The organism is Pseudoalteromonas porphyrae (assembly GCF_001298125.1).
GTDB lineage: Bacteria > Pseudomonadota > Gammaproteobacteria > Enterobacterales > Alteromonadaceae > Pseudoalteromonas > Pseudoalteromonas neustonica.
The window spans coordinates 56,816-103,485 of the sequence record NZ_LHPH01000030.1 but is presented as its reverse complement, the minus strand read 5'-3'; the positions used below and the strand labels follow the sequence as shown (position 1 = coordinate 103,485).

General features: G+C 40.1%; 40 protein-coding genes and 1 pseudogene. 20 read left to right on the top strand and 21 right to left on the bottom strand.

Features of this window, described 5'->3' with window-relative positions; translation table 11 throughout:
- The first annotated feature begins 232 nt into the window (after positions 1–232).
- A complete protein-coding gene (locus ADS77_RS19610) occupies positions 233–1,480 on the top strand; it encodes an AAA family ATPase (protein WP_410054820.1) in 1,248 nt (415 codons plus the stop codon).
- A gap of 93 nt (positions 1,481–1,573) precedes the next feature.
- On the opposite strand, the pseudogene ADS77_RS22805 reads toward ADS77_RS19610, so the two are convergent.
- Positions 1,574–1,850 (bottom strand): annotated as a pseudogene (locus ADS77_RS22805) (hypothetical protein); the annotation flags it as partial.
- Between the two features lie 407 nt (positions 1,851–2,257).
- Between ADS77_RS22805 and ADS77_RS19600 the strand changes: the two are divergent.
- Complete coding sequence (locus ADS77_RS19600) at positions 2,258–2,659, top strand: hypothetical protein (protein WP_054455919.1); 402 nt, start codon at positions 2,258–2,260, stop codon at positions 2,657–2,659.
- A 254-nt stretch (positions 2,660–2,913) separates the two neighbouring features.
- On the opposite strand, the gene ADS77_RS19595 is transcribed toward ADS77_RS19600, so the two are convergent.
- The 8 genes from ADS77_RS19595 to ftsY all read right to left on the bottom strand — a co-directional run bounded on the left by ADS77_RS19595 (position 2,914) and on the right by ftsY (position 10,817).
- Positions 2,914–3,105 carry a hypothetical protein gene (locus tag ADS77_RS19595; protein ID WP_054455918.1) on the bottom strand — a complete coding sequence of 64 codons (192 nt, stop codon included), beginning with the start codon at positions 3,103–3,105 and terminating at the stop codon, positions 2,914–2,916.
- Positions 3,106–3,284: 179 nt separating this feature from the next.
- Positions 3,285–4,649 (bottom strand): serine hydrolase domain-containing protein, encoded by a 1,365-nt coding sequence (locus tag ADS77_RS19590; protein ID WP_054455916.1) that lies wholly within the window; start codon positions 4,647–4,649, stop codon positions 3,285–3,287.
- 307 nt (positions 4,650–4,956) lie between these two features.
- Complete coding sequence (locus ADS77_RS19585; RefSeq protein ID WP_054455915.1) at positions 4,957–5,373, bottom strand: hypothetical protein; 417 nt, start codon at positions 5,371–5,373, stop codon at positions 4,957–4,959.
- Positions 5,366–5,647, bottom strand: coding sequence for a hypothetical protein (locus ADS77_RS19580; RefSeq protein WP_054455914.1), 282 nt, complete (start codon positions 5,645–5,647; stop codon positions 5,366–5,368). Before ADS77_RS19580 ends, ADS77_RS19585 begins: the two co-directional genes overlap by 8 nt.
- Positions 5,648–5,863: 216 nt before the next feature.
- A complete protein-coding gene (gene rpoH, locus ADS77_RS19575; protein WP_054203060.1) occupies positions 5,864–6,727 on the bottom strand; it encodes an RNA polymerase sigma factor RpoH in 864 nt (287 codons plus the stop codon).
- A gap of 224 nt (positions 6,728–6,951) precedes the next feature.
- A complete protein-coding gene (gene ftsX, locus ADS77_RS19570) occupies positions 6,952–7,938 on the bottom strand; it encodes a permease-like cell division protein FtsX (RefSeq protein ID WP_054203059.1) in 987 nt (328 codons plus the stop codon).
- The gene (gene ftsE / locus ADS77_RS19565) at positions 7,935–8,612 is read right to left on the bottom strand and encodes a cell division ATP-binding protein FtsE (protein WP_054203058.1); all 678 of its coding nucleotides are present in this window, start codon (positions 8,610–8,612) and stop codon (positions 7,935–7,937) included. Before ftsE ends, ftsX begins: the two co-directional genes overlap by 4 nt.
- Before the next feature lie 66 nt (positions 8,613–8,678).
- Complete coding sequence (gene ftsY, locus ADS77_RS19560) at positions 8,679–10,817, bottom strand: signal recognition particle-docking protein FtsY (RefSeq protein WP_082355728.1); 2,139 nt, start codon at positions 10,815–10,817, stop codon at positions 8,679–8,681.
- Positions 10,818–11,029: 212 nt separating this feature from the next.
- Here ftsY and rsmD point away from each other — a divergent pair, with 212 nt between their 5' ends.
- The 13 genes from rsmD (at position 11,030) to ADS77_RS19495 (ending at position 26,688) form a co-directional block, all read left to right on the top strand.
- On the top strand, positions 11,030–11,629 hold the full coding sequence (rsmD, locus tag ADS77_RS19555) for a 16S rRNA (guanine(966)-N(2))-methyltransferase RsmD (protein ID WP_054203057.1): 600 nt from the start codon (positions 11,030–11,032) through the stop codon (positions 11,627–11,629).
- Positions 11,630–11,792: 163 nt separating this feature from the next.
- Positions 11,793–12,008: a 30S ribosomal protein S21 gene (gene rpsU / locus ADS77_RS19550; RefSeq protein WP_002957797.1), complete on the top strand. Its 216-nt coding sequence runs from the start codon at positions 11,793–11,795 to the stop codon at positions 12,006–12,008.
- A 20-nt stretch (positions 12,009–12,028) separates the two neighbouring features.
- Positions 12,029–12,475: a GatB/YqeY domain-containing protein gene (locus tag ADS77_RS19545; protein WP_054203056.1), complete on the top strand. Its 447-nt coding sequence runs from the start codon at positions 12,029–12,031 to the stop codon at positions 12,473–12,475.
- Positions 12,476–12,637: 162 nt separating this feature from the next.
- Complete coding sequence (gene dnaG, locus ADS77_RS19540) at positions 12,638–14,389, top strand: DNA primase (RefSeq protein ID WP_054203055.1); 1,752 nt, start codon at positions 12,638–12,640, stop codon at positions 14,387–14,389.
- A 124-nt stretch (positions 14,390–14,513) separates the two neighbouring features.
- The gene (rpoD, locus tag ADS77_RS19535; protein WP_054203054.1) at positions 14,514–16,352 is read left to right on the top strand and encodes an RNA polymerase sigma factor RpoD; all 1,839 of its coding nucleotides are present in this window, start codon (positions 14,514–14,516) and stop codon (positions 16,350–16,352) included.
- Positions 16,353–16,426: 74 nt separating this feature from the next.
- The gene (gene prmA / locus ADS77_RS19530) at positions 16,427–17,308 is read left to right on the top strand and encodes a 50S ribosomal protein L11 methyltransferase (RefSeq protein ID WP_054203053.1); all 882 of its coding nucleotides are present in this window, start codon (positions 16,427–16,429) and stop codon (positions 17,306–17,308) included.
- Positions 17,309–17,591: 283 nt separating this feature from the next.
- Positions 17,592–18,563 (top strand): tRNA dihydrouridine synthase DusB, encoded by a 972-nt coding sequence (gene dusB / locus ADS77_RS19525; protein ID WP_170174191.1) that lies wholly within the window; start codon positions 17,592–17,594, stop codon positions 18,561–18,563.
- A gap of 20 nt (positions 18,564–18,583) precedes the next feature.
- On the top strand, positions 18,584–18,874 hold the full coding sequence (gene fis, locus ADS77_RS19520) for a DNA-binding transcriptional regulator Fis (protein ID WP_002957804.1): 291 nt from the start codon (positions 18,584–18,586) through the stop codon (positions 18,872–18,874).
- Positions 18,875–19,065: 191 nt separating this feature from the next.
- Positions 19,066–20,652, top strand: coding sequence for a bifunctional phosphoribosylaminoimidazolecarboxamide formyltransferase/IMP cyclohydrolase (gene purH, locus ADS77_RS19515; RefSeq protein ID WP_054203051.1), 1,587 nt, complete (start codon positions 19,066–19,068; stop codon positions 20,650–20,652).
- A 107-nt stretch (positions 20,653–20,759) separates the two neighbouring features.
- Positions 20,760–21,578: a class I SAM-dependent methyltransferase gene (locus tag ADS77_RS19510; protein WP_054203050.1), complete on the top strand. Its 819-nt coding sequence runs from the start codon at positions 20,760–20,762 to the stop codon at positions 21,576–21,578.
- A gap of 14 nt (positions 21,579–21,592) precedes the next feature.
- Positions 21,593–22,882 carry a phosphoribosylamine--glycine ligase gene (gene purD / locus ADS77_RS19505; RefSeq protein WP_054203049.1) on the top strand — a complete coding sequence of 430 codons (1,290 nt, stop codon included), beginning with the start codon at positions 21,593–21,595 and terminating at the stop codon, positions 22,880–22,882.
- A gap of 107 nt (positions 22,883–22,989) precedes the next feature.
- Entirely contained in the window at positions 22,990–25,500 is a 2,511-nt protein-coding gene (locus tag ADS77_RS19500; protein ID WP_054455911.1) for an EAL domain-containing protein, read from the top strand.
- 378 nt (positions 25,501–25,878) lie between these two features.
- On the top strand, positions 25,879–26,688 hold the full coding sequence (locus tag ADS77_RS19495; RefSeq protein ID WP_054203047.1) for a DUF2797 domain-containing protein: 810 nt from the start codon (positions 25,879–25,881) through the stop codon (positions 26,686–26,688).
- Here the strand turns inward: ADS77_RS19495 and ADS77_RS19490 are convergent.
- The gene (locus tag ADS77_RS19490; protein WP_054455909.1) at positions 26,675–29,179 is read right to left on the bottom strand and encodes an EAL domain-containing protein; all 2,505 of its coding nucleotides are present in this window, start codon (positions 29,177–29,179) and stop codon (positions 26,675–26,677) included. The genes ADS77_RS19495 and ADS77_RS19490 overlap by 14 nt on opposite strands.
- An 80-nt stretch (positions 29,180–29,259) precedes the next feature.
- Here ADS77_RS19490 and ADS77_RS19485 point away from each other — a divergent pair, with 80 nt between their 5' ends.
- Complete coding sequence (locus ADS77_RS19485) at positions 29,260–29,550, top strand: DUF4144 family protein (RefSeq protein ID WP_054203045.1); 291 nt, start codon at positions 29,260–29,262, stop codon at positions 29,548–29,550.
- On the opposite strand, the gene ADS77_RS19480 is transcribed toward ADS77_RS19485, so the two are convergent.
- From ADS77_RS19480 to ADS77_RS19455, 6 genes are all read right to left on the bottom strand, one after another.
- Positions 29,533–30,453: a histone deacetylase family protein gene (locus tag ADS77_RS19480; RefSeq protein ID WP_054455907.1), complete on the bottom strand. Its 921-nt coding sequence runs from the start codon at positions 30,451–30,453 to the stop codon at positions 29,533–29,535. The two genes, ADS77_RS19485 and ADS77_RS19480, sit on opposite strands and share 18 nt — an antisense overlap.
- Before the next feature lie 100 nt (positions 30,454–30,553).
- On the bottom strand, positions 30,554–32,101 hold the full coding sequence (locus ADS77_RS19475) for a serine hydrolase (protein WP_054455905.1): 1,548 nt from the start codon (positions 32,099–32,101) through the stop codon (positions 30,554–30,556).
- Positions 32,102–32,123: 22 nt separating this feature from the next.
- On the bottom strand, positions 32,124–32,618 hold the full coding sequence (locus tag ADS77_RS19470) for a gamma-glutamylcyclotransferase family protein (protein ID WP_054455903.1): 495 nt from the start codon (positions 32,616–32,618) through the stop codon (positions 32,124–32,126).
- Positions 32,619–32,657: 39 nt separating this feature from the next.
- The gene (locus tag ADS77_RS19465; protein ID WP_054203041.1) at positions 32,658–33,281 is read right to left on the bottom strand and encodes a LysE family translocator; all 624 of its coding nucleotides are present in this window, start codon (positions 33,279–33,281) and stop codon (positions 32,658–32,660) included.
- A 5-nt stretch (positions 33,282–33,286) separates the two neighbouring features.
- Positions 33,287–34,069: a hypothetical protein gene (locus tag ADS77_RS19460; protein ID WP_054203040.1), complete on the bottom strand. Its 783-nt coding sequence runs from the start codon at positions 34,067–34,069 to the stop codon at positions 33,287–33,289.
- Positions 34,070–34,084: 15 nt separating this feature from the next.
- A complete protein-coding gene (locus ADS77_RS19455) occupies positions 34,085–34,555 on the bottom strand; it encodes a CreA family protein (RefSeq protein WP_054203039.1) in 471 nt (156 codons plus the stop codon).
- Between the two features lie 466 nt (positions 34,556–35,021).
- Here ADS77_RS19455 and ADS77_RS19450 point away from each other — a divergent pair, with 466 nt between their 5' ends.
- A complete protein-coding gene (locus tag ADS77_RS19450) occupies positions 35,022–35,354 on the top strand; it encodes a 5-carboxymethyl-2-hydroxymuconate Delta-isomerase (protein ID WP_054203038.1) in 333 nt (110 codons plus the stop codon).
- 23 nt (positions 35,355–35,377) lie between these two features.
- Here the strand turns inward: ADS77_RS19450 and ADS77_RS19445 are convergent, their stop codons facing one another.
- Together ADS77_RS19445 and zapE are read right to left on the bottom strand one after the other, a co-directional pair.
- A complete protein-coding gene (locus tag ADS77_RS19445) occupies positions 35,378–37,498 on the bottom strand; it encodes a winged helix-turn-helix domain-containing protein (protein WP_316244667.1) in 2,121 nt (706 codons plus the stop codon).
- 504 nt (positions 37,499–38,002) lie between these two features.
- Complete coding sequence (gene zapE, locus ADS77_RS19440) at positions 38,003–39,124, bottom strand: cell division protein ZapE (RefSeq protein WP_054455902.1); 1,122 nt, start codon at positions 39,122–39,124, stop codon at positions 38,003–38,005.
- A 58-nt stretch (positions 39,125–39,182) separates the two neighbouring features.
- Here zapE and rsuA point away from each other — a divergent pair, with 58 nt between their 5' ends.
- The gene (rsuA, locus tag ADS77_RS19435; RefSeq protein WP_054203035.1) at positions 39,183–39,881 is read left to right on the top strand and encodes a 16S rRNA pseudouridine(516) synthase RsuA; all 699 of its coding nucleotides are present in this window, start codon (positions 39,183–39,185) and stop codon (positions 39,879–39,881) included.
- 125 nt (positions 39,882–40,006) lie between these two features.
- A complete protein-coding gene (locus ADS77_RS19430; RefSeq protein ID WP_170174179.1) occupies positions 40,007–41,635 on the top strand; it encodes a methyl-accepting chemotaxis protein in 1,629 nt (542 codons plus the stop codon).
- Between the two features lie 74 nt (positions 41,636–41,709).
- On the opposite strand, the gene ADS77_RS19425 is transcribed toward ADS77_RS19430, so the two are convergent.
- Positions 41,710–42,483: a YggN family protein gene (locus tag ADS77_RS19425; RefSeq protein ID WP_054455901.1), complete on the bottom strand. Its 774-nt coding sequence runs from the start codon at positions 42,481–42,483 to the stop codon at positions 41,710–41,712.
- 134 nt (positions 42,484–42,617) lie between these two features.
- Positions 42,618–45,047: a zinc-dependent metalloprotease gene (locus ADS77_RS19420; RefSeq protein WP_054455899.1), complete on the bottom strand. Its 2,430-nt coding sequence runs from the start codon at positions 45,045–45,047 to the stop codon at positions 42,618–42,620.
- 162 nt (positions 45,048–45,209) lie between these two features.
- On the opposite strand from ADS77_RS19420, the gene ADS77_RS19415 reads away from it, so the two are divergent.
- Positions 45,210–46,178 carry a class 1 fructose-bisphosphatase gene (locus ADS77_RS19415; RefSeq protein ID WP_054203031.1) on the top strand — a complete coding sequence of 323 codons (969 nt, stop codon included), beginning with the start codon at positions 45,210–45,212 and terminating at the stop codon, positions 46,176–46,178.
- Positions 46,179–46,301: 123 nt separating this feature from the next.
- Here ADS77_RS19415 and ADS77_RS19410 read toward each other — a convergent pair whose 3' ends face one another.
- Positions 46,302–46,628 (bottom strand): hypothetical protein, encoded by a 327-nt coding sequence (locus ADS77_RS19410; protein ID WP_054455897.1) that lies wholly within the window; start codon positions 46,626–46,628, stop codon positions 46,302–46,304.
- Positions 46,629–46,670: the final 42 nt, after the last annotated feature.

Below are 46,670 nucleotides of genomic sequence, written 5' to 3'. Positions count from 1 at the left end.
ATTTACTCATAGATATAGGTCTTGTTGACATTATTGTTATCCTCATCAAACGATTTAGATAACGGTTTAACATACCTACAAAAATGATAAAACGTGAACTCGGTAACGAGTGGCATTAAGCTTTGATCGGCAAAATCATTAAGAACACAAAAGTGATCATTATCGAGTGATTTTCGTGATCAAAGCTTAATGAAAGTAAGTGATCAAAGTTAACGCCATTGGGTGATCAAAGCTGGGGAGAATATGCAATAATAACAATTCAATTTCTTTACCTCAAAATTTGCGAAGTATATTTGAGACATTGGAGTTTAACTCTAACAATATACCTCTCTCGCGGCGCGGTGATGGTGTGAAAATAAGACATATACCATCAATGTTGAGGTTTATAGGCGACAAGAGTGGCAATAGACACAAAACACTTATAACTCCACAAATATGGGGTTTTGAGGAGCCTGAAAATAATGTAGAGTTTTCTTCATGCTTTGCGCTAAATAAGCAATTTATTGAAGCAGCAAAAAATAATATTCAAATAATTCTAACTACTCATTCGCCTGCAATATATAACATTGGAGAAGGTATCGAAGATCTACCTAATCTGAAAGCAACACGTTTTCATGTAAGTAAATGTGAAAATACAGGTTCAACAGAATTGAGTATTATTGACGATGAAAACTTACATCAGAAGTTAGGGTTTATGCCTTTAATTGCCCCTATCATTGCAGATCAAGAGAAAAAATGGTTCGAAGAAAAACTTAAACAAGCTGAAATAATTAGCTCGCTTGAAGGTGAGTTAACAACACATAAGCAGCATAGAATATTTATTGAGGGCAAATCAGATAAGGGGGTCTTTTCTAAAGTTGTAGAAGTATATGCACCTAATTTATCAGAACAGGTATATTTTGATTTAAAAGGAAATAACTGTGCAAATTCAGCTACGGATAAAGCTAAAGCATTTCACTTAATACAGAAGCACAATAAAGAACAACACAAACTTAAAGGAGCATTGATTTTAGATCATGACCCTGCAGGTATTGAATGTAAGCAATTAATCGATGACTTCTTGAAAGATAGCAAAACACAAAAAAATATTAATGTAAGTCTTTTGACTAAGCCACCCCAAGTATACAACTTAGTAAAGAAAGGCTTTAATGTTGTTGCGGATTTAGAAACATGTTTGCCTGAACATATTTGGAAACTTGCTTTGAGTAAAGGATGGTTAGAAAAAAAAGAGTCGATGGCAAAAAAATTCACAAAAAACAAAGTGACAGAGCTGTTTGAATTAAAGAAAGATCCTGATGAGTTAATTGGTGAACAATCAGAATATCATCAGCTTTTAATTAATTATTCTTTTACTGATAAAGGTAAAGAAGGATTGAGTAAGCATATTGCCAAATTAACAGTAGATGAGATTTTGGAAAATAAAACATTAGAGCATTTTAAACCATTATTCGAAGAAATAGAAAGTTTTATGCTTGAGTAAGCAACTGCTAATCGGGTAGCCGGAGGTCTCTAACCTCCAGCCCCCACACCACTCATCATGCGCTTTTTATTAGCAGGAAGTGCGATGGGCGACTCATCTCCCGTAATGAATATTGATCCAAACATCTCTCAATGACACTAAACCTTGTGACGCTAGGTAATCATTGCCTAATACAATGTTAATTCCTTTTGTTTTTGAGCTTCTAAAAGGGCCTTCGCTTCCAAGCGCCTACTTTTGGTACTGGTGATACCACAGGCTATGGCCAGTCGTTCGTTAACACCCAATTTCATTAAACTGCGCACTTTAGTGCGTGCTATTCCTTTTATAAAGAGCGCCATTGCCGCCAGTAGCACATTCTTATCCTACGGCGAGTAATCGGATCAGATCTTGTCTTCAGACATCAAAATCACTAACTCGCGCTAACGGGCACAAAGCAATCTAATTTTTACCTCTATTATTTATATATTTTATGCTTTATTAATCACTTAGTCTCTTTGTGAATAATTCACCTAATTTTTTCACCAAGGTTATTTCTTAAAAAATGTACCAACCGAAGCGCGAGATAAACTCCCGCCTACAACATAACACGCGTCTTAGCTTCTGTTACCAAGCTCTTAGCATTAAAACAACACCAAGTCCTCTTTTTATATTTTACGTAAAATCAAAGTAACCGATTGAACCAAAATAGGAACCCAGCTATGGTTGAACCATCAATATAAAATAGCTTAAAAACGAGTTATCGTACAAGCTCGTTAGGCTTTTAGAGGGTTACTAGTTATGGATCACACTAAGTTGTTAGCTCTGGGATCAATCATTGCTGTATTTCACATTTTGGTCAACGCCCATATATCGAAAGAAATTCATCAATGGGTACCTTCATTGCAAAAGCGTTTAGTCTTGTTTCTTTGTGTTTGGTTTATACCTGTTATTGGAATTGCTGTTACGTACAAAACTCTTAATTTGGATTGGTTCAAAAAGAAAAATAAAAGCACTGTTTCAGGTCAGAGTTCCGTCAGCGGAGCTTTCTTAGAAGTAGATGCTATTTTCAACCCAGGAAAAAAACACGTGGTAGAAGCGCAACAAAAAGAAGTCATCGAAAAGAAAGAAGACGGTGAAATGTTTAATAACAAACCCGATATAAGTGAATTAAAATCAACTAAGAAAACAGCCGTCCTATGACTTGTTTTATTAATAGGAAGTACAATGGGCAGCCCATCTTCCGTAATAAATATCTCTCAATGACGCTAAACCTTGTGAAGCTAAATAGTCATTGCGCACTGTAAGCTGTAAGTTTCAATCAAGCTCGTGACGTGTTTAGTTTTGTGTGCCAACAAAGAGCTAGGGCGTGTGACCTTTCATGATTGATTTTGCAGCAGACTGTGTGGTATTTAGGCAAGGCAGAGCCTATGTCGTGTGGTTGCTACCCATAAATATTAGAGTTCCTCCACAAGCCAGTGCATAACACTGTTCAAAAATTGTTCATTATGTTGCGCACCAGCTGATGTTAATCCATACTTTTTACCTGTTGTGCTGTCTAACTGGGATGAGAACATCATACCTTCAGAAAATACGGCTATTCGGCCCTTCCCTAGCTCCAAAACAGCCCCTTGGCTCCACCCATCCATAGAAACTCTTGGTGTATTCGAATTAACCTGAAATGGCGCCTCCGGTTCCGTTGAGATTACACCTGCAGCTAAATTTAAAAAGGAAATTGCACCTTTTGGAGGCTTAAATGCCTATTCATATTTTAAATTCAACAAGAAAATAAAATTACTTATAAAAATTAAAGGTTAAAATAAAGTATTTATAGCTTTATTAAAGGGGATTGTTCACCATGATATAATGACACTGGCACTATTTCGTTTGTGCCATTATTATCTCTAAGCTGAAAATAGTTTTCAGTGCATTCGTAAGAGTAGGCATTATTCTCTCGTGGAATAATCTTTCGTTTTTCTTCTCCCTCATAATGAGAATAAAGAACATTATTTTCATATGATATAGTCAACATTTTCATGTCAGCTGATTGATAGCGTCCAATTAAAGATCTAGCTGTACGGGCTGCTTTTTCCCCTTTTACAGGCTGAGGCGATAAATTCAATTGCAAAGCGATCATATCTAATAAAGCTGGACCAGGGTGCTTACTATCAATATTGGCAAATGCTGTAGCTGTTAAATCTACAGTTGGAAAATAAACATGCCATGTAAAAAAACCAGGCACCATTCCTTGATGACTAAAGCTATTTAATCCACTTATGGGATATACATCTACACCATACCCGTAGTTTATTCTGTCTTTATTTATCAATGCTGCTTGGGTCGTCATTAATTGGAAGTTGTGCGCTGAAATAACTTGCCCCGATTTTAATGCGTTTTGCCATAAGCTCATATCTGCAAGCGTAGAGGCAATTGCTCCAGCTGAAGCAATCCAACTACGGTCTACATTCCATTTTCTCTGTATGGATTGCTCAGGTGATAGGTATTGATCGGGTTTATTTGGTTCGCTTGTATAACCCTTGACCTCACCTGTCGTTGTTCCTTTAGTAATAACAAACGTGTTATTCATTTTTAGTGGTGTAAAAAAGGTTTGAGATAGAAACTGCTCATAAGAAACACCCGAAGAGGCTTCAATCACTTTACCTAAAAGCACATAGCCCAAATTTGAATAGCTATATTCCATTCCCGGTTTCGACAGCACTGATTGCTTGCTGATACTCTTTATAACTTGATCTAATGGTGCATATTGATCATAAAGTGCAGTAACGTGAGGGTCACCTAAGTAATCGGGTAGGCCTGATGTATGACTTAAAATTCGTTCAATACTTAAATATTTATATTCTGGATTAATATCGGGAATATACTTTACCAATGAATCCTGTAGTGACAATTTCTTTTGCTCAGAAAGCTTTAAAATAGCCGCTGCGGTGAATGTTTTTGTCACTGAGCCGATTTGAAATACGTCATCTACATGAAGCTCTCTCAATGTAGTCATATTTGCCAAACCAATAGCACCACTATAAGCAAGTGAACCCGATTGCTCTAGTCTAATCGCCATACCCGGCGCGTCAGCTGAATTATGACACGCGAGTACAGCCTCGAACTTTGACTCTTGTGCTTGTGCACTTAAGGTATATATGGCCAAAAAGAAACCTATGGTAATATGCTTTTTCACAAGCTTTGCCCTCTCATTATTAGCCTGTAAATTGTTAAATACAGACTTGATTACAGATGTAATCAAAAGTATTACACTTGTAATCAATTTGGGCAAGTGTTTGTTTTTTATAACGCGCCTGTTGTAAAAAAATAATGAGATTGCGTTTTACTTTTTGCTTATCACATTTTAAATATTCATTTATGACGCGTTCAGAACAGTCAACAACTCAACGATCAGATATCATGCTTGGAGATTTTTCATTGGGTTTCGCTTCACGCTAAATAACCAACCTGCATTAGTTATTTAGCGCGAATGTAGAGGGGCGTTATTTTTTGGTGTTATGCTTCGCTTGAGATTGGTAGTATTTTATAACGCTTTCACTATCAGCTGCTGATAGCGCATTTAGCGGGATCTTTCTGGTGAGTTGCTTATCTTCTTCGTTAATTTTTAGCAGTAAGTTTTTACCGTCCACCTCTGCGCTTTCTACACTGGCATCTAAAATAAGCCAACGAGGGCGAATAATTGCCAATTTTATTTCTGAGTATTTTGGGTAAATTCTTACCACCTCGATACTACTATTTACGAAATAAAAAATAATCAGCATGAAACCTAGGCCAATTATATTAGGGATCAGCACAAAACCTGCAATAACGATAAGAATACCGATGATTAATTGTGGTGTTAATTTTTCAGTGGCTACTTTAATTATTGTGGTTGGTTTTTCGATTACCATATCAGTCATTATTTAACTTCCTTATAAATTCAAGTTTCATTTTTTTATCCATTGCCTCTCTGATAGACAAAATGCCTAAAGCGCCAATGGGTAAAAAAACGGCAAATCCTGCCATTGCGATATAACCAAAAATATTTTTTTGCGTGTACTGGTAAATTAACCCAAATAAACATAATACCGATGCAGGTATGGTGACATAGTTAATAACGTAATAGGTGGGTTCAAGCTGGATAAACAAAATTATCACAGCAATAATTACAAGTGAAAAATGGTAGAGTCGCACATTAATTCCTTTTAACAGTGGCTGACAATCAGAATATATAAATTAGGCTGTTTTTTCAACTAAAGGAACATATGTTCCCAAATCTTCTAAATATGCCCTGCTTTACTGACTGAATGGCTGGCAGTAATAACACCGCTAAAGAATTGATGCTTACTCTTAAAACCAAAAAGCCCCGCATTTTCATGCGGGGCTTTTAATATTCTTACTAAGCTGTGATTAACTCATTGCAGCTTGTAGCTTTTTCATCGCTGTTTTTTCAAGCTGACGAACACGCTCTGCAGATACGCTGTACTTTTGCGCAAGCTCTTGCAGTGTTGCTTTGTCGTCTGATAGCCAACGTGCGCTAACAATGTCTTGTGAACGCTCATCAAGCGTTTTTAAAGCACTGAACAAACGTGTGTGCGATTGCTCTTGCCATTGCTGCTGTTCAACCTCGTCAGCTAAATCGTTGCTGCCGTCTGTTAAGTACTGCACTGGTGAGTATGTGCTTGTTGGCGCGTCATCACTGTCGTCACCGGTTAAATCAAAGCCCATGTCTTGGCCGCTCATGCGCGATTCCATTTCACGAACTTCTTTTTCACTTACACCTAGCTCGCTCGCGACGGTTGCTACTTCAGCTTGGTTAAACCAACCTAAACGCTTTTTGTTCTTACGAAGGTTAAAGAACAATTTACGCTGTGCTTTTGTTGTCGCAACTTTTACGATGCGCCAATTTTTAAGTACAAATTCGTGTATTTCAGCTTTAATCCAATGCACTGCAAATGAAACCAAACGTACACCCACGGTAGGGTCAAAACGTTTTACTGCTTTCATTAGGCCTATGTTGCCTTCTTGGATTAAATCGGCTTGTGGTAAACCATAACCTGAATAACCTTTAGCAATGTGTGCAACAAAGCGAAGATGAGACATGATGAGTTGCTTTGCAGCACTAAGATCGCCATCTTCCTGGAGACGAGTCGCCAACTCTTTTTCTTGCTCAGCACCTAGCATTGGTATTGTACTTACCGCTTGAAGGTAACCATCAATACTTGCGCTTTGCTGTCCAACTGTGAGTGCCATTGCGTATATATCTTTACTCATTTTTCACCTCAGTGATAAACATTTGAAACCATCTTAGCACTCTTTAACTTAGAGTGCTAACTTCAATGTAAAACTTTTTTTCGATTGAAGCAAGTGGTTTTTTTGATGTTTTTTATTGTACTTTAAACGCCTGAATAAGCGATGAATTCTAGCTTTGCGGTACGTTGGTAGCATTAGCAGTATTACCTACCACCAACGTAACTGGTGATTATAAACAACAATTGTTACACTTTATCGGGCTCTATTTCTTTAATGTAGCGATTAACTGATAAATATGAGCCAACAAAGCCTAAACTAGTTGCAAGCATTACCAGTGCGGCAAATTCGCCAACACTTAGCCCAACTAAATTAAAACTTGTTTGGTAAACGCCTGCGACCTGCGTAACCGCGGCCCCAAGCCACCACATCATTAAAGCTACGCATATAAAGGCAAACAAACCACCTATAATGCCATACCAAATACCTGTCCATAGGAAAGGTGCGTGGATAAACGTATTTGTTGCACCCACGAGCTTCATTACTTGGATCTCTTCTTTCTTATCCATAATAGATAATCGAATAGTATTGCCAATAATCAAGGTTACTGAGGTAAGTAAAAGCAGTGTAATGGTGAGCACACTTTCCTTTAATAAGCTAAGTAATGCATTTAAGCGCTCTAACCATGCGATATCTAGCTTACCAAAATCCACTTCTCGTTCAGCTTCTAGTTTTTTTAATAGTGCTTGTGCTGCGTTTGGTTGGCGATGTTTTGATGTTGGTGTAACTATTACAACATCTGGCAATGGGTTCGAATCTAAATATTCAAGTGCTTGGCCAAACCCTGATACCTCTTTAAATTCAGTTAATGCGTGTTGCTTTGAAATAAAAGTGACCGTATCTATTTCTGAATACAAGGCTAAACGTTTTACTAAGGTCTGCGTTTCCTGCTCACTCATGGATTCTTTTACAAATAATGAGATCTCTGCAGCTTCTTCAAATCCACTGCTAACTTGCTGGACGTTTTTAACAACCAAATAAAGAGTTGCTGGTAGGGTTAAGCTTAAACCCAATACGGCAATTGTCATCATTGAGGCCATTGGCGTGCGCCACATTTCACCTAAGCTATGAATTCCTTGGCGAAAAATATTTAAAACAAAAAAGTAACTATTCGAAAAAATAGATTTTTTCACTCGTTCATTTTGGCTTTTTCGGCCTTTAAATAACAAACTCATAATGATGCCTCAGCCAATGGGTCTTGACTCATTCGGCCATCTTTTAACGTTAAGCTGCGATATTTCATTCTCGATATGAGACCAAGATCATGAGTGGCAATTAAGACAGTAGTCCCATGGTTATTAAACTCTTCAAACAAACGTAAAATATCCATTGAAAGTTCAGGATCTAAATTACCGGTTGGCTCATCAGCAAGTAACAATGGAGGTGAATTGACAATGGCGCGTGCAATGCCGACTCGCTGTTGTTCGCCACCAGAAAGCGTTGATGGGTGGCACTTTACTTTATCAAGCAAGCCAACTTTATCAAGTGCACCATGAACTCGTTTTTCAATTTGCTTATGGTGTGTGCCTTCTATTATTAAGGGTAAAGCAACATTATCAAAAATTGTATGACGCTCTAATAGACGATGATTTTGAAAGATAATCCCGATATCTCGGCGTACATAAGGGATTTGTCTTGGTTTCACTGTATTTAAATCAACACCATTTATAAATACGTGACCCGCTGATGGACGTTCCATTAAACTAATTAGTTTAAGTAAGGTACTTTTACCTGCACCACTATGACCGGTTAAAAAAGCCAGTTCTCCGGGCTTAATATGAAAGCTCACTTTTTCCAGTGCACGATGGCCGCCGGGATATGTTTTACTCACTTGCTGAAAATTTATCATTTTAATTATCAATCATCTGCAGCTGAAAAGGGAGCTTGCTCCCTTTTATTAATACCAATGGGTATATTAAGCGTTGTCCTCATCTTGGCTAAATAGCGCATCAATGAAGTCATTGCTATTAAATGCACGTAAATCTTCAATGCCTTCGCCAACACCAATATAACGGATCGGAATATTAAACTTATCAGCCACGGCGAAGATAACCCCACCTTTAGCCGTACCATCTAACTTAGATAAAGTTATCCCTGTAAGACCAACACACTGATTAAATAAGTTTACTTGGCTAATTGCATTTTGCCCTGTGCCCGCATCAATTGTTAGCATGACTTCATGTGGCGCATCTGGGTCAATCTTTTTCATCACACGCGCAATCTTTTCAAGCTCTTGCATTAGATTATCTTTATTTTGCAAGCGTCCTGCTGTATCGGCAATTAACACATCAACATTACGCGCTTTTGCTGCTTGAAATGCATCAAATACCACTGAGGCACTATCGGCACCGGTGTGCTGTGCTATTACTGGGATTTTATTACGCTCACCCCATACTTGTAGTTGCTCAACGGCTGCTGCACGGAACGTATCCCCTGCCGCTAACATGACTGATTTGCCTTCATCTTGAAACTGCTTAGCTAATTTACCAATGGTGGTTGTTTTACCAACACCATTTACGCCCACCATTAAAATAACAAATGGTTTTTTATCTGCAGGTATAACTAAAGGTTGCTCTGCGGTTTTAAGCATAGCAGCCATTTCTTGCTTCATTAATTCATACAGTGCATCGCCATCTTTTAACTGTTTACGGTTAGCCGCATCAGTAAGGCTGTCGATCAGTTTCATGGTGGTATCAACACCCAAATCCGCTGTTAATAACTGCGTTTCAAGATCTTCAAACAGCTCATCATCAATCTTTTTACCTGTAAAAATTGACGCAAAACCTGAGCCTATATTTACACGCGTTTTTAATAAACCTTTTTTAAGACGAGCAAAGAAACCTTCTTTTTTCGGCTTTTCTGCTGCTTTAGCTTCTTCTGCTGCAATACGTTGTTGCTCTAAACGCTCAGCTTCAGCATGTTCTGCTGCAATACGTTCTTGCTCTAAACGCTCAGCTTCAGCCTGCTCTGCTGCAATACGTTGTTGTTCTAAACGCTCAGCTTCAGCCTGCTCTGCTGCAATACGTTGTTGTTCTAAACGCTCAGCCTCGAGACGCTCTGCTGCAATACGTTGTTGTTCTACACGCTCAGCTTCAGCCTGCTCTGCTGCAATACGCTCTTGCTCTAAACGCTCAGCTTCGGCCTGCTCTGCTGAAATACGTTGTTGTTCTAAACGCTCAGCTTCAGCATGTTCTGCTGCAATACGTTCTTGTTCTAAACGCTCAGCTTCAGCCTGCTCTGCTGCAATACGTTCTTGTTCTAAACGCTCAGCCTCGAGACGCTCTGCTGCAATACGTTCTTGCTCTAAACGCTCAGCCTTTAGACGTTCTGCTGCAATACGTTGTTGTTCTACATGCTCAGCTTCTGCCTTTTCCGCTGCAATACTCTCCGCTTCACGTTGCGCTTGCTCGGTAGCCTGTTGTTCTTGTTGTAACAACATAGCTTCTTGTTGTTCAGCTAAACGAGCGGCTTCGTCGCGACGTTGCTGCTCTGCTTTTTCAGCTGCGGCTAATTCAGCACCTGCAATAGCTAAACGCTCAGCATCGCGAGCTTCTGCTGCAATACGCTCCGCTTCACGTTGCGCTTGCTCGGTAGCCTGTTGCTCTTGTTGTAACAACATAGCTTCTTGTTGTTCAGCTAAACGAGCGGCTTCGTCGCGACGTTGCTGCTCTGCTTTTTCAGCTGCGGCTAATTCAGCATCTGCAATCGCTAAACGCTCAGCATCGCGAGCTTCTGCTGCAATACGCTCTTGCTCTACACGTTCAGCCTCGAGACGCTCTGCTGCAATACGTTCTTGATCTACACGTTCAGCCTCAAGACGCTCTGCTTCAATACGTTCTTGCTCTACACGTTCGGCTTCTGCCTGCTGCTCTGCTGCAATACGCTCTTGTTCTACACGCTCAGCCTCTAGGCGCTCTGCTGTAATACGTTCTTGCTCTAAACGCTCAGCTTCTGCTTGTTGGTTATTAGCCTCTTCGGCTGCTTGTTCTACTTGCTGGTTTTTATCTGACTTACCAAAACCTAACCAAGACAGGAATTTATTTTTTTTTGCCATACTTGCTAATAACCACTTATAAAAATCTGATAAACTAACGGAAATAATTTGCGTACTGACGGTATTGTATTAATACCAAACTGCCAATAACCACAATATATTGTCTAAGATGCTCATAGTAACACTTTTAGCGCAGTTGAAAAATGACACGCTACTATATGATTACAATATTATCTGAGCTAAGTTCTAGATACCATTTTTTAGTGAGCTAAATGAGAAATAAATCATCACAAAAACAGATAAATAACAAAGTAAATGATGGTGTCATCAGAATCATCAGTGGGCAATTTCGTGGCCGCAAGCTACCAGTAAAAGATGTACAAGGGCTTCGTCCAACCACAGATCGCATAAAAGAAACTGTATTTAACTGGTTAATGCAAGATATTCACGGTGCAAATGTGCTTGATTGTTTTGCCGGTTCTGGTGGGTTAGGGTTCGAAGCATTGTCGCGTTTTGCCAACTCAGCTGTATTTTTAGAGAGGGATAAACTTGCTTCAGCACAATTAAAAGCCAATACTGAGACATTAAAGCTCACAAATGCGCAGATAAATTGTACTGATAGTTTAGTGTATTTGAGCCAAAATACGTTACAACAGCAGTTCGATTTAGTCTTTGTTGACCCGCCGTTTCGTCAGAATCTGGCAAAAAAATGCTGTGATTTACTGAGTGAAAATGAGTGGCTAAGTAAAAATGCACTCATTTATGTTGAAGTCGAAAACGAACTTAGCCCTTTACAAACACCAAGCAATTGGCTGTTATTAAAAGAGAAAGTTGCTGGGCAAGTATTATGTAGGCTCTATCAATTACAGTAAAATTAATAACATAGAAATATTTTCAGTTTCCTGTCGGGACAGTCAATATTTATCCTTTACATGTGGTGTGGCTTCGGATTACAATACCGCACCATTTTTGAACCACTTGATCATTGTCTGATCAACTTGAGCAACGCTCATTATTTAGGTAGGTGAATTTTTAATGCCAGTAATTAAAGTAAGAGAGAACGAACCGTTTGACGTAGCACTTCGTCGCTTCAAGCGTTCATGTGAAAAAGCAGGTATCCTTTCAGAAGTTCGTCGTCGCGAGCACTATGAAAAGCCAACAGCTGAGCGTAAGCGTAAAAAAGCTGCTGCAGTTAAGCGTCACATGAAAAAGCTTTCTCGCGATAACGCACGTCGCGTTAAATTATATTGATCCGTATTGGTCTTGTATAAATGAGCCTTTTAATAAAGCTAAAAGATGCACAAAAAGATGCGATGCGAGCGAAAGACAAACAACGTCTTAACCCAATTCGTATGGTACTTGCTGCTATCAAACAGCGTGAAATTGACGAGCAAATAACACTTGATGATGACGGTATTACCGCAGTCTTAGTGAAGCTTGTTAAACAGCGCCGTGATTCTTATACCCAGTACACTGATGCTGGTCGAGAAGATTTAGCCGAAATTGAAGCCAATGAGATTACGGCACTTGAAGAATTCTTACCTCAACAATTGAGTGAAGATGAAATCATTGCCCTCATTGATGCGGCTATTGCTGATACTAACGCAGCAGGTATGCAAGATATGGGTAAAGTAATGGGTATAATCAAAAGCAAAGCTGAAGGTCGCGCCGATTTAGGTAAGATTTCTGGTTTAATTAAGCAACGATTAACTGCCTAATACACCCACATACAGACGTATGATTTAAGCAAACCGAGCCATGTGCTCGGTTTCTTCGTTTTTAGCTTTTATAAAAATAGCGTTTGTGTTCAAATCTAAATTTGTCGAACGAAAGTTAATTCGTTCACCTTTTTCTATTTATTTCAGGACTACACTTTACTAATGGCCGGAAAGATCCCACGAAATTTTATTGACGATTTACTCGCTAGAACCGATATCGTTGAGCTAATTGACTCTAAAGTAGGTCTTAAAAAAGCCGGTAAAGATTACCAAGCCTGTTGCCCTTTCCATAATGAAAAGTCACCTTCATTTACAGTGTCGCAAGATAAACAGTTTTATCATTGCTTTGGTTGTGGCGCAAATGGCAATGCTATTTCATTTGTAATGGAATACGACAAACTTGAATTTGTTGATGCTATTGAAGAGCTCGCTAGCCTGATGAATCTTGATGTTCCTCGCGAACAAGGCACAAGCAGTGGTCCTGAACGTACAGCGGAACAAAAACGCTCAGACTATGATTTAATGCTTCATGCCGCACGTTTTTATCAACATCAATTAAAACACCATAGTAACTCAGCAACAGTCATTGATTACGTAAAAGGCCGAGGCTTAACTGGCGAAACAGTTAAAAAGTTTATGATTGGCTATGCCCCCAGTGAATGGGAAGGCTTGTGCCAACAACTTGGTCGTAATAAAGAACAAAAAGAGCAACTCGTTGAGCTAAAGCTGGCCTCTGAGAAAACACCAGGTCGTCAATTTGATTTTTTCCGTGACCGCTTAATGTTTCCTATCCGCGATAAACGTGGTCGGGTTATCGCGTTTGGTGGACGTGTCATGCAAGCAGATCAAGGGCCAAAATATTTAAATTCACCAGAGACTCGTATTTTCCATAAAGGCTTTGAACTATATGGTTTATATGAGGCAAAACAAGCCCATAAAAAACTCGACCATGTACTCATTGTTGAAGGTTATATGGATGTAGTGGCATTGAGTGAGCAAGGTATTGAGTATGCAGTCGCAGCCCTAGGTACTGCGACTACAGCTGAGCACATGCATACTTTATTTAGAACTACAGACAAAGTAATTTGTTGTTACGATGGTGACCGTGCAGGACGTGACGCGGCGTGGCGTGCGTTAGAAAATGCCCTCCCCTACCTAAGTGATGGTAAAGCATTACAGTTTGTATTTTTACCCGATGGCGAAGATCCTGATTCCTTAGTCCAACAAGAGGGCAAAGAAGCCTTTGAAGTTCGCTTAGCTCAAGCTGATGATTTTACTAAAGTACTGTTTAATAAGCTAAGCCTAGAAATTGACTTAACCACTGACGCTGGTAAAGCAAAACTACTCAGTGCAGTGCTGCCATTGGTCGAAAAAATACCCAGTGAGTTTTATCAAGAGAACCTATTAGAGCACTTAGGCCGATTAATTGGCCGCACCAAAGAGCAATTAAATAACCGTTTAAAAACACCAAAGCAACAGCATTCAATTGAACGTAAGTTTAAAATTACGCCTATGCGCCGCGCTATTGGCTTATTAGTCCAGCACCCGCAACTTGCATCAACAGTGCCTTATTTACCTGATTTGGCACAGATGAATATTGCCGGAATTGCGCTACTAATTCGTTTGCAGCATGACGCATTACAAAAGGCCCCCCTTACTACGGCACAATTGCTTGAATCATTTCGTGAAGCTCCAGAGTATGAAGCATTAATCAAGCTCGCAACGTGGCAACATGAGATAAATGAAGATCGTTTAGAAGATGAATTTAAAAATACTTTCAAATTTATTGAAGATCAGTGTTTAAATTATCGTCTCGAAACCCTATTAATAAAGGACAAGACTCAAGGCTTAAATAGCGATGAGCGGCTTGAATGTCACTTATTGACTCAAGCATTAAAAGGGACTAACAACTAGTCAAAAACGATTTTTGCTGTTATACTGTGCTATTCACTGCGTCAAATTATACTTAGCTTGGCTTATTAAATAAGCAAGCTGGCGCCTGTTGTATCAACTTATCAGAGTGGAAGAAAAAATCTCTATGGATCCAACTCCTCAGTCACAATTAAAACTTCTGATTCAAAAAGGTAAAGAGCAAGGTTATTTAACTTTTGCAGAAGTTAATGATCACCTTCCACAAGATATTATCGATTCAGATCAAGTAGAAGATATCATTAGTATGATCAATGATATGGGTATTAAGGTTAGTGAAAACGCACCTGATGCCGATGAATTGATGATGCAAGAAACGACAACAGATGAAGACGCTGCTGAAGCGGCTGCTGCTGCGCTTGCCACTGTAGATAAAGAGATCGGCCGTACAACGGATCCGGTACGTATGTACATGCGTGAAATGGGAACAGTTGAACTGTTAACCCGTGAAGGCGAAATCGTTATTGCCAAGCGTATTGAAGAAGGGATCAACCAGGTTCAAATCTCGGTTGCAGAATACCCTGAAGCAATTACTTATCTTCTTGAACAGTGGGACAAGTTTGAAGCCGAAGAAATGCGCCTAAGCGACATTATCTCTGGTTTCTTTGACCCAAATGAAGATGAAGCGCCTATATCTGCGACTCATATCGGTTCTGAATTAAGCGAAAAAGAGCTTGATGATGAAGACGATGATGATAAAGACGATGATGAAGACGAAGAAGAAGTCGATACCGGCCCAGATCCTGAAGAGGCCCGCGTTCACTTTGAAAATCTTCGCGATCTTTACAATAAAGCACGTGAAACCTTCGATAAGAAAGGCCGTTCACATCCTGATTCTCAGGCTGCTATTTTTGAAATCGGCGAATTATTCCGAACGTTCAAATTAATACCTAAACAGTTTGATCGCATGGTAAATAACATGCGTGAAATGATGGATCGCGTTCGTATTCAAGAACGTATCGTCATGAAGCAAGCTGTACAAATTGCCAAATTACCAAAGAAAACATTCGTTAAGCATTTTGCTAATAACGAAACAGATGCATCGTGGATTGATTTAGAAATCGCTGCCAACGAAAAGCACTCTGCAAAACTTGAAGAAGTGAAGCCTGAGATAATTCGCTGTATCAATAAACTACGTGTGATCGAAGAAAGCACGGGGTTAAATATCGAGCGAATTAAAGACATCAACCGTCGTATGAGTATTGGTGAAGCGAAAGCCCGCCGTGCGAAAAAAGAAATGGTTGAAGCGAATTTACGTCTTGTAATCTCAATTGCAAAAAAATACACCAACCGTGGTTTACAATTCTTGGATTTAATCCAAGAAGGTAACATTGGTTTGATGAAGGCTGTTGATAAGTTTGAATATCGCCGTGGTTATAAGTTCTCAACTTATGCTACGTGGTGGATCCGTCAAGCAATCACCCGCTCTATTGCTGACCAAGCACGTACAATCCGTATTCCTGTGCATATGATCGAAACGATTAATAAACTTAATCGTATTTCACGTCAAATGTTACAAGAAATGGGTCGTGAGCCAAATCCAGAAGAATTAGCTGAACGCATGATGATGCCTGAGGATAAAATCCGTAAGGTACTTAAAATTGCAAAAGAGCCAATTTCAATGGAAACGCCAATTGGTGATGATGAAGATTCGCACTTAGGTGACTTTATCGAAGATACTACTATTGATTCGCCTATCGACTCAGCGACAATGGAAAGCCTTCGTGGTGCAACGAACGATGTACTAGCCGGCCTTACCGCCCGCGAAGCAAAAGTATTACGTATGCGTTTTGGTATTGATATGAATACCGACCATACTCTAGAAGAGGTAGGCAAGCAATTTGACGTTACCCGTGAGCGTATTCGTCAAATCGAAGCGAAGGCACTGCGTAAATTACGCCATCCTTCTCGCTCTGACTTACTGAAAAGCTTCTTAGATGCTAAATAATTAGTAGCTAAAAATACAGATTAAAATTTAAAAGGCCGCTGTAGCGGCCTTTTTTCTATTTACAGGAAAGAATCATGGCTTGGATCCAAATCCGTATCAATGCCAATGCTGCAACAGCTGATGCAGTAAGTGACTTATTAATGGAAGCAGGCAGTGCGTCTGTTACCTTTATTGATGCTAAAGACACCCCTATTTACGAACCAAAAATCGGCACTGTTGTATTCTGGGCCGATACCACTGTAATTGGTTTATTCGAAGCGACTCACGATATGAATGCGGTGATTGCATTATTAAAACGCCATGACGAAATAAACGACTCGTTAGTTTATAAAATTGAGCAGCTTGAAGACAAAGACTGGGAACGTGAATGGATGGATAACTTCCACCCAATCCAATTTGGTGAAAAGTTATGGATCTGCCCAAGCTGGCGTGATATTCCTGATCCAGACGCTGTAAACGTTCTATTAGACCCAGGTCTTGCATTTGGTACTGGCACCCATGCTACAACCGCTTTATGCTTAAAATGGCTTGAAAGCCAAGACTTAACAGGTAAAACCGTCGTCGACTTTGGTTGTGGCTCAGGCATTTTAGGTATTGCAGCGATAAAGCTGGGTGCAGAGCGCATGATTGGTATTGATATCGACCCACAAGCGCTCGAAGCAAGCCTTGATAATGCACAGCGCAATGGCGTTGCTGACAAACTCGAAGTTTACCTACCAGAAAATCAGCCTGAATTTACAGCAGATATAGTAGTAGCAAATATTTTAGCCGCACCACTGCGTGAACTACACAGTGTGATTTTAGGCTTGTTAAAACCAGGTGGTAAAATTGCGATGTCAGGTATCTTAGAAGAACAGGCACAGTCAGTTGCTGATGTTTATGCACCTTTTTTAGCGCTTGATGAAATAGCCGTTGAAGGTGAGTGGACTCGTGTAAGTGGTATTAAAAAAGCTTAATTTGAAGCAATCACTCCATTTAGAGCATTAACCCAAAACCACCATCTAAAGCCTGTAATTAACAGGCTTTACCTATTATTTACACAACCCTGAACAGAATGATTTTCTTGCAGTAAATTAGTTTTGTATGAAATTCAGACAAATAAAGCCGTTCGTCAAACTGTTATCAAATGTCAATACACAAAAGTCAAAAAAAAGTCACTTTTGTTCAATTTATAGCCTTTGATTTTTGCTAAAAAAACCGTAAACTTAGCGCCCCTTGAAAAGAGGCCTATTGAATACAGTGCGTATCGGATCATATCAGTTAGAGAACAATGTAATTGTAGCGCCAATGGCGGGAATTACAGACAGACCATTTAGACAACTTTGTCGCCGCTTAGGTGCGGGACTAGCTGTGTCTGAAATGCTATCGTCAAATCCTTTGGTATGGAAAACCGAAAAATCGATGAACCGTATGGATCATAGCGGTGAATCGGGAATACGTGCAGTGCAAATCGCAGGAGCTGATCCTGAGCTAATGGCTCAGGCTGCACAATTCAATGTAAGTAATGGTGCACAGATCATAGATATTAATATGGGGTGCCCAGCTAAGAAAGTGAACAAGAAACTCGCAGGCTCAGCGCTATTACAGTTTCCTGATTTAGTGGAAGAGATTATTGATGCGGTGGTTAGCGCTGTTGATGTACCTGTAACACTGAAAATCCGTACAGGATGGGATCAGAGCAACCGTAACGGTGTAGAGATTGCGAGAATAGCTGAACGTTATGGCATAGCTTCATTGGCCGTACATGGGCGTACACGCGCATGTATGTACAAAGGTGAAGCTGAATACGCTACTATTAGGGATATAAAACGTTCAGTGTCGATACCTGTGGTTGCTAATGGTGATATCACATCACCTGAAAAGGCAAAGCAGGTTTTAGACTATACGGGTGCAGATGCCATTATGATTGGTCGAGCCGCCCAAGGTCGCCCTTGGATATTTAGGGAGATAGACCACTATTTGCGAACTGGTAAACACTTACCAGTACCTCCAATTGAGGAAGTACGCGGTATTTTGATGGAACACTTAGTGAACCTTCATGCGTTTTACGGGGAACCAATGGGAGCGCGTATCGCTCGAAAACATGTATCTTGGTATTTGCAAACCCATGACAGTGATGGTCAGTTTAGGCGAGTATTTAATGTCCTCGAGAATCCACAGGCACAAATCGAGGCTTTAGAGCAATACTTTATAACACTAGCAGCTAACTAAGAAAGAAAGAGATATAAACAATGTTCGAACAAAACGTGACTTCTCCATTTATCACTAACCCTCATGTTCAGTCACACGAGAAACCGCAGCCATTGCGTGATGCAGTGAAAAAAGCTGTTCATCATTATTTAAAACAGCTTAACGGTCAAGATGTGCAAGACGTTTACGACCTTGTTCTTTCAGAGCTAGAAGCGCCATTACTTGAAGAAGTAATGACTTACACACGTGGTAACCAAACACGTGCGGCAATCTTATTAGGTATCAACCGCGGTACTTTACGTAAGAAACTAAAGAAATACGGCATGAACTAATACATATGCTGTGATATATCACAGCATATGTTCAAAAAAGCACCTTAGGGTGCTTTTTTTATATCTTTAAAAATCCTCAAAAAAGCACCTAATTGCATAATCCTCATTCTTTAAACATCGTTTTTTAAGCGGTATTCAGTTAAAATAGTGCCTTTCTAAGCTAGCTCAAACACTGAGGTAATCAAACTACAATGGATACACATCGTCCAATTCGTCGCGCACTACTAAGTGTGTCAGATAAAACCGGTATTGTTGAATTTGCTCGCGCTCTTGAATCACAAGGCGTAGACATCTTATCAACTGGCGGTACTTGTAAATTACTTGCTGATAATGGCATTAAAGTCACTGAAGTATCTGACCACACAGGTCACCCTGAGATCATGGATGGTCGCGTTAAAACTCTTCATCCAAAAATTCATGGCGGCATCTTAGCGCGTCGTGGTCAAGATGAAAGCGTAATGACTGAGAACAATATCTCAGCTATCGATATCGTTGTAGTTAACTTATACCCCTTTGCGAATACTGTCGCTCAAGAAAACTGCAGCCTTGAAGATGCCATTGAGAACATTGATATCGGTGGACCAACAATGGTTCGTGCCGCGGCTAAAAACCATAAAGACGTGACTATCGTAGTAAACGCGAAAGATTACGACCGTGTGATCAATGAAATGCAAAGCAATAATGGTTCAACAACGTATAAAACACGCTTTGATCTTGCCATTGCCGCTTACGAGCACACTGCACAGTACGATGGTATGATCGCTAACTACTTTGGTAAAATGGTTCCTGATTATACTGAGGAAGCAGCAGAGGAAACTAAATTCCCACGCACTATCAATATGCAGTTCACTAAAAAACAAGATATGCGCTACGGTGAAAACTCACACCAAGACGCCGCTTTTTATGTTGAAAACGATGTGCAAGAAGCATCAGTAGCAACGGCGATTCAATTACAAGGTAAAGCGCTTTCGTTCAACAACATCGCCGATACAGACTCTGCGCTTGAATGTGTGAAAGAATTTGATGTGCCAGCCTGTGTTATCGTAAAACATGCAAACCCGTGTGGCGTATCAATCGGTGAAAACATCCTTGAAGCTTACGATCGTGCGTTTAAAACAGATCCTACTTCAGCATTTGGTGGCATCATTGCCTTTAACCAAGAGCTTGATGCAGACACCGCAGAAGCGATTGTTTCACGTCAGTTTGTTGAAGTAATTATTGCACCTAAAGTGTCTGAAGCCGCAGCGCAAATTATTTCAGCTAAACAAAATGTACGCTTACTTGAGTGCGGTCAATGGTCGGGTAAAGCAACCGGTCACGATATTAAACGTGTTAACGGCGGCGTACTAATTCAAGACCGTGATTTAGGTATGGTTACGCAAGGCGACTTAAAAGTTGTGTCAAAGCGCCAGCCTACTGAGCAAGAGCTCAAAGACTTATTATTTTGCTGGAAAGTGGCTAAGTTTGTTAAATCAAACGCGATTGTTTATGCCCGCGACGGCATGACTATTGGTGTAGGTGCAGGTCAAATGAGCCGCGTTTACTCAGCTAAAATTGCCGGCATTAAAGCCGCTGATGAAAACCTTGAAGTAAAAGGTTCTGTTATGGCATCAGATGCATTCTTCCCATTTCGTGATGGTATTGATGCTGCAGCAGAGGCTGGTATTACAGCTGTTATCCAACCAGGTGGTTCAATGCGCGATGAAGAAGTTATCGCTGCAGCTGACGAAGCTGGTATGGCAATGGTGTTTACTGGCATGCGTCACTTCCGCCATTAATCACACAAAGAGCTAACTGCATAAGTTAGCTCTTTTTGTTTGCACCAAATTCACGTATTCTGCCTATTCTATAACCTCTATAAAATTATAATATGAAGGAACAGACGATGAAACTTGCACTAAAAACGCTACTTGTTGCCACCCTTACGATCAGCTCAACAATGGCCTTGGCTCATAACCATGCCAGTGAATCAGCATTAAGTCATGCTGTTAAATCAAGTGAGCGCAGCTCTGAGCGTGATCAATATCGCCATCCTGTAGAAACACTGGAGTTTTTTGGTTTCAAACCAACAATGACAGTCGTTGAGATTGCACCTGGCGGCGGCTGGTACAGTGAAATTTTAGCGCCAGCACTGAAAGAGCAAGGTACCTATTACGCTGCACATTTCCCTGCTGATTCATCGGTTGGTTACTACCAACGTTCACTCGCGGGCTTTAAAAAGAAAGTAGCCGAAGATGAGCGATTCAGTAAAGTAAAAATCACTGAGTTTGCCCCTACTACTCACTTAGACATTGCCCCAGCAGATAGTGCCGATATGGTATTAACTTTTCGTAATGTTCATAACTGGTATATGGGTAAAGATAAAGACGGCGCAGTAAGTGCATTTCAATCTTTCTATAAAGCTCTAAAACCAGGTGGTACATTAGGCGTAGTTGAACACCGCTTACCTGAAGACCGCGCTGATGAAATGCAAAAATCATCAGGTTATATGAAGCAAAGTTATGTTATTGAAATCGCTAAAAAAGCCGGTTTTGAACTGGTAGCAGACAGTGATATTAATGCAAACCCTCTTGATACAGCTGATCACCCTAAAGGTGTATGGACACTACCACCAAGCTTACGTCTAGGCGAGCAAGATGCCGCCAAGTATAAAGCCATTGGTGAAAGTGACCGCATGACGCTGAAATTTAAAAAACCGCTTTAAATAGGATATTCGCCATGAATGTATTAGTCATTGGCAGCGGCGGCCGCGAACACGCACTTGCGTTTAAGGCTGCTCAAAACACCAAAGTAAACACTGTATTTGTTGCCCCTGGTAACGCTGGTACTGCTCTTGAGCCAAAGCTTGAGAATGTAGCTATTAAAGTAGAAGATTTAGATGGCCTACTCGCCTTTGCACAACAAAATAACGTTGAGCTTACGATTGTTGGCCCTGAAATTCCTCTAGTACTGGGTGTTGTTGATAAATTTAGAGAGCACGGCTTAGCTATTTTTGGCCCAACGGCAGGCGCTGCACAGCTTGAAGGCTCTAAATCATTCACAAAAGACTTTTTAGCACGTCACAAGATCCCAACGGGTGATTATCAAACCTTCGAACAAATAGACCCTGCTCTTGCATACTTAAGAGAAAAAGGCGCGCCAATTGTAATTAAAGCTGACGGCCTTGCTGCAGGTAAGGGCGTAATTGTTGCCATGACTGAAGTTGAAGCTGAAGATGCAATCCGCGACATGCTTGCGGGGAATGCTTTTGGCGAGGCTGGCAGTCGCGTAGTGATTGAAGAGTTCTTAGACGGCGAAGAAGCGTCATTTATTGTTATGGTTGATGGCAAAAACGTATTACCGTTTGCTACCAGCCAAGATCATAAACGTGCTTACAATGGCGATGCTGGTCCTAATACCGGCGGTATGGGTGCATATTCACCTGCACCTGTCGTTACTGACGAAATCCACCAGCGCATTATGAACGAAGTGATCACTCCAACGGTAGAAGGAATGGCAAGCGAAGGCCATCCGTACACTGGCTTTTTATATGCAGGATTGATGATCGACAGCTCTGGTACGCCTAAAGTTATCGAGTATAACTGTCGCTTTGGTGACCCTGAAACACAACCAATGATGTTACGTTTACAATCAGATCTCGTTGAGTTGATTGAAGCTGCGAACCGTGTTGAGCTTGATAAGACCACCATTGAGTTTGACCCTCGCGCTGCTGTAGGTGTTGTTCTTGCTGCCAAAGGTTACCCTGATAACTACCCGAAAGGTGATGTAATCAATGGTCTTAAAGTTAGCTACCCTGCTGATGAAAAAGTATTTCATGCTGGGACTAAACAAGACGGTGACAACGTAGTGACTGCCGGTGGCCGTGTGCTGTGTGCAACGGCACTTGGAAATACAGTTACACAAGCACAACAACGTGCATATCAACTGATTGATGAAATCAGCTGGGAAGGCATGGAATATCGTACTGACATTGCTTATCGTGCAATTGCCCGCGAAACTCAAAGCTAGGGAGATCTAAAATAGGTCTAACCAGTTTGTTTAAAAAAAAAGCGCGGTTTACTGCGCTTTTTTTAATGCTACACTAAAAATACAAAAACCTTCTAAGAACCGAACAATTGAAACATCATTCTCTTAGCTATCACTTTATTGCCATTTTTATATTGTTCGTGCTACTTTTTGTTATAGGTAATTACGCATCCCATCTAGCAACTCCCACTAAATACACAATAGATAAAACCACTGCCATTTATTTAAAATATGCTTACTTCATTGATCCCACTAAAAAACATTCTTTAGAGCAAGTAATAACTCAGCCTGATGCGATGATTTATAAACCTTTTAATGAGATCGATTGGAACTTCGAAAGCCGTAATTACTGGTTAATTATCGAGTTAGATAATCGTAGTACCAGCAAAGAGAAAATTGTTGCTCACTTTGATAACCCCATGGTTGATCAGCTAAACGTTTACCATTTAGATAAACACAATAATATTATTCACCAAACTACATTAGGTGATACCGAGCTTGGACTGAGTTTACTTCAATACAGCGTACCCCATATTCGCCTATCACTACCGGCGCAAAGCAAGCAAAAGCTAGTTTTAAAAATTGATACGACGGGAATAAGTAAAACCCCCGTAAATTTATATGGTGAAGCAGAGTTTCAGGAGTTAACTCGCTCACAAACTGCGATATGGGGAATTTTTGTTGGTGTTTTGATTATGGCGGCACTGTACAACCTTGTTTTATTTTTTGGTATTCGTGATCGCGTTTACCTTGTCTATATTGGTTACATTATTAGCGCAATAATCTTAATGGGTGCCGTACTAGGTTTTGGCTTTTATTTATGGCCACTTTCTTGGCAGTTGTTTTTTCACAAATATATTGTTGTTAGCAACTACGCCATTGCTTTTTTCACACTTTCATTTTGTACCATGTTTTTACGCTACCACAAAGAGCAATGCTGGCGTTATAAGCTAAGTTTACTCCTGCTGGGCTTGATGGCTATTTTAGCTGTAAGCTGCTTTTTTATTATTGAAAGCATTGCAGCCCCTGTGTTCTTTGGTATTTTAGTCTTACTGTATATCGTATGTATTATTTTGATTTATAAAAAGCTACGCAGTGGTTTTCGTTGGGCTAAATTTTATGTTATTTCTTGGATCCCACTAATTATTGGTGCAGCAATCCAACCATTAGAGTTAACAGGTGTATTGCCCTATAGCTTTGCAACGCGCCATGCTTTTTTAGCGGCTATTTTATGTGAAGTAATACTCATGGCAATGGCGTTAGCAGATCGTGTCCGCTATCAACGTGAGCGAGCGCTGTATCATGCAACCCATACTCAACAAACAAAACTACTTAATAGTGCAATGTTAAAGCAAGCTTATATGAACCTTGAGCAAGAACAACGACCAAACACGATCTGTTTAATTAAACTGCGCTATTTTAATTCTCTTAATACCATTTTAAGCCCATCTCAAGCGAACGGGCTAATTATCCACGTTGCAAAAGCACTCGAGCTTCAGTTAAGTAATGAGCGTCAGTTTATTAACCTAGATTTTAATTTAGATAGCAGCTCTAAAATTGTCGATCTTGGCACGGGTATATTTGCGTGTATCTCAACAAAAACACAAAGTGGAGAAAGCCTCTCTCTTTGTTTAAATAAAACCGTAAAAAACTTACCAAAGCAATATGAGGTTCAAGGATTAAATTTACAACTTAAATACGCTGTAGGGATCAGTTTTTCAAAAACGAACGGCAATTTTGAAGCTAGTTTACAACGCGGCTACCTGACTTTAAAACAAGCTAAAAATAGCACCAGCAATATCAGCAACTCACAACAAAATACACACATCACGATGGATATAGGGCTTGCTGCAAAGCTACAACAAGCAATTAAAAGCAATCAATTAGCAATGTACCATCAACCACAAATAAACGTGCGTACCAATCAAGTTATTGGTAGTGAGGTACTGCTGCGCTGGCCAACGCCTGAGCATCAACATATTAATATAGAAGAACTCATTTTATTAGCTGAACGAACCGGACTTATTAATGAGCTTACTTTATGGGTGATAGAACAAGCGTGTCAGGATATTGTAGAACTAAATAAGCATGGCTTTAATGAGCACACTGTTAGTGTAAACTTAAGCGCTAAAAACTTAAGTATTAATAAACTCGCCGAAAAAATTGAAAACGCTTTATTAACGTATAACATACCTGCTAAACAGCTTAAATTTGAGTTAACCGAAACGGCACTCGTTGAGAATCAACAACAAATGAAAAGTTTTATGGAGCAGCTACAAAAGCTCGGTGTTCACGTCATCCTTGATGATTTTGGTACTGGATACTCTTCACTAAATTATTTAGTTAATTACACCTTTTCAAACTTAAAAATTGATAAATCATTTGTATTGGATCTCACAACGAATCAATCCCATCAAGTGATTGTCAAAACCGCAATTGATATGGCGCACAATCTAGGGCTAAGTGTTACGGTAGAAGGCGTTGAAGATAAAGGAACCCATCAATTACTAATTGAAATGGGTGCTAATAATACCCAAGGTTACTATTATTCCAAAGCCATACCCATCACAGATTATTTGCAGTGGCTTAGGGCATGTTGACCTTTCGTGATTAATTTTGCAGCAGTCTATTTGGTATTTAGGCAAGGCAGCGCCTATGCTGTGTGGTTGTTCCCCATAAATAGGCGATAACGCAGTATAAATGCCAAACATGCGCTGCCCAAAGGGTTCTTCCTAGGGGCGATTAACTCTTTGTTACTCGGTTTTTACTTATTCTCACATGGATGTGAGCCAGTAGAATAACGCAGGAGCAGTTATCGAGCCCACTCGATTCCAAACCTCGCGCCGCGATTAAATCGGCCCTGGATTGAACAAATTTCAATCCACAAAGATCAACACGCCCTTGTCATTCACATTAAATAATCAGTCAGTGCAATTACATGTTAAAATCCCCTTTTTCACATCTTTAGGGGCGTAAAGATGCAAGGCACAATTAAAAAATTAAAATCATCGCTAACTCAGCCGATCCAATATCATCTGCCAATTGGTGATGAGTTAGTTGATCTCAATGCTTATATTGGCAAACAATTAACACTGACTTTTAACGGTTCAATTTTATGTTCGAGTTGTGGTAAAAAAACTAAAAAAAGTTACTCTCAAGGACACTGTTTCGTGTGTATGCGCAAGCTTGCTAGCTGCGATATGTGCATTATGAAACCTGAAACCTGTCATTTTGATCAAGGCACCTGTCGTGAGCCGCAGTGGGGGGAAGAAAACTGCATGATCCCACACTATGTTTACCTCGCGAATACATCGGGTTTAAAAGTCGGCATAACCCGCCACACGCAAATTCCAACCCGCTGGATTGATCAAGGGGCAACCCAAGCACTGCCTATTTTTAAAGTGCAAACACGCTTACAATCTGGTTTAGTCGAAGTCGCGTTAGCACAGTTTATTGCTGATAAAACAAATTGGCGCAACATGCTCAAAGGGCAAAATGATGTACTCGACTTAAAAGCAGCCGCCGCTGAGCTTATTCCGCAAATTGCAGATAAACTCAATGAACTGGCTGAGCTATTTGGCGCAACAGCCATTGAGCAACTCAATGAGGACGTTGTTGATTTACAATTCCCTGTTACAGAGTACCCAACCAAGATTAGCTCCTTTAATTTCGATAAAGAGCCCGTTGTCAGTGGTATTTTAAATGGCATCAAAGGGCAGTATTTAATCTTTGATACAGGCGTAATAAACATCCGTAAATTCACCTCTTACGATGTTACGCTGGGGTAAGCTGGGCATAAAACTCAAACCATTGCCGCTGTGCTAAGGGGCGGCAATAATAATAACCTTGTATTACATCACAACCTAAACTTTGCAAATAATTATACTGCGTTTGCTTTTCTACTCCTTCCGCTACAACGCATAGATTTAAGCTCGTAGCCATCGCTATAATAGCAGCCACGACTTCACTGTTGCCATACGCATCAGGTATTTTGGCAATAAAACTGGCATCGATTTTTAAGGTATCTATTGGAAGTTTAGTTAAGTAACTCAGTGCCGAATACCCTGTACCAAAATCATCAAGCGCAATGTGCACGTCCATTTTTTTTAGCTGCTGCAATTGTTTTTTCGCCTGACTAAAGGAACTTATAAAACTACTTTCAGTTAACTCTATTTCAAGACAGTCCCCAGACAAATTATAACGCTTTAGCATCTGCTCAACACTTTTTGATAACTTGCCTTGGCTCAAATGACACGCAGAAACGTTGACTGCAAGCCGCCCTGCTTTTATACCTTTTTGCTGCCACAATGCCAGTTGCATGCCGGCATTATTTAGCACCCACAAATCAAGTTTTACAATTAAGCCTAACTCTTCCGCTAATGGGATAAATTGTGCGGGAGAAATCATCCCTAATGTAGGATCATACCAACGAAGTAATGCTTCAACGCCTTTTATTGTTTGTGTTTTTAAACATTGCTTAGGTTGAAAGTATAACTCAAATTCATCATTCTCTAGCGCATGCTGAAAACGACTCATCATGGCTAAACGCTCTAAAGAACGCGCATTCATTGATGACTTAAACAGCTGAAAAGAGTTACGCCCTATTTCTTTAGAGCGATACATTGCGATGTCTGCATGTTTTAAAAGGGTCTCACTATCGAGTCCATCCTCCGGATAAATTGCTGCGCCAATTGAAGCGGTTGCGCCCACCTCCAATCCTTCCAGCTGAAAAGGGATATTCAAATGGTTAAGTATCTGATCAGCCAAACTAATCACCGATGCGATATTATCAACCTCGCATAACACCACAAATTCATCGCCTCCTAATCGTGCTAGCGTATCCCCTTCACATAGCAATGCTTGTAAACGTTTAGCCACCATTTTTAATAATTCATCACCGGCGCTGTGCCCTAAGCTGTCGTTAATTTCTTTAAAACGATCCAAATCAATAAACATTACGGCAAGCATGTCGTTATTTCTATGTGCAGCTGCCAATGCCATGCTTAACCTATCATTAAATAAGCGTCTATTGGGTAAACCCGTTAGCTCATCAAAGTAAGCGAGTTGAACTATCTTCTCCTCTGCATTTTTTCGCTCTGTAATATCACTAAAAATTGCCGCATACACAACCTCACTGCAATTTGGCTCTCTTATTTGAATAATGCTGAGCCATTCAGTATATAAATCACCGTTTTTTTTACGGTTACATATCTCCCCTTGCCAAACACCTTTATCCGCAATAGATTGCCACATTTTTATATAAAAACTTTTACCGTGCTTACCTGAACTGAGGATTTTTGGCTGTTTACCTATTACCTCATATTCTTGGTAACCTGTTAACGTCGTAAAGGCCGGATTAACTTGAATGATTACGCCATCTTGTTGAGTGATCATTATGCCATCAAGCGAAGCGTCGATTATTTTATTAGCAAGATATAGGTTACGCTGTGAATGCTGTAGAGCGATGTCTCGTTGTGCGAGTACTTTTTCAAGTTCGCTACAATATGCACTTTCGATTTCATTAATTAAGTGCTCAAGCGATAAAACCCCTTTAATTTCTTGAGTGTCAGTCACCACTAAATGACGCACATTGTTATCTGACATTAATCTATAAGCATCAAACAAACTATTTTTTGGGCTAATTTGATAAAGTGGCCAACTCGCAAAATCCCAACAAAAATGCTTACTTTCATGCTCAATAATTAAATGCAGTAAATCACGCTGGGTAATAATGCCATGTTCGTTTTGCTGCTTATTGAATACCAAAATAACTTTTTCGTTGCGCTCATACATTAGCTTTACAGCTTCACTCACCCCCATATTTGCAGGCACTATTGATATATTTTTACTGTATTGCTCATTCACAGGGCGAAATTGTAAATAGTGATCCAAACCTTGATTGCGGACAATATCCGTGATGCTAATCACGCCACATGGTAGAGCGCTTTCATCTGTCACTAAAAGGTGTCGTACACTGTATTGATGAAAAACTAAAGCGGCATCGCTAAGCAATCGCTGGCTCGAAATACTAATAACGGGGCTCGACATTACTGATGCTATTTCCACGCTTTTTATTTGTGGATTATTAAAATCAAGCTTCATACAATCAGCTTCTGTCCATATTCCACAAATAGAGCGATGCTCTTGAACAAAAATAGCACTGACATTATGTGCTCGCATTAACCTCACAGCTTCGATAAGATGCGTGTGCTTAACACACGAAATAACCTTATTTGTAAACACATCACATACTTTTTGGTAACGGCTACTTTTTGGCATCATAGCTTCCTTGTTTGGCACGAACCGAAAAGTATAATAAAGCTTATTACCAACCATTTGATTTAGGACAATAAACCAGCATGTCATACCCAAAAATCATCATTTATAATGAGGAAATAGAAATTGCGCATCAGCAAAGTGACGTAGATTGCTTTTTATATGGGATCAGCGAGCATGAACAAAAAAATGTGAGAGTGCTAGAGGAAAGTGGTACCTACCACACACTTTTAGGAAAAGCATGCCAGCCATTAAGTGCCGATGAGTTAGGTGTATATGTAAAGCATTATTTAGCAAATGAAGGGCAATGTTGCTTGAGTAAAATTCAACAATTAAGCCCACAACAAGCGTTTGATTTACTCGCTATCAACTAACGCTTTTACATGAGCAATTGCACTGCGCCCAAGTGCTGAAAGTGAATACCCTCCTTCTAAATAAGAGATAATTCCTTTACAACCAAGCTCTTTGCTTAACTTTGCCAATTGATCAGTCAGCCATGCGTAGTCATCTTCAACAAATTTTAAGCTTGCCATATCATCTTCAAGATGAGCATCAAAACCGGCGCTAATAAAAATAAGTTCAGGCTTAAACTGCGTTAATTTAGGCAGCCACTGTTGGTTATACAGCGCTTTTAAATCATTGCCATCACTGGCAATCGGTAAAGGCGAATTGATGAGTGTTGCGTTATTTTCTATTGCCGTATTAGGGTAAAACGGATACTGAAATAACGAGCAAAATAATACATTGTCATCATCAATAAAAATATCCTGTGTACCATTTCCATGATGCACATCAAAATCGACTATCGCAATGCGCTTTACGCCTTTGCTTTGTGCGTATTTAACGCCAATGGCTAAATTATTAAACACACAAAAACCAGCTGAGGTGGTTCTATTCGCATGATGCCCTGGCGGACGTACTGAGCAAAAAGCAGCATCGAGCTTATCTGCTAATATTTCATCTACCGCCAATATGCCAGCCCCTACTGCGCGCTCAATCGCCATAAGTGATTCTGGACATAACCAAGTGTCACCATCAAGTGATGCAAGCCCTTGAACTGGAATAGTGCTTTCAACTTGTTTTACCAGTGCTTCATCATGTGCTAACAAATAATGCGCTCTAAGTGCTTTTGGGGCCTGTTTTTGCTGTACTGCAATATCCAACCCGCTGGCTAATAAGCGATCTGATATCGCATCTAAACGCTCAGGGCATTCAGGGTGATCTTCAATCATTTTATGTTTGCGGCAAAAAGGATGTGAAATAATCGCGGTACGCATAAAAGCTCCATCTGTATCAGCAAGTGGCAACTATAACAAAGCCACCGATTGGTGGCTTTGCGACTTTGGTTTACTATTCTAAAATAAAAATTCTAACTAATTATTTTTTTGCTTTTAGTGTTAAGTTTCTAAAGTCAAAACTAAAATCTGTAACAGCCGTTGAAACAGCTTTCATTTTGGCACTTTCAACACGATTTTTAGTCGTCATATCAAACGTAATAAACGCATCAGCCTCAAGTAGTTTTTCATCCCATTTAACAATAAATGTGTTGCCTGTGTAGTGCTCTAGCTGGCCTTTTAAACGCTTGGTGTGAGTAAAGTCAATACGCAGTTTACCGTCTAACTCTTCAATAATAACATCACCATACCAATCGTCTTTCAATGTACCTGTGTAGCTAATATTAGGTAGTTGTGGCTGGTAGTCAGCAGGCGCTTCTGGCTTAGCATTTGCGTACGCTTTTTGCTTGCCTTCAAAGTGCTTTTTAGCGAGCTCTTCAACCCAGTCTTTATCTTCAAGACCAAGTGCATCTTCGAGCACCTCATGAGTAATTGCCGATAACGCACCGAATGCTTGCTGGTTGCTTAAAATGACAATACCGAGGTTTTTCTCTGGTACTAATGTCACTTGCGATACCATGCCTAAAATCCCGCCACCGTGTGCAAGCTTTTTAACACCGTGATAGTCCTCAATACTCCAACCTAAGCCGTATCCTCTAAACTGTTGATGATACGCTTCATAAGCCGATTTAGAGGCAACAGAGGTAATATGCGGGTGCCACATTTGTGTTTGTTGTTTATCACTAAATAATTGTTCGCCATTAGGCATTGTGCCACCAGCAAGTTGAGTACGTAACCACTGGCTCATATCACTCACGCTTGATGCTATTGCGCCAGCTCCACGAAAGTCCTCTAAGTAGTTAACAAAGAAAGGATGTAACTTGCCATCCATTGGGATGTGCCCCGTTGCCCAGTTTTTATTGTTACTTGGGATACGCGAAAACCCCGCACGTGAGTTACCCATTTTAAGTGGCTGTAGAATATTTTTTTCGATGTAATCGTTCCAGCTCATACCTGACACTCGAGCAACCACCTCACCAGCAGTAACAAACATTAAGTTGTTGTAAGCATATTTACTGCGAAAGCTGCTGGCGGGTTTTAAATACTTTAAACCGGCAAAAATTTCTTCAATTGATTTATTCGTATCTGGCCAAATCATTAAATCGCCTTGGCCAAGACCTAAACCACTACGGTGGCTAAGTAAATCTCGAATGGTCATTTCACGGGTTACATATGCATCATAAAGACGAAACTCAGGTAAGTGATCAATCACTTTATCGTCCCAGCTTAGCTTCTCTTCATCAACTAATTTAGCTAATGCCGCAGCCGTAAATGCTTTGGTATTTGATGCGATACCAAATAACGTGTCTTTATTTACCTTGTTGCCAGTTTCCAAATGGCTTACACCAAAGCCTTTGGCAAACACCACGTTATCGTTTTCAACTATCGCCACAGCCATGCCAGGCACATCAAAACGTGCCATCGAGTTTTCGATTACTTGGTTAATATTGTTCGTATCAATATCAGCGTAGCTATTAAATGCACACCCTGTAAATAACGTGGCGGCAATGGCTAATTTAGTTAGTTTCATAACAGTCCTAGTTTAATTTTTATTATTGTTGATGCACTGCAAACTCAATTGCAGCACGTTCACTATTACTATCTCGACATGTTTGTCGTGATTTTATGGCTTCACTGTACTCATTTGGCACACAAGCTTCAAGCGCCCCGCGATGAACGTGCTGCATATACCAGTCATAAGGTAATATGTCCTCATTAGTAGTATTTGCAATATAACAATGAGCATTGAGAACTTGCCCATCAAGCAGCGTTACTTGAACATCCACACAATCGTAACGCGGGCCTTCAATGTCATCTAAAATGCTCTTTTCATCATGGTTAAGTTGATAAACAACACCATATACTTGCGTATTTTGGTCATTGCTTGGACGAACATTACCTTTGCCTGACCCATCAAGACTCACCATATTAAAAGTCAGTTCATAGCCATGTAGGATCGCCGTACCAACACGCTTAGCATTAGGTAAACGCGCGAGTAAACGGTTAGAAGACATATTGGAACCAAAAGAAAAATTATATATAGTCATATTTACCTGCTCTTGTATTGGCGTATTAGTTGATGATTTTTACACCACGATTCTTATTGCTAACGCGATAAGAATCACACCAATACCACGGTCGAACCAATGGCCACTTTTTTGAAAGAAACCTCGTACACTTTGCTTTGATAACACCAAGGATAAAAACGAAAACCATACCCACGTTGCTAAAGCCATATAAAGGCCATAACCAGCTTGAACAATTAACGGTGTTGATTGACTGATCACCAAAGTAAATAACGACATAAAAAATAGCGTTGCTTTTGGATTTAATGCATTTGTTAAAAAGCCACGGCGAAACGCAACCCAGTCAGATTCTGTTGAGGCAGATGGTACTAAATTATCCTGCTCTGCTGTGGCCGGTTTGGCACTTCTTAGTGCTTGCACACCAATATAAGCCAAATAAGCCCCGGCTAAATATTTTAATGCCATAAAAATAGTCGGTGATTGCGCGAGTAAAACAGCAACCCCTAACAAGCAATAAGTAACGTGTAATAATATTGCTAAACCAACCCCAAAACTAGTCCACAAAGCATTTCGCCGCCCTTGCTGAATACTCTGCTTGAGCACAATCGCAAAATCAGGACCCGGGCTTGCTACCGCAAAAAAATGTGCCAATGCAATTAGTAAAAATTCATCAAGATAAGCCACGTTAATTACCCTGCCTTTTTCTCATCAAGCGCGAGTAACAGTGGATTAGCAGTGTCATTTACCAATGCTTTAATTTCTTTTTGCGCTTTTTTAAATTGACCACGTAAATGCGATTTTAGATATTTTTTAGACTCTTGATGGCCTTTAAAGTGGCAAATAAGTGCATGCATAAATAACGTTTGCGATTCACTCAAGGCCGCTTGTCTATTAGCATAGGGGTTGTAACATGATCCACATCCGCCCTTAAATTGATACACCGTATTACTCATCATGACACCAAAGCCTAAAAAGCACGCAAGTGCATCACTGGCCTGAGGTAAAAACTCCTTTCCCCCAGGTGGTAACACACCAACATGATGGATCATGATAGTCGCTAAAGTACCGGCAAAGCTTGCTACTAAATCTTGTGGCTGGTTAATTTGATTTGGATTAAATGACACATTAACACGGTGCGCAGGCGTCACCATTAATTTACTTTGTGCACCTCTAAGCGAGTTAGAAAGCTCAAAATGAGGAAATACTTGAGGTTGTAATTGCGCAGGCCCCACCAATTGAATCGGCCAAACGTGCATTCCCGCATAATTCGTTACACGCTCAAAAACGTTACTCGCCATTTCCTCAATGCTTGATACCGCATCGGGAAAGAACTGATGGTTTGGCAATACTATATCTGTATTATTTATAAAATAATCACTGTCGAAATTTTCAATTGCCCATACAAAAGTATCGATCAGCCACTGCTGTTCTTGCTCATCTAATAATGGTTTTGCTTTAAATAAGGCTAACATAATCTGCTCTTTTAGTTATTGTTGCGCTTGTGCCCACGTCCACGCTTGTGTGTTATACAGCGGCACAGTAGATAATGCGTGATGGTGACTGCCTGTCGACTCTTTTGTTGAGTATGATAAGTACATCAAAGTACGCGTCTGTGCATCATAAACACGGCGGACTTTTAATGATTTAAATAAAATACTCTTTGATGACTTAAAAACCACCTCACCTGATTTACTACGATCTATTGCTTGTAATTGGTCGGCGGTGATTGGTCCCGTCTGACGACATGCAATAGACATATCGGAAGGATCTGCAAAATCTAAATTAGCCTCAATATGGCTGATATGACAAGTAACACCTTTAACAAGAGGATCCTGTTGCGAATTAACTTTAATGTCTTTCGTGGTAAATAAGCCTAAACTGACCGACGCGGCATCATCAGAACACCCCGACACTGTAAAAATAACAGCCAGTAAGCAACCCATTTTTAAGTATTTCATACTGTTCCTTAACGTAATTCAAAGAGTAGGGTTTTTATACCCAAACCACCTCAAGATGCCAGTTTCAGTTGGAGTTAAAAGCAATTTAGGCAAGGCATTGATTGCAAGTAATAGTGGCTCTATTATTAAAATCAATCCCTTATAAAAGTAACGCAGTATAAATCGCTTTTAAACCAACCCGTAGGGCGTTTCACAGGCACTAACTCTCATCGTTGTTACTTCTTAAAAGGGACTGCCATTGTTGCAAAGTAACGCCTTGATATTAAGCCCCTGTGAAACGCTGAATTCAGCTTCTTGAGGTAGTTTGGGTATTTATTTCATTTCAACTATTTTTCAATACTAACACTAAACGTATTTGTAACTATAAAACAAATTTACAATGATATTGCCCACCAGCTAGCTTGTGTGTCTTTATGCATTTGTATTCTGCTAAGATAAGCTCAACGATCATTTAAAGGAACCAGTAATGCCACACATTGTTATTGAACACTCTGAAGATTTACCCATTTTACCACAGGTGTTGGTCGAAAAAATTCACCAAGCCGCGTTTGAAAGTAATCTATTCGAACTCGACTCAATAAAGACGCGGGCAATCGCCTATACCCATTATCAATTAGGAGACGGTAAAGAAGGCTTTATCCATGTTGGGGCGCATATTATGCAAGGTCGTACCGTAGCGCAAAAACAACAATTGAGTGAACACTTACTAGCATGCCTAAAAACCTATTGCCGAGAATCAGATAGTTTAAGCGTCAATGTTCATGACATGTCTGACGATATCTACCGCAAATGCACTTAGCGGTACTTTTGAATCGATATAGCTCAAGGTAAATACTGAGCTTTAATGCGCTTTATATCTATTTGTGGTGATTTATAAGCGCTGTAAACTAACCAACCAGATTGAGCTATATAAGTCAGCCCTGATGCTCGGCTAAATGCCCGCTCGGGTAAGCGCATAACATCATGATGGCTTTGGTTTGCTAAATCGTAATAACTCAAACGGTAATCAGCCCGATCTACATTAAAATAATAAATCCGCGCAAGGCTTGTTTCATCCGCTTTAACATAATGCCATGCCAAATCATTCGACAAGTTTATATTTGGCACTAGCACTTCTTCCCTACCTGAATCTGCATACTTAACCCAAAGCTGTTTAGCGCTCGGCTTAGCAAAAATTAAATCACCTTGCTGCGTTTCATAAGCATAATAAGCAGGCTGCTCAATCATTTTGCCTAAGTTTTTACCATTAAGGTTAAAACGATGCACATATTTACTATCCGACACTAAAACAGTTTGACTGTCTTTCCCCCATGACACTTTTGCATGGTACTTAAAACCGGTCTTTAACTGCTCACTTACTTGTTTTTCAAAATCATATATATAAAGCTGATTTTTGCCTTTTATGAATAATGTAAAAGCAATGTAACGTCCATCAGGTGACCAAATAGGATTAAAAATACCCGACTTAAAATCAGTTAACTGCCGTCGATTTGTACCATCTTGATCCGCTATCCATAATTCACTTTCATTAGATTCATTAGAGATAAACGTAAACTTATTTTTTAATTCATTAAAATCTGCATAACGCATATTAAAATCAGTGGATAGCACTGGAAATGGAGAGCTGGCAACATTGTCCCCCAACTCAACCCGCATAAGCGTTGAATCTGTATGCCATTGATGAAAATATAAAGTCCCATCGTCTGCATATTCAGGGTAACTTAGCCCTGTAACCTTTGAATCCTGAATAATATTTGTATCTAAATGATAAAAGTAGCCTTGGCGCTGCCCATGTTCTACCGCAGAGAATACCAGCTGACTCTTTTGGGGATGCCAATCTACCCCTCGAAGATCCAAAAAGCCTGATGTGAGTTGTTGTGTATCACCGCTACTAATATCGATTAAAAATAATTCTTCGTGGCCATCGGGTAAATTGCGTGAAACAACCAATTTCGTACCATCTGGAGAAAAAGCCACTGATTCATCCTGAATATTACACGCTTGTTTGCACGGTACTTGGCTAACGGCTTTATCTGATGATAAGTTAATAATATTGAGCTCTGAACTGAGCGTCCCGTCAACTGTTCGCTCGCTGATGTAGACCAACTTATCACCTTGAGCGCTAATATCTAAATCTGTCGTAAAATTTACAGCGCAGCTACCGAGCAACTTTGTAGCTGCACCACTAAGTGTTTGTTCAATAATGTCACATTTACCACCATCTGAACGCCGATAATAATAAATACGTTGCTGATCAGGACTAAAAACGGCACGCCCTTCAATACCATCGCTATTTGTTAAAGCAATAGCAGCTTGCTCGGGAGAAAATAAATCCTGTAAATAAAGGTTGGCAAGTTCACCCGGCTCTCCCCATGAGTACACTAATAAATGGTTGTCGTTTGATACCCCCGGAAACAGCTCTCGCCCTGGGCTTGTAGTTAGTGTTTCAATATGATCTGTTAAGCGTGTTTTGTAATTGCGAGTTTTGCTAGAGTTATCATGTAGGAAATAAAAGGGGCTAGTAACAAACACAATAACTGTAATAACAGCACATATAACTTGCATTGATGAAAAACGAGAAAATATACTTTTTTTAGTGGGTATTGCTACTAATTCATTTTGGGTTAAAGAGCATGGCGTTAGCGTAATTCGGTACCCTGTTTTACGAAGTGTTTCAATATAAATAGTATCGGGGTCAAGCTCTTTAAATGCTTTTCTCAGGTGCCAAATAGCATTCGTAAGTGCTTTTTCACCTACATAGCTATTACCATTCCATACATTTTCAATTAACTCTTCACGAGTAACGGCTTCTGGGTAGCGAGAAACTAAAAAACACAATAGCTCTATGAACTTTGGTTGTAAGACCACTTCAACATTTGCACAACCTAATTTATTCTCAGAGGGTAAAACTCGACAAGGTCCTAACAGAAACGGCTGATTCATATTCATAAACGGCTATTAACACCTCCAATTTAGATACCAGAAAGGATACCCTTTTATAGTGACAAAAAGCAAAGTTACTCAACAAATTAAATAAACGTGTTTTAAGAGCCACCAAAAAATAAACAGGTAACCATTTGTTTTTTAATGAATAGATATAAAATAGATATAAAATAGGGAAATAAACGAGCCATTCTTTATTGAGTTTTTGTCCGCAATTGCATAAAACATTGCCTGTACAAATCTATTCGTTAAAACGTTAACTAAATCTTTGTTCTGCCCGTCCAAAGTAGTGAGCGTACTAACAGTCACAGCCTTAGATAATAAAATAATTCTCATCCTTTTTAGTGGAAGTGAATGTCTAGCATTGTGACTATCGATGGATAGCTAAATATATTAAAAATATAATTAGCTTTATAAATTTATACCTAGCTCGATTTAAATTGAGCTAGATTATATTCCTACTAGGTTGTTACCAAAGGCATGGCTTGAAAAAGCCTGCCTTTTTTAATTTATAAGTGGCCAACTTTGCATCTCAACCAATCGAGATACAGTTCGTGCATATTCAAAAGCCAATTTTTTACCTTGATAGAGCTGTGCAATAGCAACATCGGCACCAATCACCAATAGCTTACCGCGATCATAAAACTCATCCACTAACGCAATAAAGCGTCTCGCTTCGTCATCGAGTGTATGCTCTTGTAAATCTTGTTTCTCACGTTGATAGCTATCTTCAATACCATGCACTATTTGTTTATTTGTCGCACTTGCTCCCATAACTGGCACGTTTGCAATATAAATACGCGTAAAATGTTGCGCTAAATAAATATAATCTGCGGTGCTACGAGCTCCTGAGCAAAGCGCCATAAAGTCGAACATAATGGCATTTTCACTGCGCACTAAGTACGTCATATTACGACCACAGACGCTAATATTTGAGCCTTGCCTTATATGGTTTTCAGAGCTTTTAAAGTGCGAGATTAATGTACGCTCTAAAGCCCCAACAAAGTAATGCGTCGCTAATTGGCCAAATCTAAAACGGTGATCGACCTCTCCCGCTACATCTATAATATGACAATGCCGCTTAATTAATTCTATCGTAGGTAAAAACCGCGCCCTTTGCAGGCCATTGTAATAAAGCTGTTCTGGTTGACAGTTAGAAGTTGCAACAAGCACGACTTGTCTTGCAAATAATGCTTTAAATAACCCAGCCATGATCATCGCGTCGCCAATGTCAGAAACAAAAAACTCATCAAAACATATTAATTTAAGATTGGCTGACCACTCCTTGGCTATTTGATCTAACGGGTTTTTAATTCCTTGTAATTGCGCTAAACGCTGATGTACTTGCGCGATAAAATGATGGAAGTGTAGACGCGTTTTTTGTGAAATCATCACGCGAGTATAAAATACATCCATCAACATCGATTTGCCTCGCCCGACAGGCCCATGCAAATAAACCCCCTTTACAACAAGCGGTGGCTGCCACCATTTTAGGGGTGTCTGTAAAGCGTTTGCTAACTCATCAAGTGCCGTTACAGCCTTTAACTGCGCAGTATCAAGCTCAAGTTCACCCATGGTGATTTGTGTATTGTAATACTGTAATATTTGTCCGCTTGATACTGTCATGGTATATCACTATCGGCTATAATCGCCGCCATTGTAGCCGACTAAAAATGTGAACCCAATGAAATTCCCTTGCCGCTTAGATAAATTCATTAGCCACCTTGCTGAGATCCCACGTACAAAAGTCAAAGCCGGGCTTAAAAGCAAATTTGCATTAGTTAATGGAGAACTCGCGACCGCACCTGATCTATCAATCAAAGCAACAGATGAAGTAACCTGGCAAGGCAAGCCTCTTGTATTTTTGGGTAAGCGCTATTTCATGCTAAATAAACCGGTGGGTTATATATGTGCCAACAAAGATGACATGCATCCCACCGTATTTGATTTATTTGATGAACCTAACATGAGTGATTTTCATGTTGCAGGTCGCCTTGATATCGATACAACAGGATTAGTCTTGATCACCAACGATGGCGATTGGTCTCATAGAATTACCTCACCAAAACACAATAAGTTTAAAACTTACCTAATTGAAACCATAGAGCCAATAACTGAAGATGCACTAGAACAACTTCGTCAAGGTATACAACTACATAACGAAAAAGAAATCACAAGGCCAGCCATTGCAGAGCAACTTGCTACTTTTAGCTTACGCTTATCAATTAGCGAAGGTAAATACCATCAAGTTAAACGAATGCTTGCAGCCGTAGGCAATAAAGTTGTTGAGTTACATAGAGAGAAAATAGACGGTATTGAACTAGAGCACTCTTTAAAAAGTGGTGAGTATCGACAATTAACGTCTGAAGAGGTTAATCTTTAATTCAGCAAGTTTTTTAACTTGAGTAAAAATCACGTAAAACTCCCTAATAATCATTAATTAAATCTGACAACGGGTCGATAAACATGGTAGAAATTTAGGGTCATAATATAAATAAGGGGCTCAATGTGCTGTCAGGTTTAGCATTAAGAACAAAAACTATCCTATTTGCTGGGGCGATGTTTATAGCACTTAATGCTATTGCATTACTTGGCTTACAGTCGCTGCGCCACGCTAGCGAAACCGATAATATTGCGCGTATAAATCAGCTCATGAAAAGTACCAGCAATATTGTCGCACAATTTGAGTTACTCGCTCAAAATGGACAATTAACCCAAGAACAAGCCCGCGAATTTGCAACTAACATGCTTCGTGAAAACAAATACCATGATTCTGAATATGTTTACGTGGTAAATGACGAGCTTGACTTTATTGCCACTCCTCACGATCCCCAACTGCATGGTACGAGCTTTAATGATTTTAAAGATGCCAGCGGTAAAAGTATTGGTCGTATGGTTGAGCAATTAGTTGGTCGTCAAACGAATAAAATTATTACTTACCACTGGGATTCAGTCCGTGATGGCGAAACAGTTGATTTGACCTCAGTAGTACAGAAAACACCCTACTTTGGTTGGTATGTAGGTACTGGCATTAGTGCTAAAGAAGTCGACGAGCGTTATTGGAATACCGCAAAGTGGTTACTAGGCTTATCCCTTGTTATTGCAATTGTTTTAACTATTGCAATTGCTCGCTTTGGTATTGCTTTGAGCAATGCACTTGGCGGCGAGGTCACTGAAGTTATAGATATAGTAAAACAAGTGTCTCGTGGCAATTTAAACTCACATATTCGTACAGACGCGCCACCTGAGAGCATTATTGCAGCCATGCAATATATGCAGCAAGGTTTACGTGGTGTAGTAGGCAGTATTAAAGACGTCACTGATAGCCTTAAAAGTCAAAGCTTTGATAACGAGTCACGCTCAACTGAACTTGATAAACTAACACTGAGCCTAAATGAAGAAACGCATATGGTCGCATCAGCTATCACTGAGCTTACGGCCTCTGCGCAAACTGTTGTTGAGCATGCAGAACAAGCAGCCTACTCTGTTCAAGAAGCTGAAAATCAAGGGCAAAAAGCCAACGATTTAACAACCGAAGCGGCGGAAACAATTGTACTTCTTGAAAAGCAAATTGACAGCGCTGGTAATAATATCCAAACACTTGATGACGAAGTTAACAACATTGCCAATGTACTGAGTGTCATTCAAAGTATTGCCGAACAAACTAACCTACTTGCACTTAATGCTGCAATTGAGGCGGCCCGAGCCGGTGAGCAAGGCCGTGGTTTTGCCGTTGTGGCCGATGAAGTTCGCCAACTCGCACAACGCACGCAAACCAGCACCGAAGAAATTCGTAATATGATTGGCAAACTACAAACGGCTACGCAAGACGCTAAAACATCTGTAAACCTGAGTATTGCGACTAGCGAACAAACGGTTGCGAAGTCTAAAAATGCCAGTGAAGAACTACAACGCGTTGCATCATCCCTTAGTGCCATTGCACAAATGAGCCACCAAATCGCCACAGCAGCTAAAGAGCAGCTTGACGCAGGAGAAGACACCGCTAGGCGTATCGTGACAATATCTGATACGGCATCAAAAACAGCTGATGTATCGCATCAAGCGCACGCAGCAACTGATTTAATTAAAGGCCTCACCAGCAACCTTGAAGCTGAAGCCGGTAAGTTTAGATCATAAGCACTTATTTACTTCCCATAAAAAAGCCCGCAAAATAAAAGCGGGCTTTTTTTTAGCTATTTAGCATCCCGTGCTTAGGATTTTATTTGCACTAAATCAAAATCAGCTAAGCTTGGTACAATCATTTGCAAACGCGATTCTGTTACATCTAACGAGTTTAAGCATTCACAATATTCAGAGGCCTTTAAGTCAAGTTGGTGCGCTTTTTTCTGGAGTGACTTATCAATTTCTTTCGAAATAATATCCATACGTAAACCCATGTCGTTGATTCGATCTTCAATATTACCTTCACGTGACTTAAACGCATCACCAAGTGAAACCAAAATTGCACCTAATGAGCCATGTACCGCTGAGTGAATTTTTTTACTGATCTCTTCGGTAAAAAAATCATCAATTTTAGATAATGATTGCGGCGCGATAAAAAAGAAGTCATCACCGCGTTTAAATTTATCCATTAATGCACGCTCTACGTACTGCAGTTGTGTTTTTAGTACTTCAGGTTCTTTATCAGACATACCTTCAACAACCTGCTCAATCGCACTTAAACCCAGATTAACACCATCAGTAGCCAGCTCAACTAACTCAGGCACGGTATCGCGAATACCGGCACTAAACTGGGCTAAAACCAAACTTTCCTCATTACTTAAGTCAATCCAATAACCACGGATAAACAATTGATTATCATTATTAATTTGGACGCGTGTTTGGCCTTTATCAACAATACGAATAATATCGTCGGTGATGATTAAACCATGACCTAATTCAACTTCACACTGAGCTTGGGCAGAAAGATGCAGACTTGAAAGTGCTATAGATAACGCCAATATCGACCGAGATAAAAACGCCATAAACACCTCAAAAAGACTAAAAATGGAAGGTGGCTAGGTTAACAAAAAACCAGTTTTATGCAAGAAAAATGGTAGGCGCGATTTTACATCGCGCATGGGTGCCTCAAGTGCGCGGGATAAACCCGCGCCTACATTTAAATAGGTGAACCCGGTGGAATTGGTAATGCTTTAAAGTTTTCAGGCCATTGCCCTGTTTTTAAAAATTGACTTATTTGATCAGCTAAATACTGTTTAAACGCACTATCGCCTACACTGGCACTGCTTAGTAGTGAATCCTGCTGGTAGACTTTATTCAATTTTACTAAGTAATAACGCAGCTGAGCTTGCACTTCTGGCGCTACTTTATCACTGGCCACTAAGTCAGCGAACTGTTTGGCAGTAAGAAGTTGTACTCGCTGGTCAATTTTACCTGCCATGCCTTTTTTACTCTGAATTAAAAACACTTGCTGATACACTTTTGCAAGTAATTCATCCAGACTAAAAAATGCATCACTGCGCACTTGTTGTTGCGCCAAACGGTTTAAACGCTGGCTATTAAGCAATAAAGATAAGCTATGTTGCGCCGCCACTTCAGGAAGTGCCATGGCATCAAGCGTTAATCCCGTGCGACCTACAATGCTTTCTCGATTTTTAGACTCACCATACGCCTTTGGTGGGATCAGCGCTAAAATAGACTCAGGCAACACTAAATTATCTGCATGTAATGTTTCAAAGATAGCTGTTAGAGCAAGCTGCTGAGTTCGTTTTTCAACAACTTGCGCACCTTTTATCGCGGTATCACCCCGTACTTCATAGTCATAATCAACACCTGCAATTAATTTAACCGCAGACTCAACTTGATAACGATGAAATAAATAAAGTGGCACTAACATTTCTTCTAACTGTGAAATCGACACGCCCGTTTTAATATTTTTAATACCAAAATTAGCCAAAGCGAGTTTTCGCACAGCCAGTACACGCGTTAACTCATCACTTGGCGATGCCCCATTATCCCAAAGGTGTGCTGTTGGGTGAGCACCGCCTTTTGCACGCGCATCGGTATCAGAAATAAACTCAAGCCCCTTGGCTTTATTATCAGCCAAAATAGCAGCAAGTTCAGCGTCTTCATCAAGATTAGTGAAATCACTGTAACCATACTTTATAACTTGCGTGTCCCACTGCCCCATACCATGTGCATAACCACGACTAACATCAAGCTCACCTTTATCTGTAAAGCTTAATAATGGGTGTGGGTAATCCATCACTGATGCGCGATCGGCCACTGATGCTGAAAAGTTATGGGCTATACCAAGGGTATGACCAATTTCATGAGCGCTAAGCTGGCGAATACGATCTAAAGCCATTGCTTGTAGGGTTTTAGCAACTTCGTTACCCTCTAAGTAAGGCGCTGCTAAGGCTTCTGCTATTAATATATCTTGACGAACGCGTAACGAGCCAAGCGTTACATGGCCTTTTAAAATTTCCCCGGTGCGAGGATCAATTACTGAGCTTCCATAAGACCATCCGCGTGTAGCACGATGTACCCATTGAATAACGTTGTAGCGAATATCCATCGGATCCGCATCATCTGGTAACACTTTTACAATAAAAGCATTTTTATAACCCGCTTGAGCAAACGCATCATCCCACCACTTAGCACCGTCTAATAAAGCGGTTTTTACTGGCTCAGGAACACCTGGATCTAAATAATAAGTAATCGGCTCAACAGGATCGCTTATCGGTAATGAGGGATCTTTTTTACTAAGACGATGACGCGGTATATACCGTACCAGCATTGACTCGCTCAAAGGCGCTGCATAGTCTTTGTGTTCAATACTCCAATACCCTGATTGAGGGTGAAATTTACGCGGTGTGTAATTATCATCAGGTAATTGAATTAATGAATGATGCATATGCACAGTTAATGCATAAGGGTCGGCACTTACTTGACGTATAAACTCCCCCGGTTGAGAGCCTTTAAAAGTGAGTACAGCCTCAAGCTCAGTGTTTTTAACAAACGCTTTTGAACGTTCAACAAGCACAGCACTGCGATTTTCGTCTAAACTAAAGTTACCTTGTTTACGCGCAGCGAGTGTTCGGCTTACACCATGTACATCACTCAATAAATAAGGAGTGTAATCAATCAATACGGCTTGTGGGTTTTGTGCAACAACTTTAAAACCCGCTAAAATACTTGATGCAAACGCTTCTTTTATACTTTTTTGTTCAGCTTTATTTGTGGTATTTGCACGATAATAAGTATTGATTGCTCTGAGCATCACTTTGTCGCCAAAGCGCTCAAACTGCACTAAATATGTATTGCCAAGTTGGCCTCGGTCCAGGCCGATATCGTTAGAGCCAACACCGTAAGGTAAGCTTTGCTGTAGTAAAAATTGCTGTTTCAGTTTATCTACTTTTAAGTAAATTTTACCGTTTTCATTATCGTAGTAAAAAGAGAAATAGCCCGGAAAATGATTCATTTGTTCAGTAAAATCATTTATAGACTTAATTGCTGCGTGCGCTTGGGTTATCATAGTTAGCAACACAGTAAAGAGTATGTAACGTATCAATGGTATTTTTTGCATAATCTTATCTTTGTTATTCGCGTTTTAAGATTGTATGGGTACTTCCAGTATAGGATGTTACATCTAAAATACAGTTATTTAAGACGAAATTCAGCGCTTGCTGTCATAGTCGCTCTCACATAAAAAGATTATTACAGCCCATAACGTTATCAGGAAAATAGAATGCGTAGACTTCCACCGGTTTTACTTGAAGACGGTTGCCCAAGAGAATTAATTTCTTTGATCCGAACCATTTTAGCTGCATGTAAAGAAATTTCTTTTCGTGTTGGCCAAGGTGCACTTTCAGGCGTACTCGGTTCAACACTTGATGAAAACATTCAAGGCGAAACACAAAAAAAACTTGATGTAGTAACCAACCAGCTCCTCAAAGACATATTACTGGAATCAGGCTACGTAAAAGCGATTGCCTCTGAAGAAGAAGATTACACCGTTGCGGGTAACCCTGACGCTGAATATATCGTCGCATTCGACCCGCTTGACGGCTCATCAAATACCGATATCAACTCATTAGTCGGTACTATCTTCTCTATCATGAAAGCACCTGAAGGTTCAGATGCAGCAGATCAGAGCATCTTTATGCAGCCGGGTAAAAATCAAGTTGCGGCGGGTTATGTTTTATATGGCCCATGCACTACTCTTGCGCTAACAACCGGTAAAGGTACACGTTTTTTCACCCTTGATAAAACGCACGGCACATTTTTACTTACTCAAGATTTTGCACAAGTACCTGAAGACACCAACGAATACGCTATTAACGCATCAAACCAACGCCATTGGCAACCAGCTATGCAAAGTTACATTGATGACTTAATGGCTGGCGAAACAGGCCCACGCGCTCGTAACTTCAACATGCGTTGGATTGCAGCCATGGTAGGTGATGTGCATCGTGTTTTATGTCGTGGTGGATTATTTACTTATCCTACCGACACTAAGGATCCAAACAAACCAAATAAACTACGCTTACTTTATGAAGCAAACCCAATGGCCATGCTTATCGAACAAGCTGGCGGCATTGCATCAACAGGCACTGAGCGCATCATGGATATTCAACCAGACGCCATTCACCAGCGTGTAGCCGTTATTTTAGGTTCTAAAAACGAAGTAGAAACCTGCTTGGGATATCATAAGTAATAGCTGTAAGCTGTAAGCTGTAAGCTGTAAGCTGTAAGCTCAAAAATATAAACCATGCTTGTTAAGTCAAGCACGGTTTATATTTTATCTCTAAACTGACGGCTGACGGCTGACGGCTGACGGCTAAATTTTCAACAACTCAACCAATCTCTCAATTTTACTATTATCGAGCTCACCCATTTGTTCGCTGTTGCTTAGGGCATAAATTGCGCCTTCGACAGCGCTGTGGTCTATGTCGGTTCTTGATTCAATAACATTGGCCCACAGCTCAAGATCGTCTAAATCTATCTCGCCGGCAAGGCATCGAGTGAGCACATCGAGTACGGCTTCGAGCGTTAATATGTAGGCTAGGCTTTGATCATCTGCTAGTGATGAAACAATAATGCCGATGGCTTCGTCTTTGTGTTTACCAAAGGTGGTAAATTCTGCTAAGGCTTGTGCTCTGTTCATATGTGTTTATCTGTTATTCTATAGATGATAATTATTAAAGCT

What these genes read in the sequence shown, in the direction of transcription:
- rpoH (WP_054203060.1), bottom strand. Translation starts at nt 6,727, where the DNA reads ATGAGTAAAGATATATACGCAATGGCACTCACAGTTGGACAGCAAAGC.
- ADS77_RS19450 (WP_054203038.1), top strand. Translation starts at nt 35,022, where the DNA reads ATGCCACACATTGTTATTGAACACTCTGAAGATTTACCCATTTTACCA.
- ADS77_RS19585 (WP_054455915.1), bottom strand. Translation starts at nt 5,373, where the DNA reads ATGACTGATATGGTAATCGAAAAACCAACCACAATAATTAAAGTAGCC.
- ftsX (WP_054203059.1), bottom strand. Translation starts at nt 7,938, where the DNA reads ATGAGTTTGTTATTTAAAGGCCGAAAAAGCCAAAATGAACGAGTGAAA.
- ADS77_RS19455 (WP_054203039.1), bottom strand. Translation starts at nt 34,555, where the DNA reads ATGAAATACTTAAAAATGGGTTGCTTACTGGCTGTTATTTTTACAGTG.
- zapE (WP_054455902.1), bottom strand. Translation starts at nt 39,124, where the DNA reads ATGACAGTATCAAGCGGACAAATATTACAGTATTACAATACACAAATC.
- prmA (WP_054203053.1), top strand. Translation starts at nt 16,427, where the DNA reads ATGGCTTGGATCCAAATCCGTATCAATGCCAATGCTGCAACAGCTGAT.
- rsmD (WP_054203057.1), top strand. Translation starts at nt 11,030, where the DNA reads ATGAGAAATAAATCATCACAAAAACAGATAAATAACAAAGTAAATGAT.
- ADS77_RS19595 (WP_054455918.1), bottom strand. Translation starts at nt 3,105, where the DNA reads ATGGATGGGTGGAGCCAAGGGGCTGTTTTGGAGCTAGGGAAGGGCCGA.
- ADS77_RS19445 (WP_316244667.1), bottom strand. Translation starts at nt 37,498, where the DNA reads ATGAATCAGCCGTTTCTGTTAGGACCTTGTCGAGTTTTACCCTCTGAG.
- purH (WP_054203051.1), top strand. Translation starts at nt 19,066, where the DNA reads ATGGATACACATCGTCCAATTCGTCGCGCACTACTAAGTGTGTCAGAT.
- ADS77_RS19480 (WP_054455907.1), bottom strand. Translation starts at nt 30,453, where the DNA reads ATGCGTACCGCGATTATTTCACATCCTTTTTGCCGCAAACATAAAATG.
- purD (WP_054203049.1), top strand. Translation starts at nt 21,593, where the DNA reads ATGAATGTATTAGTCATTGGCAGCGGCGGCCGCGAACACGCACTTGCG.
- ADS77_RS19475 (WP_054455905.1), bottom strand. Translation starts at nt 32,101, where the DNA reads ATGAAACTAACTAAATTAGCCATTGCCGCCACGTTATTTACAGGGTGT.
- fis (WP_002957804.1), top strand. Translation starts at nt 18,584, where the DNA reads ATGTTCGAACAAAACGTGACTTCTCCATTTATCACTAACCCTCATGTT.
- ADS77_RS19510 (WP_054203050.1), top strand. Translation starts at nt 20,760, where the DNA reads ATGAAACTTGCACTAAAAACGCTACTTGTTGCCACCCTTACGATCAGC.
- ADS77_RS19490 (WP_054455909.1), bottom strand. Translation starts at nt 29,179, where the DNA reads ATGCCAAAAAGTAGCCGTTACCAAAAAGTATGTGATGTGTTTACAAAT.
- ADS77_RS19485 (WP_054203045.1), top strand. Translation starts at nt 29,260, where the DNA reads ATGTCATACCCAAAAATCATCATTTATAATGAGGAAATAGAAATTGCG.
- rpoD (WP_054203054.1), top strand. Translation starts at nt 14,514, where the DNA reads ATGGATCCAACTCCTCAGTCACAATTAAAACTTCTGATTCAAAAAGGT.
- rpsU (WP_002957797.1), top strand. Translation starts at nt 11,793, where the DNA reads ATGCCAGTAATTAAAGTAAGAGAGAACGAACCGTTTGACGTAGCACTT.
- dnaG (WP_054203055.1), top strand. Translation starts at nt 12,638, where the DNA reads ATGGCCGGAAAGATCCCACGAAATTTTATTGACGATTTACTCGCTAGA.
- ADS77_RS19460 (WP_054203040.1), bottom strand. Translation starts at nt 34,069, where the DNA reads ATGTTAGCCTTATTTAAAGCAAAACCATTATTAGATGAGCAAGAACAG.
- ADS77_RS19495 (WP_054203047.1), top strand. Translation starts at nt 25,879, where the DNA reads ATGCAAGGCACAATTAAAAAATTAAAATCATCGCTAACTCAGCCGATC.
- ftsE (WP_054203058.1), bottom strand. Translation starts at nt 8,612, where the DNA reads ATGATAAATTTTCAGCAAGTGAGTAAAACATATCCCGGCGGCCATCGT.
- ADS77_RS19425 (WP_054455901.1), bottom strand. Translation starts at nt 42,483, where the DNA reads ATGGCGTTTTTATCTCGGTCGATATTGGCGTTATCTATAGCACTTTCA.
- ADS77_RS19545 (WP_054203056.1), top strand. Translation starts at nt 12,029, where the DNA reads ATGAGCCTTTTAATAAAGCTAAAAGATGCACAAAAAGATGCGATGCGA.
- rsuA (WP_054203035.1), top strand. Translation starts at nt 39,183, where the DNA reads ATGAAATTCCCTTGCCGCTTAGATAAATTCATTAGCCACCTTGCTGAG.
- ADS77_RS19470 (WP_054455903.1), bottom strand. Translation starts at nt 32,618, where the DNA reads ATGACTATATATAATTTTTCTTTTGGTTCCAATATGTCTTCTAACCGT.
- ADS77_RS19415 (WP_054203031.1), top strand. Translation starts at nt 45,210, where the DNA reads ATGCGTAGACTTCCACCGGTTTTACTTGAAGACGGTTGCCCAAGAGAA.
- ADS77_RS19410 (WP_054455897.1), bottom strand. Translation starts at nt 46,628, where the DNA reads ATGAACAGAGCACAAGCCTTAGCAGAATTTACCACCTTTGGTAAACAC.
- ftsY (WP_082355728.1), bottom strand. Translation starts at nt 10,817, where the DNA reads ATGGCAAAAAAAAATAAATTCCTGTCTTGGTTAGGTTTTGGTAAGTCA.
- ADS77_RS19600 (WP_054455919.1), top strand. Translation starts at nt 2,258, where the DNA reads ATGGATCACACTAAGTTGTTAGCTCTGGGATCAATCATTGCTGTATTT.
- ADS77_RS19420 (WP_054455899.1), bottom strand. Translation starts at nt 45,047, where the DNA reads ATGCAAAAAATACCATTGATACGTTACATACTCTTTACTGTGTTGCTA.